This is a genomic window from Paenibacillus sp. FW104-T2, from assembly GCF_058789975.1.
The window spans coordinates 1-57671 of the sequence record NZ_JBYTCE010000023.1 but is presented as its reverse complement, the minus strand read 5'-3'; the positions used below and the strand labels follow the sequence as shown (position 1 = coordinate 57671).

The window sequence follows — 57671 nt, the reverse complement described above, 5'->3', positions numbered from 1 at the left end:
CTGGCCAATATCAGCCTTGCTGACCGTGCGACCGTTGCCAACATGGCACCGGAATACGGCGCTACGATTGGTTTCTTCCCTGTCGATAGCGAGACACTGAACTACATGCGCAGTACAGGACGTTCCGACGAGCAAGTGGATCTGGTTGAAGCTTATTACAAAGCACAAGGCATGTTCCGTACTTCCAGCACGGTTGATCCAGAATTCACAGATGTAATTGAGCTGGATCTTGCTTCCGTGGTACCGAGTCTCGCAGGTCCTAAGCGTCCACAGGATCGCATCGAACTGACGCAAATGAAAGAAAGCTTCAACAGCATCATTCGTACTCCGGTCGATAAAGGCGGATACGGACTGAGCGATGAGAAGATTGAAGAAACAGTGCCTGTGAAGCACCCTGACGGTTCCACAAGCGAACTGAAAGCAGGCGCGGTTGTTATTGCGGCCATCACAAGCTGCACCAACACATCCAACCCAAGCGTTATGCTCGGAGCGGGTCTACTTGCGAAAAAAGCGGTTGAGCGCGGTCTGACCAAACCAGGCTACGTGAAAAGCAGCTTGACCCCAGGTTCCCTCGTTGTTACCGAGTATCTCGAAAAATCAGGCCTGAACGTATACCTCGACCAGCTCGGATTTAACGTTGCGGGTTATGGCTGTGCAACTTGTATCGGTAACTCCGGTCCACTGCCAGACGAAGTAAGCGAAGCGATTGCCGAAAACGATATGACTGTAGCGGCTGTATTGTCCGGTAACCGTAACTTCGAAGGCCGTGTACATGCTCAGGTAAAAGCCAACTATCTGGCTTCTCCTCCACTCGTGGTAGCTTACGCTCTCGCGGGTACGGTCAATATTGATTTTGCTACCGATCCAATCGGTTATGATACGAATAACGAGCCTGTCTTCCTGAAAGACCTCTGGCCTAGCTCCGAGGAAATCAAGGATGCCATTGCAAGCTCACTGAATGCTCAGATGTTCCGCAACAAATACGAGAACGTATTTACAGCCAATGAGCGCTGGAATAACATTCCTGTACCGGAAGGCGAACTGTATGAGTGGGATCCTAACTCCACGTACATTCAAAACCCGCCGTTCTTCCAAAACCTTGGAGACAAGCTGACTGATATTGCAGACATCCGCTCTGCACGTGTTATGGCCTTGCTTGGTGACTCCGTAACAACGGACCACATCTCTCCAGCGGGTAACATTGCTACAACCAGTCCAGCCGGATTGTACCTGAAAGAGCATGGCGTTGAGCGCAAAGACTTCAACTCCTACGGATCACGCCGTGGTAACCATGAGGTCATGATGCGCGGTACGTTTGCCAACATTCGTATTCGTAACCAGGTGGCTCCGGGTACGGAAGGTGGTATTACGAAGTACCTGCCAACCGATGAAGAGATGTCCATCTACGATGCTTCCATGAAGTATCAAGACGAAGGTCAGAACCTGATCGTGATTGCAGGTAAAGAGTATGGTACAGGCAGCTCCCGTGACTGGGCGGCTAAAGGTACATTCCTGCTCGGCGTTAAAGCCGTTATCGCAGAAAGCTTCGAGCGTATCCACCGTAGTAACCTGGTGGGCATGGGCGTAATGCCACTGCAATTCCAGGAAGGCCACGGCTGGTCCAGCCTGGGTCTGAACGGACGTGAAACGTACGACATTACAGGTCTCAGCAATGATGTGAAGCCTGGACAAGAGTTGACTGTTACGGTAACCCGCGAAGACGGAACCAAGTTCGACTTCCCTGTTATCGCTCGTCTGGACAGCATGGTTGACGTAGACTACTACCACAACGGTGGTATCCTGCAAACGGTATTGCGTCAAATGATGAAAAAAGCTTAATCGCATTAACAATTAAGCTGTTGCATTAACATAGAAAAGCTCCCCGCCACGTGCGTTCTGCACGAGATGGGGAGCTTTTTTCGATGTTTTTTCTTCTAATAAGCGGCATACTTCTAAAAATCTATTCTTATTCCAACTTCCGAATCATCAGGCGGTGAAGGAATGCGATATATCCCCCTATGTTTTAATTTCTCCACGTTGATCCAGTCCATAAATAAGGATCATAATCTCCCTCCTTACACAGGACTCTCCTTAGGATTATACTCCTTCTTCACCGTTCGGGATTCTCCTCCAATTAACAACCGTTTCATGCCGAGAGCCATGGTAAACAGAATATATCCAATCACCCCGCCTAATGTATTTAGCATCAGATCGTCCACATCGAATATCCCCATGCCAGTGAGCAGCTGTGTTACCTCATAGCCTAAACTTAGAAGTAGAGATGACAGAAATACGTTCGCCCCTGACAGCAGCTTGTTGCCCATCAGCATCGGGATAAACATCCCCAGTGGAATGAAAGCCATCACATTGCCCACCAGATGGATTGCAGTACCTGGACGATGCAGTGACAGGCTGTTCCAATCTCTTGAGATTTCCTGAAATGGTGTCAGATTGACGGTACGTGTATGAATCAGATCCGGCTGATGAAGGAAAGCCATAAGCTGGACCTTGACTACTTCAAAGTCGACCGCCCCCCCTTTAAAGAGAATAAGCTTGGTTAGCAGATATAAATAGATGATTAACGCGGCAATCCAAAGGATTTTATGTTTGATTTTTCTCTGCCTCATGTTGAAGAACCTCCTTTGTGCAGCCTTGTTACTCCTTTACGGTGACAATGACTCCATCCCTGTTGTCTCCCGATATGTCATAATGGCCATGCTCAGGTATGTAAACGGTCGTATCCCCGGCTGCCCGGTAATAGCGGATATGATACTTCTCACCCTCCACTTCAACCATAATGTTATCTTTCTCTTTTAGCAAATCCAGATACTCTTCTAGCACCAGGTTATTCTTATACATGACAGCACTATGCGGAAGTCCGACATATCGAAAGTGCCAGGGTTCATATTGAATCCCCGTGACACTCACCTTGTCCTTTGGATAACGTAGGATAAATCCATATTTCCAGGCATTTTTCTCGAGCCAGGCACCTTCCGGCGCTTCATCCATGGTGGTCAGCGTAGAGCCGATATCCATGGATAATCCGAGATTATGCTCACTGTGTCCTGCCGGAAGCGCGTAGTCTGATCCCTTTTCCTGATAAAGTTCATTCTGCTTGGCAAAGTCCCGATATCCGCTGCTGATGAGAAAATAACGTACTCCCTCTTCACCAGCCGCTTCAATCATCTTCTGAAAAGCCTGGGCTACCTCTCTTGAGAGCAATATGTTTTGATCCAACAATCCGTATCCACGGACCAGATCGTCCTGCTGCGCCACATTTATAATATCGGTTCTTATGCCTTCCGGATGAACCGGATAGGTTGTATTAACAAGCAGCAAGTTGCCCTTATGTACTTGATCCTGAATATTACCGGTGATGGATACTGTATACCCCGTATGGTTTTCATGCTTATCCTGAATTTCAATGATCATCTCATCCTTCTGCTGAAAAGATGCCGGCGATCTTGTCATCACATACCCGATCAAAATGATGCATAGTAAAAAGCCCCACTTCTTCATCCTTGCTCCTCCTTTGCCTCGTACAATCAAGGATAGAGAAAACTAGTTAAAGAAAAAGCAGGGCATTTTTAAAGTTTTTCTTAAATTTGACTGCAAACCTCATTCCATTGCTGGAAGGCGCACCTCAAATAAGGTCCGTACCACATCACTCTGGGCCGAAATGGTCCCTTCATGCTGTTCCACAATATTCCGGGCTATAAACAGGCCGAGGCCTGTCCCACCCTCCTGAGGGGTCCGTGCACGATCTCCGGTGTAATACATATCGAAAATATGCGGCAAATCCTCCGGGTGAATATGCCCTCCATAGTTAATAACCTGAATGACGACCTGATCTGCCTCCCGGTATCCCTTCAGGTCCACATAGATGCCATCCTTGCCATGGCGTGCAGCATTAATCAGCAGGTTCTCAAACACCCTGGCGAGCAATTCTCCGTCTCCGGAGATGGTCAAATCCGACTCGATAGTTAACCGGGTGAGCAGACGATTTTTCTCAAATACAGGATATAATTCTTCATTCATCTGTTTCAGCAGTTCGCTAAGATCCAGCCGTGTTTTCTCTATTGGGAGCATGCCATAATTCATCCGGGTAATTTCAAACAAACTATCAATCAGCTTCTCCAGCCGCTGGGATTTGGTAAAGGCAATCGATGTAAAGTGTCTGACCTGTTCCTCTGTCAGCTGATCATCCTTCATGAGCAGATCCAAATACCCAAGCACAGAAGTCAGCGGTGTTCGCAGGTCGTGTGCCAGATTAACGACGAGCTGGTCCTTGCTGGTTTCGGCAAAATCCCCCCGTTCTACTGCCTCCCTAAGCTTCTCACTCGCCAAATTCACATCCTCCGCGATTGTACCCAATTCATCCTTCGAAGAGATCTGGACTCGATGCTGAAAATCTCCATTTGCCAAATGCCTGATCCCTGTGGAAATATCCTTGAAATAGGTCACGTAGGGCTTGGTAAACCAGAAAAAGAACAGAATGGCGAGCGGGATGAATAAAATGAGGAAGAAATAGATATCTCCAATGCTTTTCATAAAATGGCGATATTCGGCAAGCTGATCTTCTGCTCTCACACCTGAATAGTAAGCCTGCAAAAGCTTGTAAATCCCATAGGTGATCGCGCCAGAGGCCAGCATGCTCAGACCCAGCAGCATAATCATGGTTGTCCGAAAACTTCTTTGTTTAGTCATTAAATGTATACCCCACGCCCCAGATCGTTTTGATAAACTTGTTCTTGTCCAGATCTTCTCCGAGCTTTTTGCGCAGGGTTCGAATATGGACCATTACCGTATTGCCGCTCTCGTAATAGGCCTCTCCCCATACCTGTTCAAAAATGCTTTCCGCGCTGAACACCTGCTTGGGATGACTAGCGAGCAGATACAGAATGTCGAACTCCTTCGGTGTTAGTTCCACCGGTTTGCCGTAGAGTGTTACGCTATGCTGATCCGGCGCGATGACGAGTCCGCCCTTCTCCAGAATGGAACGCTGGACAGGTATAGACTGGCTGAATTGCAAGGAACGACGAAGCTGGGAGTTCACCCGGGCTACAAGCTCCATCGGATTGAACGGCTTGGTCATGTAATCATCAGCGCCCATCACGAGACCCGTAATTTTGTCCATATCCGACGTTTTGGCACTCAGAAAAATGATGGGCATGTGGTGCTGTTCCCGAATCTTGCGGGTGACCTCATAACCGTCCATGCCTGGCATCATGATGTCCAGAACGGCCAAGTCGATCGCTTGCGTCTGAATGGCGTGCAGGGCCGACTTGCCATCGTATGCCTTGACGATGTGGTATCCTTCTTTTTGCAAATGCAAAGCAACCAGATCAGCGATCTCCACTTCATCGTCCGCAATCAGAATCGTAATTCGCTTCATTGCTTATCCCACTCCTATATGTGATGCTCAACAATATAACATATCTGGATCCAACATATAAATCATTGAGAGGAAACCTTTTTTATGAAATTGGACCGTTTATTAGCCATCGTTGTACTACTAATCAATCGCGGCCGTGTACAGGCCAAGGATCTGGCAGACACGTTTGAAGTTTCTGTCCGCACCATTTATCGAGATATTGATACCCTGGGCCAGGCAGGCATTCCTGTCGTGACGTACCAGGGCATGAGCGGTGGCATCGGCCTTGCGGAAGGTTACCGGCTGGATCGAAACGTGTTGACTGACCGGGATCTGGCCTCTATTGTTACCGCACTGCGCAGCGTCTCCACATCGCATACCAATGTAGCACGGGAACTGTTGATGGAGAAACTAAGCAGCATTGTTCCGGAATCCAAAAACGACGACTTTCAGGCCGAAACCAATCGTTTCATTGTGGATTATTCGATGTGGACCCACCCGGAAGCGCTGCAAAACAAACTGCAAATCATTGAACAGGGACTGGATCAGCTGCGTTCAATCACCTTTACATATTGCAGCGCCGAAGGAGCCCAAACTCACAGAACCGTCGATCCTCATACCCTTGTTCTTAAAAAGCACTCCTGGTACCTCTATGCGTTCTGTCATGAGCGTAATGAGTTTCGCATGTTCAAACTGGTCCGTATGCAGGACGTGACACTTGCTCATGGAAGCTTTGAACGCAAACCCATCAACCTGCAGGACAGGCCCTGGCAGCAGGAGTGGGCGACTCCAGGGAACACAGTTGCCATGACGATGAGATTCCATGCCCGTGTCCGTCATATCGCCGAAGAGTGGTTTGGCATAGAGAACGTGATCCCCGACGGCAAGGGATATTATATAAGTCAGGTGGCTTTTCCGGAAGATAACTGGCTGTACGGGTTCATTCTTGGCTTTGGCGCAGATGCCGAGGTATTGGAGCCTCTTCATATACGTGACGAGATTCGCCGAATTGCAGAACAAATCGTGCAAAATTACGCTGCCCCTTCGCAAACCTGACAGACTTATGTCCAGTTCCTCTCGGTATACTTCATCTATATTCAAGCTGTACATAACGAGGAGGAAATGATAAATGAACGTCACGATATGCCAGAGCTGCGGAATGCCGCTGACCACCCCTACCCAATTCGGAACGGAAGCAGATGGAAGTGCAACCCGTGAATACTGCATCTATTGCTACAAAGAAGGCATGTTCCAACAGCCCAATATTACGCTGGAAGGCATGATTGAAATGTGCACCGCGATCCTCATCGAAGAAGGTATGGATGAGGAATCAGCGCGGGCAATGCTGCGCAATCAGCTTCCCTTTTTGAAACGATGGAGCGCCTCCAATCCGAAAGGTAACAACAATACGCACTCCGTTCAACCTGTTCGATATGTTACACTTCCTGGCAAACGCCTGGCTGGCATATCAGCCAGAACGACCAACGCGATCGAGATGAGCGGCCAAGGCTGTATTCAGGATCTATGGAGCCGCTACTTCACGTCAGAGCACATTCCTGCACCGGAAGCACCCCGATACGGCTGCTACACAGATTATACCGATGGTATACACGGGGAATACACCATCCTCGTAGGCCACGAGGTAGCTGCAGATGAAACGTTACCAGCTGGCATGAACTCCATCGAATTGCCACCAGCAACATACGCCGTTTTCACCTCCCGCAAGGGTCCAATGGCAGAAGTTGTAGGTGAAGCATGGGGCGCCGTTTGGGGCTGGAGCCATCAGAACGAGCGAACGTTTACCGTTGATTTCGAGTTATATGATGAACGGAGTATGGATCCTGCCCAAGTTCAGGTCGATATCTATATTGCGGTAAAACAAGCTAGGCCAACTACAGAATAATGATATTTATCTTTACATTTCTTGATTAACGTTGCACAAGCCATCCAGCTCGTTGGATGGCTTTTTTGGGTGCTGCTCCCCTCTCTCACCTGCAAAACACGTATAAAACCACCCCCATCACACTCACGACAACCGACTATGGTACCAAGTTAGTTAGCTTCAATGATACCTACTCTCCCAGACAATTTGTCTTATTTTCGTCACAATTGACATTCCTGAAACTGGGACTATTCACTTAACAACCGATTCGTTCCTCCCATATCAAACCTTGTATTTCAGGTTCTTTATTCCTGAATTTCCCTAAAACCGTTTACATCCCCCTGAATACGGGGTAAAATCACTACAATCCAATTGGAATTACGTCATAACTTCCCGATTTCGTCTAACAAGTCACATATACCTATATGCGCACTTGGAACAACTACCAATCAAAATACATAGTCCATATAAGATGAATTTAATGTTTACACCCCAACGGAGAGGGCAGGACTCACTGAAGAAGCGAAGCGCTCGCCTTTATCACCGGATTTTCCCCTTAATGAGGGAATTCAAAAAATCTGGGGATAACAGCGATCGGAAGAGGGTACTGCAATCGCAGTGTTAAGTGTAACGTTTATAGGCTCAACTTATTTATCTACCAAAAGGAGGAACCAAGATGATCCGCATGCCTATTCAGCAAATGATCCCGTACCACCACCAATATCCGCGCAACACGGCGACCACTGCTCCCAAAAAGGAGAATGAGAACACTCAAGGTCTATCCTTTCACGAGATTCTGCAGCAAAAAATGGCTCAAAAGAACGTATCTCCTTCCATGCGATAAAATGAAACCTGACTGTATTGGAGTCTGACTATAGAACCGTCCTTCTGCCATGTGGCGGAGGGACGGTTATTGGCATTGATTTAAACGCTGTACAGTTCCCGGTCGCGCTCCTATAATGGATTAAATATCTGCAGCACTTACGGCTCATAAAAAGAAGCATTGGCAAAGGGGAAGTCATTATGATCACAATCGGCTGTTATCACGCTCACTACTCCAACATCGCACTCATTGAAGAAGTGCTCGCCCCCTATGAAGTGGAACTTGTGCATTATGTCGATCCTGGTCTGGATCGCCTTAAGCAGGATACGGACTTCTCAGAGGCTGTCATTCGGGAAAAGGTATCCCAGACATTACAGTGGATTGCCCAATGTCATGCAGATGCGATTCTAGTCACCTGTACTCTATTTGCTGCAGTACTGGCGCACGAAGCACAGCAAGTCTCCATCCCCGTTATCGGTATTGATGATCCATTATTGCAGAAGCTGCAGCAGGATTCGCAGGAATACATTCTTGCTTTTACCAATCCAGCAACGGTTGAAGGAACGATGGCGCGGGTGAATGAAGCACTACAGCAAGGTGAAACTAACGGGCAGGCAAACGTTGTGGCTGCTTCGAGAACAAAGGCCGCATTAATTCCTGGTACATTTGAGCTGATCATGCGCGGCGATAAGGAAGGATATATGGAGGCGGTGACAACGGGCTTGCAGCAACTAGCTGCACGGTCACCAGAGAAAACCATTGTAGCTGCTCAGCTATCCATGGCTCCCGCGGCTGCCCTTGCCTCAGCAAATACGGTTAGGGAGATCTACAGCCCGCTTGCATCGCTGGCATCTTATTTGGAGCAGCAATTAAATATTGGTAGGCGTTAGTTAGGGGCCGTTCTTCTCCCAGTAGTGGAGAGAACGGCTTTTATATATCTTAGACAGCCCAAATTGGGCTGTAATGGCGCTTAGGTTCGCGTCCGGTATTCCTCAGCCTTTTCCTGCATTCCGGCTGCCACAGCCTCATTCTCGGATAATCCTTTGTCCGCGGCAAACGCACGAATATCCTGCGTAATGCGCATGCTGCAAAATTTAGGTCCACACATGGAGCAGAAATGGGCCTCCTTGGCCCCTTCAGCCGGGAGTGTCTCATCGTGATAGGACAGCGCACGTTCCGGATCCAGGGACAGGTTGAACTGGTCCCGCCAGCGGAATTCGAAGCGGGCCTTCGACAGCGCGTCATCCCGGCGCTGTGCACGCGGATGGCCTTTGGCCAGATCAGCGGCATGTGCCGCAATCTTGTAAGCAATAACGCCTTCCCGGACATCATCCTTGTTCGGCAGGCCCAGATGTTCCTTTGGTGTCACATAGCAGAGCATCGACGTTCCGAACCAGCCGATCATCGCCGCTCCAATGGCTGAGGTAATATGGTCATAGCCTGGTGCAATATCGGTTGTCAGCGGACCAAGTGTATAAAACGGTGCTTCCTTGCAGATCTCCATCTGAAGGTCGACATTCTCCTTAATCTTGTGCATCGGCACATGTCCTGGCCCCTCAATCATCACCTGCACATCATGCTTCCACGCAATCTGTGTCAGTTCACCAAGCGTAGCAAGTTCAGCCATCTGGGCTTCATCATTGGCATCATAGATGCTGCCCGGGCGGAGTCCATCTCCGAGAGAGAAGGCTACATCATACCTTTTCATGATTTCACAGATTTCCTCAAAATGCGTGTACAAAAAGTTCTCCTGATGGTGTGCAAGGCACCATGCCGCCATAATGGAACCACCTCTGGATACAATGCCGGTCATCCGTTTGGCCGTCATCGGTATGTAACGCAACAGTACGCCTGCATGGATCGTAAAGTAATCCACACCCTGCTCTGCCTGCTCAATGAGCGTATCCCGGTACAACTCCCAGGTGAGTGCCTCGGCTTCGCCATTCACCTTCTCCAGCGCCTGATACAACGGCACCGTCCCGATTGGTACCGGAGAATTGCGGATGATCCATTCCCGGGTCGTATGGATATCCTTGCCCGTGGAAAGATCCATTACCGTATCGGACCCCCAGCGTACCGCCCAAGTCATTTTCTCCACTTCTTCTTCAATCGAAGAGGATACGGCAGAGTTGCCAATATTCGCGTTGATCTTCACGTGGAAGTGACGTCCGATCAGCATCGGTTCGCTCTCTGGATGATTAATATTGGATGGCAGAATGGCCCTGCCGCTCGCCAGCTCCTGCCGGACGAATTCCGGCTCCACGCCTTCACGAATAGCTGCAAACTCCATCTCAGGCGTAATGATGCCCTGCCTCGCATAGTGCATTTGGGTGACACAGCGTCCGGATTGTGCACGGAGCGGTTTGCCGCGGAGGCCTGGATATTCTTCAGCTCCGGTTCTCTTCCCTCCAGGCTTCAATCCGTTATCCTCCGGTTTGACGGTACGTCCCTGGTACGCCTCTACATCGTTTCGTTCTGTGATCCAGCGTGCACGCAAAGCTGGCAGGCCTGCCCGGATATCGGCGTGAAATCCAGGGTCCGTCATAGGGCCGCTCGTATCGTACACGCGCAGCAGCTCGTTATGCTCCACCCCTTGGGGTGTATTCGTGTCATGAAGGGCAATTTCACGCTCCGGTACAGCAATATCCGGCCGTGAGCCCTGAATGTAAACTTTGCGGCTGCCGGGAAACGGTTGAACCCGTCCGGCCGCCACTGTTTCCTTTTCCAACCCCTGTCCTGAATGCTCCTGTGCCGTTGTTCTGTTGTTTGTGTTCATCGCTACCTCTTCCTCCTCGTTGGTCGTCCCATGGATGGGCCAGTTTGATCGCTCGTGCACCCGTTCCATATCATCCACGCATAGGCAAGAAAAGAGCGGCCAACTTCCGAAGAAAGAACATTACAGCGGCATAGTGCAGACAGAATCTGGCACAGGCATAATCGGGTTATACCCAACTCCAGCTCTCCCGCAAAAGAAGGTAACCACCTCTGCTGCGGATGATCGCTTGACACTGTATATAAAAAAGCCGGTTCCCGAGGGAACCGGCCTATGTCCATCACCCCATAACAAGCCTGATGTCAAGCTCCCTCAAGTGGAGACATGCCAAAGGCTGGATTATGCAGTGTTCGTGGTTGTATCGCCGATTACTTCCCTACGCTGGTATGATCCAGATCAGGTGCAAAGGGTCCGGAATCTCATGCGATCCCGTCTCAGTCCGGACAATTCGGACTCCCCCAGTAACGTTAACAGTTGCGGTATGTGTACCGCAGTTCCATATTCAATTCATTGCAGCCCCCACTGGGCTGTCCATTACAGACTAGCGCAAGCCAGTCAGAAATACAACCCTTTTTCTTCCAGACACGCCGGATCAGGACAACATGAGGCCCATCTGCGCGGCTGCTTCCTTCAGCACAGGTGCATATTCGTGCAAAGTTTCCTGGGACAGGCGGCTAACGGGACCTGATACGGATAGTGCAGCAGCAATATTCCCCTTTCGATCCATAATAGGAACCGATACTGCAGCCGCTCCAGGCTCACGTTCTTCGTAGCTGGTCGCATATCCATTCTCCCGGATATCGCCCATCTGGGCCAGGTAAACTTCGGGATCGATAAATACGGGCCATTCGGGGCCATTCATCAGTTCCTCCCGGTCTTCTTCCGTCGCAAATGCCATGAGTACCTTGCTGGATGCCCCTACGGATAGAGGAAGACGTACGCCAACCGGAGCCACCCGCCGGATGGCCTGATCACTCTGAACAGCCTGAATACGGATACGCTCACTGCCATCCCGCAGGTACAGACTGACCGTTTCTCCCAAACGATCTCTGAGCCGCTCCATTGCAGGAAGCAGCAAAATGGCAGGATCATCACTGCGGGACATATGAGCAGACAGCTCCCAGATTCGAATGCCGAGCCTGTATTTCTCAGTGGCCGCATCGCGAATGACGAAGCCCTTCTCCTCCAGCGTCGCCATCAGACGATGAACCGTACTTTTGTGCAAACCAATCTGGCTCGCAATTTCTGTGAGTCCAAGATCGCTGCGTGTGGTAAAACATAATAATATATCCAGCGCCCGTTCCACAGCCCGGACGGTTAATTTGCGGTCTTCCATGGCATAATGCCCTCCTCATGTTTCATCACATGAAACTTGGTTACATAAATTATATGAGAAACAATCTCATCTGTAAACCAAAATGAGCCAAATCATGACGATATGAAGTGTAAATATTTTCTTTTTATAAGACTAAATCCCCTGCAATTTGCACCATCAGGAAATGTTACCCATATATCTTTCGGACTATATAACAATTGCGTAACAAATGCCTCCAATCAATTGACTTTGACTATATGGAAACATACGATAAAGATATAAAAGCAAGACTTTGCTGCATAGGCAAGCAAGGACATCAAGCCATATGATCTGATCTGAACTCGTTGTTATCTTCAATTGATCTGAATAAGGAGGGGCAATCATGTTTCCGACATCCCAGAGCGAAGCCCCGCTGCAAACGAAAGTGTCCGATCTGCCTTCTTCGTTATCACCGAGGCTGATCCGGTTCAAACATATTATCGTAGCGTTGCTGCTCTCCGTTGTATTTTTTCTGCTCTTTTGTTTCATTGCCTTACACGGCTATATTGCCTGGGTACTATCCAACCCGACCGTAGCTCCCGTGTTCTCCAATCCAATGCAGGCCAAGAACATGAAGTACGAGGATATCACGTTCCCGGCAGCAGATGGCAGCCGTACGATGCAGGGCTGGTATATCCCCGCAGACACGGATGTCAACAAAACCATCATCTTCAGTCATGGATATGGGGCCAATCGGGAGGAAACCTGGGTTCCCATGTATGACCTGGCTCACTATGCCCACCAGCTCGGGTTCAATGTAGTGATGTTTGACTATGGTTTCGCCTCTCAGGTGAACAAGGCAGTCGCTACAGGGGGCAAAGCCGAGTCCCAGCAATTGCTTGGTGCCATTCAGTTCGCCAAGCAGCGCGGTGCTCAGGAGCTTGTCGTCTGGGGATTCTCGATGGGCGCAGGCACAGCATTACAGACGGGGCTGCTCACCGAGAACGTGGATGCCATGATTCTCGACAGCACTTTCCTGCTGGAGCCGGATACGCTGTATCACAACATTCATAATCAGATCGATCTGCCGCGACAACCCACTTTGCAGATCATGAATCTGTTATTCCCGGTTCTGAATGGCACCGGATTACAGCAGATTCCGTATCAGGAAGTCAAAAAGAAAGACTATCCGTTCCCCATCTTCTTCATTCACGGGACGGAGGATGAGAAGGCTCCATATCCGATCGCCGAGCTTCTCGCCGCCAACCAGACGAACACCTACTCAGAGGAATGGATCGTACAGGACGCGCATCATGAGCTGATCTTCAGGGAACATCCGAAGGAGTATCTCCGCCGTGTCTCTACGTTCCTGAGTCATGTGACGAAAACAAGCAGCGACGATGTGGAAAATACCAATGCCGGAGGAGAATAAAATCTTCCGGTGATCAGAGCCCCTATGGGGCTCTTTTTTTATGCACACATAGGACAACATGGCAGGTGAATATACTTTTGGGACGATTATAAAAGGTTAATCACACCCTATCCCTTGAAGGCCGATATGACATTTTAATTGAATGGAGGTTTGCCGCATATGAATTGGTCTGGCTATGGACCCTTGCTGCCTCTCCGCATTCTGGAGGAGATCAGGTTCTGGAAGGAGCAGGAGAAAGAGCATACGCTCGTTATTCGGGCACTGGTTCCCGATCTGGAGCCCACTTATGTGAAGCTGCTTGAAGAATGGGCAGTGACGTTTGAAAATACCGAGAAGGTAGCCAACCAGCTGTTGAAACAACTGTTACCCGGAACCCATCCCCCTGCCCCTTACATCATCGGAAGCGTAGAACAGCTTGTCTCCTCTGCACGTTCACAATCGCGGGAATTCATCAGGCAGCTGTACGTCCTGCTTGAGCAAAGTGCCGCCGTGCAAGCTGTCCCGCTCGCTAAGGCAGTCATTCTGCACTTTATCCGCGAATCGGAGTATTTCCTCGGTGTACTCGATACCTTGATTCAGCCTGGAATCATGCGAGATTCGGCAAGTGATGCTCCCTTTTCTTTGGATAAGTATGTTCAATTGTCAGGACGCACCGAGCGTGAAGCAGCGGAGGAGCCATCATCCATGGCTGGAAAAACTAACGCTCCGTCAGCTCCCGCACCTTCATCTTCTTCTTCACAGGTCCAGTCTTCAGAGGTCTCCGGTCTATCGCCATCTTCCGGTACTACAGAGAGCATCACCTTGCCTTCTACACCTCCTGTGAAGGAGAGACCTGTTCCGATTGGAGGACACACGCTGCCTCCTCTGCCCTATGCCTACAACGCACTCGAACCACATATTGACGAAATGACGATGCGCATTCATCACGATAAGCACCATCAATCCTATGTGGACGGACTCAATACAGCCGAGAAGAAACTGGCAGAATCACGTAAAAAAAATAATTTCGAACTCGTCAAACATTGGGAACGAGAACTTGCCTTCAATGGTGCAGGCCACTACCTTCATACGATCTTCTGGACGATCATGAATCCCAGAGGCGGCGGCAAACCTTCCGGATTACTTGCTGAACAGATCAAACGGGATTTTGGCAGTTATGAGGCATTCAAAAATCAATTCACTGAAGCCGCTAACAAAGTGGAAGGCAGCGGCTGGGCTCTCCTTGTCTGGAGTCCACGGGCTCACCGTTTGGAGATTTTACAGGCGGAGAAGCACCAGAACCTGTCCCAGTCCGACATCGTACCTCTCCTGCCGCTGGATGTATGGGAGCATGCCTACTATCTGAAGCATCAGAATGAGCGCAAGAAATATATCGAGGACTGGTGGAATGTCGTCTATTGGCCTGCGGTGGCTGAACGTTATGAAACGGCACGCAAGCTGTTGTGGCCACCCTACTAGAAACGAAAAGGGAAAAGGGAAAAGGGAACAAGAGAAAAGAGATATCTCCAGCCGGTAGACTGCCAGATATCTCTTCTTCATTTGCAATAAAAAAAGCAAGCCTCCTGATTCAAGAAGACTTGCTTGTATTTAGATAAGGTCACTGACGCGTCATGCTAGACTAGGAAGCACAGCCCTCGCACGCAACATAGTTGTCCCCAACCTGTTTGCTGATGGCAATCAGATCCCCCAGCTTGATATCTTCCTCACCCGTGAATTCCAGGTCGGCAATACGTGCAACGATCAAAGCCGCAGCTTCTTCCTTGCTTGTTGCCATTTGGCTGAATTCAGACTTCTCGCCTGAAGAAACAACCTCATATTCAAATGTATATCTTAATGTTTCCATCTTGGCACTCTCCTTCCGAAATCACATCATATCATCTCTATTAACCAATTCCAAGTGTTCTCGAACGATACTAATCGTAGCGCAGTTTCATCTGCTCTGCCGTCTGCCTGACTGCCTCTCGATCAACGGACAATACGTGGTCAGTCTCAGCCATAGGGTATCGATTACGAAGCGTACGGACCAAGGAAGCGGTGTAAGCTGCTGCAGAAGGCACTCCTGCGAGCTCTTGAAGACTCGCCATGGTGCCCGGACGAACATCGGGATACCCTTCCTGCAGGCCGTCTGCTGCATGCTGATAGAACTTGCGTACATCTGCCGCCAGCTTGTCTCCTTGCCCTTCGACGATAATAAAAGCCGTTATAATATACGCCTTGGCCTGCCTTCGCTGGGCAATACCGCAAAATTTCAGTCCGCCTACACTGACATCATAATCACCGGGGCAGAAGGCACCCTCGATCTCTCCGGTTCGCGCCTGATTCGACCATGGTGTTAACGACTCGGCAATAAGAGCTGCCATCTCGCGGAAGTCATCGTGAATATTGATAGCTCGGGCCGGGTTAGGCAAAATCAATGAAATGTTAACCACGCCAGGATGAAGAGGAACAGCTGCACCTCCCGAGGGACGAACACAGACAGCGGTTCCCTGCGTTCTTATGCCTTCCATTGCCTCTACAGCCTTGGGAAGCCGGCGATCCCGCAGACCTGCAACAAATGCGTCAGGATGACGCCAAATATGGGCAACCGGCAGATGCCCTTCGCCTACACGGCGGCACATCACTTCTTCCCATGCAAATGCCTCTAGCACACTGCTTCCATACCGAAGTAATGGGGTTTCCCAGATCTGTATACGATGCAGCCTGGATGACGAGTTGGACGGAAGCGCCTGCTCTGCTCCAGGCTGTTCGGTATTGTCTGAATTCAAAGGTACACTCATATTTGCTAACCTCCGACTAAACGAATCTGAATCAGGATAAGACAAGGAAAGGGTTTTAAACATCGCTGGATGTACACAAATGCTCATATAAATAAATAAGCCGGTTCCCAGGGAACTCGGCTTATTAGGTGAACCTTTAATGATTGGACACGGCTTGAAAGCTTGTCCGGTTCGGGTCTTAGTCCTTAACCAGAGACAGAAACTCAGCACGCTGCGCCGTATTGTCCCGGAAGGAACCACGGACCGCGGAAGTTACCGTCTTGCTGCCAGGCTTTTTCACGCCGCGGGAGCACATGCACAAGTGCTCACCTTCCACAACGACCATGACACCATGCGGTTCAACAGCATCGTTCAGGATGTCGGCAATCTGTGAAGTGATACGTTCCTGAACTTGCAGACGACGGGTAACTGCCTCGACCAACCGAGCCATTTTGCTCAACCCGACAATTTTGCCGCTGGGTACATACCCAATATGCACTTTGCCGAAGAAGGGCGCCATATGATGTTCACACTGGCTGTAATAAACGATGTCCTTCACAATGACAAGCTCTTCATGATTCTCGTCAAACGTCACGCCGAGTACATCGCGCGGGTCCACTTCATACCCGCCAAAAATCTCTTCATACATACGGGTTACGCGTGCAGGCGTCTCAAGCAGCCCTTCTCGCGTACTATCTTCTCCGATCAGTTTGAGGATCTGTTCCACATGGTACTCGATCTTCTCCCGATTGTCGGATACTTTTGAATTCAAATAATCTTTCACGCCAGCCACTGCCGAACGCCTCCTTTCGAACCACTTGGTGTAAGCCTTCTTTCACTTCAGCATTATGCATAATCAATTATGCAATTTGCTTGCTTACAACTATTATTTTCGGCGGCCCGAGTTTTTACGCGCAGGATGCTGCCCCGGCTGAGGCATCTTCGCGCCTGGCTGCTGGTTCTTCATCATCTGCTGGGCGCGCTGCATTTGCTTGCCATTCAGGTTATAACCCATTTGCTTCGCCATTTTTTGAAGCATGTCGGGATCACTTTGCATTTTCTCGAGTTGTTTACGCAAGTAGTACACCCCGATGAAAAATCCCCCGACCAGACCTACAATCAATGTGATAATCGGTATTACTATTTCCATCTCTTAGACACCTCTGTATGCAATCTAAAAAGCCTGATGATCCGTGTCAGCACCTGATGTCCACTTGCCTGCTTGTACACGTGTCACGGACCGGATTTCCTGAAAGTTATCATAGCATTTCCGCACGATTGGAGCAAACGGATTTTCCAGCTAATAGTTAAAAATCGGCGAACCCAAACTTCGCTTCAACCTGGGGGTAAACCTCTCATCAAGCTCCATGTAAACCTAGGTCATAACCGCCTCTATGAAAACGGTCGTTTCCCTGGCCAGATCCACCTCGACCACATCCAGATCATAACGCGTGCTTCCGCGTGCAACCCGAATGACCGGTCTGCCTGGCAGCCCCCGATGCTGCCGGACAATGACTCCAGTTTCTCTAGTGGACAGCCTGACGGCTGTTCCGTTCGGATATACGGATACGCTGCGGTTAAATTCAATCAGGATGTCCCGATCCAGCTTCGTACCCGACATGGCCATCATCTCTTCACAGGCTTCATGCGGCAGCAGGCTTGGACCAGACGAGCCGTTGATCAGATTATCATAGATATTGGCGGCAGCGACAATTTTGGCAAACAGATGAATGTCCTTGCCCATAATGCCTCTCGGCAGCCCGGTACCATCCACATGCTCATGGTGCTGAAGGGCCGTATGAGCCACGAGCAGACTGAACTCCCGCTTGGACTTGATGACTTCGAACCCCCGCCAGGTATGGTGAAGGGAAGCATTTGCCGCCGAAGCGCTGCCGGGAGGCTCTCCGACTTTGCCGATATCATGAAGCAGCGCACCCACCGCCAGATCCTTCAGCTGATTGTAGTTCAAACCCAAATTGAGTCCCATTACAGATGAAAGCAAACATACATTCATGGCATGTACGTACTGGGCATTGTCCTTGGTTCGAATATCCGTTAACTGGACAAGCAGTTCCCGCCCATTTAATACGTCGTTCAGCAGCTTGTCTATGCTAATTGCAACCTTTTTCGGGCTCCAGTCTTTCCCGGAGCGTACCGCCTCCAGCGTCACGCTCATTTCATTAATAATAGCCCGCTTCGTGGCTTCATCCAGAATGTCTTCTGTCTCCACGTCTTTATACGCTTCATCCTGGATGTACAGCATGGTTACGCCAATACGCTTCAGCGTATTAATCATAAATACGGTGAGCTGGACTCCCGCAGACAACAAGACTGTTCCATTGCCTGAGTACACGGTTTTGCCCAGACACTCACCCGCCTCCACACTTTCCACGTTTACATACTTCATGAACGTCCCCCGCTCTTACGATTGCTGCTCCAATGCGAGCAATTGCTCCTTGGTTTGCAGACCGCCTACATAACCTACCAGGGTTCCGTCTTTGCCGCTGATGCGGTGACAGGGAATAATGATCGGAATCGGATTTTTGCTAATGGCATCCAGAACTGCGCGAACAGCTTTGGGTCTTCCGATCGTTTCTGCAACCTGCTGGTGTGTTGAGGCCTCTCCATAAGATATATCGGACAGGACTTGCCATACTTGAAGCTGGAACGGTGTTCCGAGCAGATCCATTTCCAACTCGAAGGATTTTCGCTCCCCGGCAAAGTACTGCTGCAGCTGCTTCGCAGCTTCGCTCAGCTTCTCTTCGTTTTTCTCGTATCGGTACTCGCCAATCCAGGTTCGGGCCCATTGCTGCAGGTGCGCCTCACGTACATGAAATGCTCCAAAATCAATATGACAGAGTCCCTTTTCCGTAGCACACAACGTAAGTGTACCAATAGGTGTCAGCACTTCATCATAAAATACCGGCGTACCATGAAGCCCTGTTACGGGCGAAGGTTTCCACGCAGCCGCCTCCTGCTTCACCGATTGTCCGGATGCATTCGAATCCGTATCGGTTGATTCATTCTTCTGTTCTTCTTGCTGCTTGTCACTCATTAGCCCAACCTGCGGCTTTTCGGGTAAGGACCCGGACGAACTGAGTCGTTCCTTGGCCTTCTGCAGCATGCTTAGTACGTTTCCATCTTGTTCGTTAGCGGCAGCTTCCCCAATTGCTCTCATTGCGTCTTCTCCTCCAATTCTGCTTAACGCCCAGGCTGCGGTTCCCCGCAGCTCGGGACGCGGATCACGCTTCAGTACCTCCGTTAGCTTCGGTACAGCGCTTTTGTCCTTGAAATTGCCGAGTGCTATCACTGCGTTACGCTGAATCGGCTTTTTGCCCCGCCAGGCGGCAGAGCTCTGCCCGAAGCGTTCCTTGAACTCACGATTGCCGATGTCCAGCAGCGGTAACAGCAGCGGCTTCACAATCTCCGGATCGGGCTGCAGATCGGGATGGTGGTCCCAGTTTTTGCCCCGATTCTTCGGACAGACGATTTGACAAGTATCACAACCATACAGGCGGTTGCCTATTTTCAACATGAACTCTTCGTCCACGAACCCTTTGGTCTGCGTTACAAAAGAAATACACCGCTGTGCATTCAATTGTCCCGGACCCACCAGTGCTCCTGTCGGACAGGCATCGATACATTTTGTACATTCCCCGCAATCTTCCGTTACCGGCGTATCCGGCTGGAAGGGAATGTTGGTCACCAGTTCACCAAGATAGATCCACGATCCAAACTTGGGTGAAATGATGGAACAGTTTTTGGCGCTGAAACCAATGCCAGCTCGCTGGGATACTGCCCGGTCAACAAGTGCCCCTGTGTCCACCATGCTCTCAATCATGGCCTCCGGCACCCGTTCCCGTATAAATTGAACCAGCTTGTCCATGGCTTCGCGCAGCACATGGTGATAATCCCTGCCCCAGGCCGAACGGGCCAAAATGCCGCGATATGCACCAGGTTCCGACTTCGGCGGATTAACCATCTTCGATGGATATGCCACAGCGATGGCGATAAGCGAAGCGGGCTCGCCCTCCTTCAAGGCAGGACGCACCCTCTTCTCGATGTCCGGTTCTTCAAAACCGGATGCATAACCGTTGTCCCGATGCTGCTCCAGCAGTGATTTTAACGAAACAAAGGGCTCTGCCGAAGCAAAACCGACATCATCAATGCCCAGCCCGGGGGCAGCTGCCTTGATCTCCTGTTTTAACTGTTCCCACACGGAACCAGCCTGAGCTGCCCCGGTCTGTACGCTCGTCATGTTCTCTTCCCTCTCTTCTTCTCCACTCATATTCACTAAACAGTGAACGCCCGCCTCGCTTGAGAGGACAGGCGTCTATAAAGGTACACTTCCGTGTGTACCGCATTTAAATTGTGATAAGGGTCCATATATTTGACGCAAAATGAAGTCCAAAGTTTCCAAACCAACATTTTACAGTTTCTTCATCTCGGAAAACGGCCAGAAAATAAATTCAGCTTTACCAACAATCTCACTGGATGTGATACTGCCAAAGACGCGACTGTCCTTGCTTTTCCCCTCATGGCGGTTATCACCCATCACAAAATAATGATCATCTTCCAGCGTGATCGGGCCAAAATCAGGATCCTGCACCTCGGTATCCGTATACGTCTCTGCCTGCTGTTCTCCATTCACAAACAAATGGTGGTCACGTACTTCAACCGTATCGCCCGGAAGCCCAACAATGCGTTTAACTAGGAATTCCTTTTTCTCCACACCTTCACTCGGATCCCGCAGTACAATAACGTCAAACCGGGATGGCTTTCCAATATCATAGACAATCTTGTTGACGAACAAACGATCCCGCTCGACAAGTGTCGGCTGCATGGACTGACCTTTGACCATCGACAGATTAAATACAAACAGATTCAGCAGCATCATGATCACAAAAGCAACAACGATTGTCTTCACCCAGTCCCATAGTTCTGCAGCCCAGGATTTCCCCGGCTGTCCAGACCCTGTCTGGTTGCTTCGATCTTCGGAATTCATACGCTCTGTAGAAGGTATATTGGAGTTCAAAGGGACACCTCGTTTATCAATTTTGTTCCAATAAAGGCGTTCATACTCCCTCTAAGTCTATCTTATTTGCCGGAGTGAAACAATTGGTTATGAACACCAATCACCTCAGGCATAATCCGCAGCTTAGGATCATACAAATAGAAAGGCATATCCCTACGTGGTTACGTTAAAGGGATATGCCTAATATAAAATGAGAATCTGTTTTATTTCTTTTTTAATCATTCAAACCTAGGCTTTGGACAAAATACTAAGTTTCTGAAAGGCACTTAATATTTTATTGGCGCCGTAACCCATAGCTTCATATAGAGGCATGGCTGCTTTGTTGTGCTCATCACCCGCGACCCATATTTGGCTGACTTTCCGCTGTTGGAAACGTTGTTCCATGGCCTCGACAAGTGTTTTGCCGACTCCACGGCGACGATAGTCTGGATGGACCGCAATACGGTAGATGCATCCCTGGTTGTGATCAATCGTACCGATCAAGGCGCCGACGAGGTCTCCCTCTTCTTCCGCAACCATAATCAGGTCAGAATCCCATGACAATTGACGGGCAAACGGGCCCATCGTGTTCTCATAACACTCTTCCGATAGTGCAACCTGGAGAAGCTCCGTCATCTGGCTTGCATCACTCAACTGAAAGGAACGAACGTGCATGTCTTAAATCTCCCTTTTCGTTAGCTTGATGAGGTTTTACAAAAAGGGGCTCCCCTTTTTACCAAAAACCCAATGTTCGAATAATGACAAAAAACGAGAAAATACCGCTTCTTCGTCAATTAAACCATACTTTCCGCCATAAAACACGCATTTTCTTTTGAAAGCGCTTAATTGTAACCGTTTACATCCGAATATTAATTTTTTTGTCTATTAAATCGGCTAATATCACATAAATATATTCATAATGGGTAAAATATGTTTGTTATCCCGAGTCATGCATTTGATCAACGTTGCGGGGGACTTAATAAACAAAAATGTTGCTTAATTAGCCCGGATGCGGTTTAATATTAGTGGCAAGGGTATTATTACATATGTACCTGAGCAGTTTGCATCCCTTCACTGAGTGACTCTCAGCAAGACATAGATTGTAGTGCTTATCTTCGTCTGAATCTTGCCCGGGAGCGTTCAATTGGTTGTGCAAAATGCTTAAAAAAATTAAAATCTCAGGAGGTATTTTCACTATGGCTTTTCAATTACCGGCACTTCCTTACGCTAACGACGCTCTGGAACCACATATCGATGCACAAACGATGGAAATTCACCACGATCGCCATCACAATACTTATGTAACTAACCTTAACGCAGCTCTGGAAAGCGCTCCTGAACTGCAAGAAAAAAGCTTGGAAGATCTGATCGCTAACCTTGACAGCGTACCAGAAAGCATCCGCACAGCGGTTCGCAACAATGGTGGTGGACATGCTAACCACAGCCTGTTCTGGGAAATCATCGGACCTAACGGCGGCGGCGCTCCTACAGGTGACATCGCAGCTGCAATCGACAGCGAACTGGGCGGCTTTGACAAGTTCAAAGAAGACTTTGCAAAGGCAGCTACTACTCGTTTCGGTTCCGGTTGGGCTTGGCTCGTTGTAGGCAAAGATGGCAAATTGTCCATCACTAGCACGCCTAACCAAGACAGCCCGCTCTTCGAAGGCCTGACTCCGGTTCTGGGTCTGGACGTATGGGAGCACGCTTACTACCTGAAATATCAAAACAAACGCCCTGACTACATCTCCGCATTCTGGAATGTAATCAACTGGGATGAAGTGAACAAACGTTACGCAGCAGCGAAATAAGGCTGCCTGACAATAAGAAGAGCCTGATTCGGTCTTGATGACTGAATCAGGCTCTTTTGTTTATGGGATTATTCCTTTACTTCATCATAAGCCCCAGCAAAGTAACTGCTGAGCAGCTTCAAAAAGACATTAGGGAAGGCCAGCTTGTCCATATCCTTGGGTCCAATCCAGCGATAGATGAGCCCGTCCCCCCTGCCTGTCTGGGTCAGAGCTGAGTCAGGGGAGATATCCGCTGCTTCCGCAAGGATCTCTCCGTCCAGATCGGATGCTGAGGGGGAAGCCTCCAGCACGGAAGCCTCCATCTCCTTGGCAGCCGCCTGGGTATCTGCGTCATAGGCGGCTCTTGCTTCCGCAGCGATTAGCGGAAGCTCTTCACTGCCCTGGTCCTGCTCGGTGCACTTGTACACCTGCAGGTTCCAAACGATGTGGCTGAACACATGCTCCGCATGGGTAGCCAGCCCCTCCGGGCGGGCAGCGAAGCCCTCCGCCCACAGACTGCCAGCCAGCAGTGCCATGGCTGGCTCATCGGCCAGCGGCCCCGCCGCCTTGCCGGCTGCGGCGGGCGCCGCCAGTACATGCGGCAGCTCCCACATGCGGGCCAGCAGGCCCGTCGCTGGGCGCTGGCGCACAAGCACTTGGCCGCGATGCTCGCCGCGGCCCTCGACCAGAGCGACCAGCCGCTGCTCAGGGCGCGGCGGCTTCGCCTTGGTCTTGACCGGCAGCGTGAGCTCCCGTCCGGCGATGCGGCCGGAACATTGCTCCATGACCGGGCAAGTCAGACAGTGCGGCGCTTTTGGCGTACATACCAGCGCGCCAAGTTCCATCAGCGCCTGGTTGAAATCACGCGCTCGCCCTTCCGGAATGAGCTCTCCGGCAAGCTCTTCCATAAGCACCCGGGTGCTGCCCTTCATAATGTCCTCATCAATGAGGAAGTATCTGGACAGAACCCGCATGACATTGCCATCTACCGCAGGCTGCGGCTGGTTGAAGGCAATACTGAGAATGGCCCCGGCTGTATACGGACCCACTCCTTTTAATGCAAATACGGCCTGTTTATCCTGCGGCATCTCTCCACCGTGCAGCTCCATCACCTGCTGGGCAGCTGCCTGAAGGTTACGGGCACGGGAATAGTAGCCAAGTCCCTCCCAGTTCTTCAGCACATCCTCTTCCGCTGCTTCGGCCAGGGCCTGAACGGTCGGGAAATTGGCGATGAACCGGTTGAAATACGGGATGACCGTATCCACACGCGTCTGTTGAAGCATGATTTCCGATACCCACGTAAAATAGGGATTATTGTGACGACGCCACGGCAAGTCACGTCTGTTAATCATGTACCAATCCAGCAAATTCACACTAAAGTGTTGCTTTTGTTCCATTAAACCCATATTTCCGTCCTCTCCTGTTACCTTGCTATTCCTATTGCTCTATTCTTACCGACTATTTGTCTGTCTTCTCCACGATGGCAAAAGCTGCTGCAAGCTCTGTCTGATGCGTAATGCTGAGATGAATATCATACTGCTGGTCATATGGCAATTGAAGCCGTTCCCATGCCTGACTAGACAACGTTGCGACCGGGCGTCCCTTTTCGTCAGGAAGCACCTCGATATCTGTAAAACTCATCACACGGCCGATGCCGCAGCCAAACGCCTTGGACACTGCTTCCTTTGCTGCAAACCGGCCAGACACAAATTCAGTCATCCTTTTCCCTCGTTCAGCTGCCAATTTCCGCTCAGCCGGAGTCAAAATTCGATTCATAAATGCTTCGGCATGACGACCAGACAGCAGCTTCTGCATACGTCCGATCTCCAGTACATCGTTTCCAACTCCATATATCATTAACGATTCACCCGCTTAATCTTTTATGCTGTGTAGAATCTTGAATGGTTTCTATTTATCACTGCTCCGAACACGTATTCTATTGTAGCAGGAGGAAGAGCGAGAAGCGAGTACCTCACCGACATTCCCATTTATGTGAAAATAAGAATCAGGGAAGATATAGCTGGGCATGCAGCTTCGTCAGATGGAAACCTAGAATTGAACATAATGGATATCATCCAACCGATACTACAGCAAAAAGAGTCACTGCCTGATGCAGTGACTCTTTTTTTTCATTAACAGGTTAAATCATTCACCCTGTAAACCTTACACCAAGATTTTAGATGCCTGGGATGGCATTACGTTTATGGTGAGTGCGTGTATAGAATGACTCAAGACGCTCCTGCGCAGCAGGATCAATCTGTTTGCCTTCCAGGTAGTCGCTGTTATCCTCATAGGAAATGCCCAGTTCCTGTTCATCTGTCTGGCCTTCCCAAAGCCCTGCTGAAGGAGCCTTGTCCAAAATTTCGCGCGGAACACCAAGATATGCAGCGAGCTGACGAACCTGACGTTTGTTCAGGCTGCTCAACGGTGTAATGTCAACCGCCCCGTCGCCCCACTTCGTATAGAAACCGGTGATGGCTTCGGAAGCATGATCCGTACCTACCACCAGCAGGTTTTCTTCAAAAGAAAGTGCGTATTGCATGACCATGCGGGTTCTTGCCTTTACATTCCCTTTGCCTTGTGGAGTCATATGACGCGGGCTGCCCATGGATTTGAAGCCTTGCTCCACTTCAAGCGCGATCTCATTGACCGCATCTTCAATATTGGTTTCCACCACATGCTTCAGGTCAAATGCCTTTGCAACCGCGTAGCTGTGATCGATATCGGATTGCTCACCGTATGGCTGGAACACTCCCAGTGTTTTGTATTCCTGGTTGTTCTCGGCTGTGAGTTCGTCTGTAGCCTTTTTGCACAGCGCTGCAGCAACCGCACTGTCAATTCCGCCACTGATGGCAATAAGCAATCCTTTGGTACCGGAATTTTTCACGTAGGATTTCAGAAAGTCAACGCGTTTGCGGACTTCCTCTTCTTCATTAATGCTTGGCTTAACCTTCAACTCAGCGATGATCTGTTGTTGCAAACTCATCGTTCAACACACCCCGTTTCTACATAAATGAAATTTGATGTCCAGCTTGAAAGGTCCGAATGCTTCAATAACCTTATTTGCTCAAAATGAAACGCCCCGGCATCGGTCATCCGAAGGGCGGGGCGCTCCTAGAGCTAATTAACGGCAGTAACGGTCAAATGCATTCGTGAGATCAGCCGCAATTTCCTCCGCAGAACGGTCTTCCACTTGGTGACGCTCGATAAAGTGAACGAGTTCACCGTCTTTCATTAGAGCAATGGAAGGTGAAGATGGAGGATACGGTGCAAAGTACTCACGTGCTTTTGCTGTGGCTTCTTTGTCCTGTCCGGCAAATACCGTATACAGGTGATCCGGTGTAATATCGTGCTGAAGGGCTTGAGATACACCCGGACGGCACTGTCCTGCGGCACATCCGCACACCGAGTTAATCACGACAAGTGCTGTTCCTTTAGCATCTGGCAGACTAGCTTCTACTTCCTCAGGGGTACGCAATTCCTGAATACCCAGGCGAGTCAGCTCATCCCGCATCGGTTGAACCATATCTTTCATGTATTGATCAAATGACATCGACATTCGTTTCACTCCTTATTAATGGTTGTTCTATTATTTCGGGGAACATGTAATTGCCTCGGAATCAACAATCATCAATGCTCCGCCATACAAAACATGGATTTTAATGATGTGCTATCCCTATTATACATCGCCAAGCAATGAAAGCAAGGTTCAGACTCCGCCTGCGGTAAGGCTTCATTCATATTATTATGTCTTGATCTCTGGCAAAATATGCTGCGCCTTTATCGTTGAAACGAAACCTTGAAGGTCGTGCCCTCGCCTTCCTGCGACTCCACCGTAATCGTTCCGTTGTGTCGTTCTACGATGCTTCTGCACATGGATAACCCGAGCCCGGTCCCTTTGGCTTTCGTCGTATAAAAAGGTTCAAATAGCTTCTCTTGCTTCTGTTGCGCTATGCCTGCACCTGTATCGTGTACACACAGCTCGACCTTGTCATCCACCATCCGCGTTTCGAGCGTCAGAACCCCTTTCTCTGTCATGGCTTCCATGCCGTTGCGAGCCAGATTGAGCACTACCTGCTTGATTTCTTTCGTATTCAGGTGCAGCTTCGGCACATTATGGTCAAGCATGAGTTCGATACTCTGTCCACGCAGATTGGCATCTGCCCATAACAGCGGGCTCAATTCATGTATAATGTCGTGCAGCTGGGACTCTTCCTTTTCTGAGATCCGGTTCTGGGCTAGGGAGAGAAAGTCATTAATGATGCTGTTTGCCCGGTCCAGCTCCTCCAGTACAATCTGATAGTAGTGATCTAGCGAATCAGGACTCTTCTCTTGCATTAATTGAAGGAAACCGCGTACAACCGCCATCGGATTCCGCACTTCATGAGTTATGCTGGCAGCCATCTGCCCCACCAAACTGAGACGATCCACATTGTCCAGCTCGCTTCGCAGCATTTCCAGCTCAGTAATGTCCTGAATTATGAGCATGGCTCCCGTGACCTCTCTTGACCTTTCATGAGAAAGGGAATAGACCGGCACGGTCCGCGACTGGAATACATAGGAGCCGTAACGTACGGTCATACCGTTGATTTCCCCATCCACAACCGCCCTACGTATACTGTTCTCCAATCTGTCAGCCTGCCCCTGTTCGACAAATTGGCTTGCAGGGAGCCCAATCAGATTGGAAGTGGTCGTACAGGGCAGTTGATTTCTTGCTGTTTGCTCCATGGTATCATTAACAAACTGTACAGTTCCCTCCGGGTCCACTGTAGCGATGGATAATGGAACTGCGTTCAGTATTTGGTGAAGCTTTTCCGTTTCGGATATGTATTGATGATGAACTTCGGACAGATGTTGTTCAAGCCCCTGATGATGATGCATATGCTCAATCCAGAGCATACTAAAGCTGCCTGCAAAAACAGCACCAACGATGTACCCCAGCATGATGCCTATTCCTTGAGCTAGGGATAACGTAGAATTTCCATCCATCAAAGGAATGCACAGCAGGGCGGAACCAATCAATTCTGCTGCGATCAACGAGCTGACCATCGTAATTTTGCGTGAATGCGTATAGTGCTTGAATCGTCTGGCCGTCAACCATACAATAGGATAGAGAAGAATGCCTGTTTGAAGGAGAAACTCGTACAAGGTATAGGGATGTCCAATAAGAAAATAAGCGATTACATGGAGAAGGGTAAGCGTGAGGCCTATCACAGGCCGGCAGTACAATATGCTGATGGTAAGAGGTATCACACCCAATGAAATGGGAACGGCCGCGGGACTCGCATAATGGGCAAACAACAAACAGAGCAGCATGCTGGCCGCACTTGTCACTGCCAGGCTGTTCAGCATCATTCTACTACGATCTGTCTTGGCCTGAACTTGTTTGGGAAGCCCCAGATAAAAAAAGGGAATCAGGAATACCGCAGAACCTGCAAGCAGCACCTGTAAAAGAATGTCCTTTAACGCAACCACCATGCCATCTCCCTCCTCGCCCGCACATTCCCTCATGTATTTCTGATTAAAACATAGGCGACAGTATATTACAATATATCCCTTGAGACTGCATAATAGAACAGTTGCTTTCATTATAAATGGTTAAAAATGTGTACCATTTGTCCTATTATCCTGCATAATTCGATTTTTAACGTCCAAGTGTACTATATATAGAAAACGGAAATAGCTGGAATCTATATGTTGTTTATTCAATTTCTTACCAGTGTTCAATTAAGAGCAATAAAGTAGACAAAATCAATGGAAAAAGAGGGTAATAATAATATGTACGATGTCATTGTAATTGGTGGCGGTTCCGCAGGCTTAATGGCATGCGTTGCTGCTGCCGAGCACGGAGCCTCTGTGCTTCTGTTGGATAAGGGAGATCAACTGGGCCGCAAGCTCGGAATCTCCGGAGGCGGTCGCTGCAATGTGACCAATGCCAAAGAGACAGATGAATTGATCAGGCATATTCCCGGTAACGGGCGTTTCTTATATAGTTCATTTCAAAATCTGGACAATCAGGGAATCATGCGTTTCTTCGAAAACCTGGGTATTGCCCTGAAGGAAGAAGACAATGGAAGAATGTTTCCCGTTACAGACAAGGCCAAAACGGTGGTCGATGCTCTGGTCGGGAAGGTGGTTTCTCTGGGTGTGGAGATTCGTACCAAAGAGCCTGTCACGGAGCTGATTCATGATGGACAGCATGTACAGGGTGTCAAGCTTGCCTCGGGGAAGACAGTCAAAGCCCATGCGGTCATTGTAGCAACTGGAGGCAAATCCGTACCTCAAACCGGTTCAACCGGGGATGGTTATCCTTGGGCTGAATCAGCCGGACATACAATTACGGAGCTTTACCCGACAGAGGTACCCATTGTTTCCGGTGAGAGCTGGATCCAATCCAGAGAACTTCAGGGGTTATCTTTGCGGGATGTAGGGTTATCCGTGCTGGATGCCAAAGGCAAGACTGTGATTTCGCATCGTGGTGATATGATCTTCACGCATTTTGGTGTATCGGGTCCTATCGCCCTCCGCTGCAGTCAGTTCATTCGTAAGGTACAAATCAAATCCGGCAGCACTCAGGTCACGATGAGCATTGATTTCTTTCCTGATCTCACTCCAGCTGCACTGGAAAGACAGGTCCAGCAGGTTCTGGAGCAAGAGTCACGCAAGGCAGTTAAGAACATTTTGAAAGCATGGGTACCTGAACGCATGATTCCATTACTGATGAAACGTGCCGAAATCAGCGAAGAGCTGACATTCCACCATTTTCCTAAGGGCATGCTGAGCACGTTATGCGGGCTGATGAAGGCTTTTACCTTCCGCGTGGATGGCACGCGTTCTCTCAAAGAGGCATTCGTCACTGGCGGAGGTGTGCACTTAAAGGAAATATACCCAAAAACAATGGAATCCAAGCTGCTGCCGGGTCTATTCTTTTGCGGTGAGGTTCTGGACATCCACGGCTACACTGGTGGGTATAACATTACCGCTGCATTCTCTACCGGATACACCGCTGGCATGCATGCCGCAGAGTACAAAAACGCCAGTAGTATAAGATAAATAAACATGCCAAAAACAAGAAAACCTCGAAGTGCCCACATGCTGTGGGACCCGAGGTTTTTTGACTATTCATCTGATTATGCTTTTACACTGCCGGAGAATCCATCCACTGAATCGTCAAAGGTTGGGTCATCGTCCCGATTATGCAATCCTTGTTGAAGCCCACTGTCCTGATTTCCATTTGCATAACCTTCTTGCCAATCCTCGTTAATGATATGAGCCGGAATGGATATATCCTGAAATTGGTCAAACCCGTCTGTTTCAGCCAGGAACGCTGCGCTTCCTCCGTGTGACTGCACAATCTCCACCGCCGACTGTATATCCTGGCGATCGGTAGGAATGTACAATTCCAGCGGCCCCGATTGATACGGCTTATATCCAAGCTCCTTCAGCGTGGCCTCCGCCGCAAGCAGTGCTGAATGGTCAGAAAAATGTACCTGAAGTTCGCTATCGTCCATCATTCGTTCTTTCCTCCTCGCTACAGTTGATCTCTCCTATAGCATGGTCACTAATGGAAAACGATATGCGATTTCTACTGGAATACTTTAGCTTAGCTTGAACGGGTCAATCGAATCCATCCTCCCACGGAAAGGCAGAAGAGTCCAAAGACCACAACAGCTGCTGCAACAATGACACTTAACAGCCAGCCAAGCCAGGTTATTCCCAAAGCCAAACCCATGATAAGGCCCAGCGGGATAAACAGCATCCGAACCATTGTCAATCCTGCACGGTGCAGAGCAGCCGGGTCATAGGATAGGAGCTGCACGTAGTCTGAAGTCACGAACACATCCCATGAGCGATAAAACAGCAGGGTCAGCATAATAATCAGCAGGCAGCACACGATGACATTAACGGGAAAAGGGGGAAGCATGACTGCTGCTGTGGAGAGACTACCCAGCTGCAAATACAGTTTCATCGTGGAAGAGTCTCGAAAGAAAGCTTTGAAAGCCGTTTCGGCTGTCCGGTTGGACATGGAACGATTGCGCAGAAGCCTGCGCCTTTTGCGAAAAACGACTGTTTTTGTACGAGGAACCTTCGGCTTGGACACAGACTGACTTAACATAAGCGCTGTTAGCTTCAAACGACCTCGTAAATCCTCCCGTACATCCCCCTCAAACGTGCCCTTCATCAACAGCCTCATTTGGATCAGAGTGACAAGGATAAGGATTCCGACAAAGATTCCACCAAGCTGTCTCCAGATCTCTCCGTCCATCCATGACGTTGTACGGATCGTCAAAAGTCCCAAGGCAATCGCGGCAGGGATGAGTCGAATCCAGCGTCTCCATCCGGTATTTCGCACCTTAATGATGTGCAGAGCGATCGCCTGAATTGAAGCTACGATACCAAACCAGAGCGCAAGAAGCGCGATAGGTGTAAATGACATGTCATAAACACGAGACCACAAGGGTGCGGTCAAGGCCGTAATCACAATCATTTTGACCAAATGCAGCACACAGGCCCGGAAAAGCCCTTGCTTCATTAAAGTCCGCATCCATAATGGTCTTGATTTCAGAAACAGCATGTCCGCTTCTTCCACAAAGATCAGTACACCGCCTGAAAGCATAACGATATCGATCAGCCCTGTCAGGACAGGCACAGATAGTTCAGTCGCCCATGTTGGCAGCGGTTTGGTCCATAGGCTCGAATACCACCCGATCAGATACAGTAGCCCCGGAACCAGCAGATACAACCATACCGTCCAGTCCACTGCCAATCTCAGATTTTTCAACTGTCCATTGAAATGCTCTCGACGCCTGCGTCTATATAAACGAATTGGTGTATATCGCTCAGAGTTTCCCATCCCTCTTTCACCTCCCTGACTAGGATGTCAGTATATCAAAACAGTCGAATAAGGATAATTCGGGCTGCCCGGCGACAGCGCGAATCTCATCCAGCGTGCCTTCAGCGGCCGATCTGCCTGCTGCAATCAGTACAAATCGGTCACAGATCCGTTCCGCTGTATCAAGTACATGCGTGGACATTAACACCCCTGCCCCGCGGCGGCGTTCCTCATCGAGCAGCTGCAGGAAATCCTTCGTTGCGCGCGGATCCAGTCCAATAAAAGGCTCATCTACAATATATACATCAGGTGAGGCCAGGAAGCCGATCATCAGCATCATTTTCTGACGCATGCCTTTGGAAAAACTGCCAGGAAGATCATCGCGTACATGATCCATACTGAAACGGACCAGCAATTCCTCCGCTCTCGCAACAAAGTCCCTTTCCTCCATTTCGTACGCCGCTGCCGCAAGATCAAGATGCTCCCAAAGAGTCATATATTCATAAAAGACAGGCTGCTCCGGGATGTAGGCATATCTGCCCTCTCCTCCAATTGTAATCTCAAACTCGGCATGCTCCAGCAAGCCAAGCATCGTTTTGATGGTCGTGCTTTTGCCCGCCCCGTTTGGACCAATAATACCTACCAGTTCTCCTGGATACACCTGGATTTGGATGTTTTGTATCGTCGACTTGCCTGCTTCATATCCTGCCTCGGCTATATGTACGTCCAGTATGGACTGCTTCGATGCTGACTCCTCAATTTCAATCTTCATGGCCTTCACTCCCCGGTTAATGACTTGTCCAGTGTGTTCTCCATTATTGTAATGGAGTTATTAGCTTTGTGTTTGATCATTTTGAGCATCTTTAATGAATTAGAGGTGGACAATGAAAAACCTTTAAACACACAAAAAAAGCAGGGGTTCCGGAGCCCCTGCTTTTTCATGATTATCCAGTGGAAAATCATCTTACCGATTACAACCCACCACCGTTGTGGTTTCGCTCGTGGACACACGCTGGTTATGATGGTTGTCAATCAAGTACTGACACAATGATGCTATTCGCTTACAGCCACTGCCTCACTCGCCACCGTTACATCCATCTTTTTCGATCTGCGTTTTAATACATAGGCCAATCCCAGAATTGTCATCAAAATGCCTGAACATACAAAGGCCGGGATAACACCAAACGATGTGACCAGAAATCCCCCTACAACAGGCCCCATAATATTGCTTGCTGTCATGACGCTGCCAACAGTCCCAAATACACGCCCAGTCATCGCTTCAGGAGTTTGTTCCTGCAGCAAAATTTGAAAGGGCACCACGGCGAACCCAATTCCGATTCCTGCCAGGGCAAACATCGATATCAGCAGCAGGTTGGCACCCAGACCAGCATGCGGCCATACGCCGACAACGACTCCTGCTGCACCAATGACAAGCCCCGTTATCGATGTTCCCAGCCCCATCTTCAGCACATGTCCTGCTCTTTTCCACTTCCTCACACTCAGGGCTGCAATTAACGTTCCAACGCCACTGGCACCAACACACCACCCCAACAGATCACTCGAAATTCCAGGCAGCTGTCTAAACAAAACAACGGTCTGGGAATCAGCAAATTGCAGGAACAGAATGGCGGATGCCAGCAAAATGAGAGAAGACCCTACCTGTGGAAGTGAAGCGAGCATACGAACGCCTTCCAGCGTATCCTTTAAGAAAGCACCTTTCTCTCGGGATGAAATACCCCTTTTTCCTTCTCCCTTACTTTCTTGTAGGGACGGTCTTGCAGATTGGATCACCCGCTTACCCGGAATCCACAGCAAAATAATACCCGAGATGAGAAACGAGGCTGAATCCAGAATAAAACACCAGGTAATCCCAAAGGCGGCCACCAGCAATCCGCCAAGCGCAGGACCTATAATTTTGGACATCTGTTCGATCACCGAGCTGATGGAAACGGCTTGAGCCAGCTGCCCATGCGGCACGAATTCCTTCAGCTTCCCGTTCTTGGCGGGTGAGAATACGACGTCAAATAACGATTTGAGAATAAGTAATACGTATACATGCCAGATCTGATCGGCGAAAATGAACCCGGCAACAATCACGACTCGTGCACCGTCCGCCGCGATCATCAACCATTTCCGATTCATCCGATCTGCCAGCGCGCCTGCAAACGGCCCTGTGATCAGCACAGGCAGTGCCGCACAAAGTGTAGTAAACGTAATTTCCCACGGCGTAGCATTCCAACGTATCCCCACCAACGTCAAGATCGCCAACAAATGCAGCCAATCGCCCAGATTAGAGATGGCCTGTGCCACCATCAGTGTTACAAACGGACGGTTATGCTTCAGTCCGCGTTGTCCCTTCATTGTCATTTCCATTTCGCTTCTCCTCCACGTGCCGGAATGTTGATATGGCTTTAATTATATAAATTGGAACTTATACCAACCTCCTTCCGAAGACGGAGAAGTGCCAACATCCGAAGGATGAACTTTCTCAGGTGTAAGCTGCCTTGGAGAAGGACGAATGCTTAAATTTTAAATGCTAAAAATGCAGATCTTGTGACATATCGCATGTTTTTCGTGGAAACAGAAGCTTACAATAAGGACATGGCGACAATTTGAATCGTCAAATGTAACCTACTCAACCCTATATAAGTTGAATATATCGTTTACATGTTAATCGTAACGAAGAGGACAGAAAAAACCTGGAAAAGCAACACGTTCACCTTTATCACCGGATTTTACCTTTGAAAAAGATTCAAAAAAAATCTGGGGATAACAGGATTGGAGGGTTGTTCTGTCATCGTAGTAGTAGATCGTAACCTTATTATTTCAACTTATATCACTAAACTGAAAAGGCGGGATCAGCATGCTGGAATTACAAGAAATCGGAACCGAACGTTCACTTCATCTGTACCGCACCTTGGCCAAAACATTCAAGAGCGTGAATGAACACGCTGTATCCGGTAGCAAAGTGCACGGCTTCAACCCTACGGCATACGGGGTGCTGGAAGTACTGTATATGAAAGGGGCACAGCCGATTCAACAGGTAGGGGCACAACTTCTGCTGCAGAGCGGGAACGTAACCTATGTCATTGATAAGCTGGAGCAAAAAGGGCTTTTACATCGCAAACACTGTCCACAGGACAGACGGATTATATTTGTGGAGCTGACAGAGGAAGGTCACCGGACCATGGATGATATCTATCCAGGGTATGCACACAAGATCGATCGTGCAGTCAGTGGTCTGAGCGAGGGTGACAAGACGTTGCTGTCTGAGTTGTTGGAAAGGCTTGCGCTTGGCGCAGACCGTCTATCCGCTAATGGTTGAAGAAATAACCCGGAAGAATAGTGAAAAATAAAATAACCGGTCTCGCCATTCTGCGGCGTAACCGGTTATTGTTGTTGAATCAACTCTATCTTATCCATATCAATACGGCGAGAACAACGATAACGAGGCCTCCTGCAATAAGCAAATTCACCACGTATCTGGACATGCCAGACTCACTATGCCCCTCGATCTCCCTAAGTGTCTCTTCGTACTTGTGCTTGGCTTCATCTTCCTGGACCGAATTCAGGTTATTGGGAAACAACATTCCGCCTCCTTCACTCGTAGTATATCCACATTTCAACACATTTTCTTATATATTTATGCTCTGAGCTTTCTTAGCTTACCGGCCCATTCGAATATACATTGCCAAAACAAATAAACAAACGTAACGATCAGTACATATACATATGGCCCTGTATGCCGAAAAGCATCCATCCGGAGTACGAAGATTGCGAATAGCAGACCACATCCCGTCCCCAACAGCAAATAAGCTACAATTACATATATCAACCTTGTTCCCGTTCGCTTCATTTTCATTGAAGCAAGCGCACGATCGACGAATAGGGAAAGAGGCAAAATGAGGAATAGCATCGTGGCCGCATTAATCAGCAAGCTTATGATCCATATATACCAAAAAGGATAGTAATACGTATCTTCTGCTCGTTCCGCCAAAGACAGAAATCTGGAAATCCCAACGTACAAAGAAATGGTTATGACGGTCAGCAAGGCTGCAAATAATTTAATTGAAAATGGCATGAACCAAAGAGATTCAGTCCTTGGCTTATTCAATACACCTCAGCCCCATTCATATCAGATATCTCCATCTGGTACGGTGAAAAATTAGAAACCTACTGTAAATTATATCAAATTTCCATTTGGAACCAACAAAAAAAGCAGCTGATCACAGCTGCCTTCTTGTGAAAATCAATGCTTTATCTCGTTTGTACTAATCAACAAAGTATTCGTCTTATGTATCGCATGGGTTCGACAATCACTTCCCGGCAACTTTGGCCTGTTTTGGCATTCCTGCCCCTGCCTTTGCCTCTGCCTCTTCCGGTACGATTAGACGTTTGCGTAATGCTAATGTGGTTAACCAGGATACAATCGCGATGACGAACATGATGACAAACAGGGAATGCAGACTGCCTTCCAGCACATTCCGAAGTAATGCCCATTTGTCATCCGACAAAGCAGCGTCCGTATGCGGTGCGAGCAGCTCATTCAAGTCACTTTCGGAAATGCCGGCATCGGCCAGGTGCTGTTCACTGGATAATTTCGATATCCGGTAGTTCAACCATGTGCCAAATACGGCCGCGCCAATCGTTTGTCCCAGAGTACGCATGAACGTATGCAGTGCCGTTGAAGATCCGCGTTCCTGATATCCTACAGAGGACTGTGCAATGATGGTGAATATCGTAAACGCAAATCCAAAGCCAAGTCCGTAAATAAAGGTCAAAATAAACAGCACGGCCTGCGGGGATGTTCCCCCTACCAGGAAAAGTCCTCCCGAGCCAATCGCGATTCCGGTCAATCCAATGAGTGCAGTCAGACGTGACCCGATTTTCATCAGGAGACGACCCGCCAGCACGCTACCGATTAACCAGCCTACGGACATCGGCGCGAGCAGCAGTCCGGATTCAGTCGCGTTGCCTCCGCGAACGCCCTGTACCCATAACGGCAAATAACTGGTCAGGCCGATCATCAACGTGCTGGTGAGCAGTCCCGCAATATTGGCAACGCGGATATCCCGAATTCGGAACAGATGCAGTGGAACCATTGGCGCCTGGGCTCTTTTCTCAACGACAAAGAATAAGATCATGAATACAACAGCAACTGCACTCAGCCCCAAAATGAGCGTAGAGCTCCAGGCATAATACTGCCCGCCTGCTGACAACACAAAGAGTAATGCCGTTATGCCCACCGTGAAGGTCAGTGCACCGATGTAGTCGATTTTGGCGGTACGAGGTGAGATGTCTTCCTTCAAATAACGAAATACAAACCACATCGCAAGCAGGCCAAATGGCACGTTGAATCCAAAGATCCACTGCCAACCGAGATTATCGACAAAGTAACCGCCAAGCAGCGGCCCTGCCAGGGAAGATATGCCCCACACTGAACTGATCCAGCCCTGAATCTTGCCTCGTTCTTCAATTCGGTAGATGTCTCCAATAATCGTAAACGTCACAGGCACAACCGCTCCTGCCCCAATCCCCTGAATGGCACGGAAAATAATCAGCTGCTCCATATTCTGTGAGAAGCAGCACAGCAATGAACCGAGCAAAAACAATGCACAGCCAATCAGGAACACGGGCTTTCGGCCGTACAGATCACTGATCTTGCCAAAAATCGGCGTGCTGACAGCCATCGTGAGCAGATAAGCGGTAAAGATCCAGCTAAGCAGCTGCACACTTCCCAGCTCACTGACAATCGTTGGTCCCGCCGGACCAATGACCGTTCCTTCAATCGCCGACAAAAAGGTTGCCAGCAACAATCCCGCCAAGATGAAACTGCGTTTCAAACCTCCGGTTGTATTCACACAAACCCTTCTCTCTTTGTTCTCTGTTTATTTTCTATGCTTGCGAAGCCACTCATCATACAGCAGGGAATACATCACCATATCCTTAAATCCGGTGGAAGTATGCTGTACCTGACGCAGCAGACCTTCCCGCGTAAAGCCATTGTTGATCAGGAACTCTCCCGAGGCGGCATTTCGTGGATCGACCAATGCTTCAATCCGGTTAAGCCCCATGGTCTCATACCCGAAAGGCAGCATCACCGAGAACACTTCGGTCATATATCCATGCCGCCAGTAGTCACGACCCAGCTCGTAACCAATCTCTCCGCGGAATGCGCCTTCAAGCTGCCATGTATTGTATCCACAGCTTCCGATAAGACGGCCTGTTTCCTTCAGTTCGATGCCCCAGCGAATCGCCTCCTCTTCCCCTGCCATATGATTAAGCAATCCAATCATATCCGCAGCTTCACTTGTCCCGATCATCGGCGCCAGATTCATATAACGGGTCACCTCCCGGTCTGACCAGTATGCGAACATCTGAGCCGCATCCCGGCGGCGCATTTTGCGCAGGCGAAGTCGTGCTGTCTCGAGTTCAGGAATTCTCCCTTTAGATTTATACATGAAAAGACACTCCGATCCGATCCATCTCTGCAGACCATAAGATTCAATAGTCATCTAAACATAACCTGCGCCGAATGGCAACAGTTCAGTCATCGGTTAGATATCAAAAAAACCGGGCCGCAAGGGTCCCGGTCTTGTTGTACGTATGATTCAATCGAGCTGTCCCGTAACAGCTTGTCCTGCCAGAGTTTCATCTTCAGGCGGTTGAAGCCTTATTATCTGCTCCCAGCAGCTCATCGCTGACCCGGCCAAGCACAGCCGTAATTTCCTTATACTCTTCAATGCCTGTCCCGGTCAGGCTCCACTGATCGCCATGGGCGGTCAGGAAGTTCTCCTGCGTGAGATGTTCAAGCTCCTGCTTGATCTCCCGCTCGCCAACACGATAGCCGCGCTCCTCCAATAGAGGCAGTGCGTCACCAACGGTCAAATCCTGATTTTGGGCCAAATATAGAAGATGAATCCGTACAAAAAGATTCTGTACCTCTGCGTGCATAATCCAAACTCCTTCCAGGGTTATAGCCCTCCGTGATTGCTAAGTAATTACCCCGTGCGAGAAGCTGAGAAACAGGATGAATTTACAGGGGTTTCCCCTTCTTAATCAAAATTCTACCGAAATCCTCCGCTTGACTAAAGGCATGCACTGCACTATCTTGAAAATAAGTACCATTTTTGCTCGGGAGGGTGATTCACCATGTTTCAAGCTGTTTCCTATGAAGGAACACGAAGCGAGCAGCACACCGCCGTCCTGGGACAGTTAAGTGCTCTGATCCGCGATGAACCAAGCGCCATTGCCAATCTGGCAAACGCTGCGGCGCTGCTCAATGTATTTTTAACCGATACCAATTGGGTCGGATTCTATCTGTATGATGGCAGAGAACTTGTTCTTGGTCCGTTCCAAGGGCTGCCTGCCTGCATCCGTATTCCGCTCGGACGCGGGGTGTGCGGCACATCTGCGGCGGAACGACGTACACTCGTTGTAGACGATGTTCATGCTTTCCCAGGTCATATCGCCTGCGATGCCGCATCGAACAGTGAAATTGTCGTGCCCATTATCAAAGACGGCGAATTATACGGGGTGCTCGACATCGACAGCCCGATCAAAAACCGTTTTGACGACGAAGATCGTATTTTCCTGGAACAGGCCGTCAAACTGCTCACAGAGCAGCTGTAACCACGGTTCTGCCGAAGGTCATTGTACCTATAATAAGCAGGTCGTTACAGCAATACGTACTGAAGATAGCCAAAAAGCACAGACCATGAGTGGTCTGTGCTTTTTGGTTTATGCCTTTACATCCATGTTCTGCTCGCCCATGGTTACTCTATGCATTTAGGTCAATTCCTGTTCCGCTTTGATCATCATGCCGTCTCGCAAAAATTCAGCCAGCTTCGGATGATAACCGTCGTACATTTGGCGGAAATTTTGATGCTCCACATACAGATTGCCCAAATCACGATAAATTTCGGCAGTAGGCGTGTAATAATCCTTGACCCATTCGAGATGTCTGCCAATGATGTGCTGAACTTCCGGGGATTCAGGTGTCAGGCCATCTTCGATCGCCCGCTGCAAGTCCCGGTTGATTCGGTCTATTTTTTCCTGGGAATCCAGGTAATCTTCTTTGGTTTTGAGTTCCCCGTCATAAGAAACGGCTGATTCAGATTGTACTGGATGCCAGTTTTTCGTTATGACCGGTTCATGGCTCGGTGCCTCCGTTGAATCAGGCAGCATACTGTGATGCCCTTTTTTGATAAAACCCTGATACAACTCCCGGACCTCAAGCTCATATTCTCCCTGCAAATGGGAGATGGTTTTGTCCAGAGTCTGGATCAAGCCATGCAAATGCAATGCTTTCTCGAGCAGCTGAATGCGCTGCTGCTGCATCATATGAATGATATCATGATGATCTTCCTGCAGCATGGAGCCGATCTCTTCCTGCTCCACCCCCAGCTCCTTGCAGAACAGAATCTGCTGGAGTTTCAACAGCTCCGGTTTCTCATAATAAACTTCATTTTGGTCTCTACCTGCAAATGCAGGTGTTAGCCAACCCGATTTCACATATTGGCTCAATTCATTCAGACTTATACCGGACATGCCGGATACGTCCGCCATGGTATACGCCATTCGCAACACCTCCTGTCTACACTGCATAATGATTCAGGTTTATTCATACTGCTTTTTATGTTGATTGAGTTAGGTACAAGATTGGAACAACAATTAGTCGATTGTTTTGCGGTATGTAAAATATTTATACCCTCCTGATGGGATGTGAACCGGGGGTCAGAAGGGAAATCGAAAGTGTTTTCACTATTTCCTATTGATCCATAAAATAAAAAGTCCTACACCAACTACATTGGGTGCAGGACCTTGTTATTACTTCATGTTAGACAGGACAAAACAGACTGCTTTACAAACATCCTTAATTTTTATTGAACATGACAAACTTGAGTTCTGTCATTTCTTCAACGGCGTATTTGACACCTTCACGTCCCATACCGCTCTGCTTCACACCACCGTATGGCATGTGATCCACCCGGAACGTAGGAATGTCGTTAATCATGACCCCTCCAGCCTCAATATGATCAGCTGCATGCAGTGCAGTATGAATATTGTTTGTAAAAATACCCGCCTGAAGCCCATAGATGGAATCATTCACGTGCTCAATGCCTTCTTGGACCGAATTCACGGTGTTAATAACAACAATCGGTGCAAAGACTTCCTGGCACGATACCTTGGCATCACGTGGCACGTTAACGAGCACAGTTGGACGCAGCACGCCTCCTTCGGCCTCTCCTCCTGCGGCGACCGTAGCTCCTGCCTGTTTTGCCTCTTCGATCCAATCCAGTGTCCGCTGGACGTCTTTGGCTGTAATAAGTGCCGAAACAACTGTATCCGGGTTTAGCGGATCTCCTGTCACAACCTGTTTCGCTGCTTCCGCGAAGCGGCGTATAAATTCATCTGCAATGGCACGGTGTACATAAATGCGCTGCAATGAAATGCATACCTGACCCTGATACGTAAAGGCACCTGTCACGCATCTCGGCACCACTTTGTCCAGATCCGCATCCTGATCCACAATGACAGCTGCATTCGATCCAAGTTCCAGCGTTACCCGTTTCAATCCCGCCTGACTGCGAATGCTTGTCCCTACCGCCGGGCTGCCCGTAAATGTAATATGGGCTATGCGAGGATCGGATACGAGCACATCACCGATCGTTTTGCCATCCCCGCTTACCACGTTTAATGCACCATCCGGCAACCCGGCTTCCTGAAGCAGGTTCGCAATATAGTAGGCAGACAACGGTGTCTGCTCAGCTGGTTTCAGAACAATGGTATTGCCTGCTGCAATTGCAGGTCCAACCTTGTGTGCCACCAGATTCATCGGAAAATTAAACGGCGTAATCGCCCCGATAACACCCAGAGGCTGACGCATCGTATATCCGATGCGGCCTTCTCCGCCCTTGGCTGCATCCAGGGGCACGGTCTCCCCGGTTAGCCGCTTTGCTTCTTCTGCGGCAAAACGGTACGTTTCCACCGTACGATCCACTTCCGCAAGCGCAGCCGTGATCGGTTTGGCCGCTTCCAGCGCAATTACTCGTGCTGCCTCTTCCTTCCGCTCTTCCAGCAGGGCTGAGAGCTTGTATAGGATGTCTGCACGCCGGTGAGCAGGCATGCTGCGCATCTCCTTGCCGGCCTGAACGGCAGCTGTTATGGCTGATTCAGCCTCCGCCGCCGAAGCTGTAGACACTTCCGCCAATGTTTCTCCGGAATACGGTGCCTGAAGTGCTTTATATTCTACGGATTCCGTGGGTTTACCACCGATAAACAGATGTTGTTTTTTCATTATTGAATCCTCCAATCCATCATTGCTGCAAGTCCGACCTATGAAGTTACAGCGGGTCAAGTCCATGACAGAACAACCTTGTGATCGCAGTTATCCTTTATCTATTTATACACCACAGCAGCATCTTCAACCCAGCCTGAATTCCGGCAGTGCCCTATTTCACCGTTAATACCGGGCATGCTGCTTGTTTCAATACACCGTGGCTGACACTGCCAACGACGATTTCTGCCAGCACGCTTTTGCCGCCCGTACCCATGACAATGAGGCTGCACTCTCTTTCGCGCGACACCCGGCAGATCTCGTTTACCGGGTCCCCGGCAATGAGCAGTGTCTCATAAGGGATAGAATGTTCGGACAATAGCTGTTCTACCGGTGCAATAATATGCTGCCCTTCTTCCGCAATTCGTGCTTCCAGATCTACTCCCAGAGCCGGCTCATTCAAGGATACGGAAGGATTCACATGCACGATAATCAATCTGGCGGGATGCTTCAAACTTTCAGCTAAGTCTACAGCTGTTTCCAATGCCTTATGAGCATGATCCGACCCATCAACAGCCACTACGATTCGTTCCAGCATTTCAATTCCCCCATCCATTAATGTGTAATTGCTGCATCGATATCACGTAGATGTCTACGGCGTGCAAGCAGAACCACGACACCAACCAGTACCATCAATGCGCCAAAATAAAACGGTGTTTCCGGCAGGAACCATTCCGACAATTTACCTGCAAGCCAAGGTGCCAGCGCACCGCCAAGGAAACGTACGAAGCTGTAAGCAGCCGAAGCAACCGAACGTTCAACCGGAGCAGCCTCCATAACAGCCGTCGTAATCAATGTGTTGTTGATACCGAGGAAGATCCCGGCAACGATAACAGCAACAATGACTGTGGTGGACGATCCCATGACTGTACCCACGGCCATAACAATGAGGTCAATCGCAAACAGGGTCAGCATCACACTCATGGAAGGAACCGAGCCAAATCGACGCTGCAGTCTTGGTGCCACGAATACAGACGTAATCGCAAGCATAAGGCCCCAACCGAAGAACACATAACCAAGTCCGTGCTCATCCAGGTTCATGACATAAGGTGAATAAGCCATCAACGTGAAGAAACCAAAGTTATACAGAAAGGCCGTAATCGCCAGTGTTTTCAGAGATGGATAACTCAGCGCCTTGAACGGATCGGACAGGGAACTGCGTGTTTTTGACTTGGCCATTTTGGGCAGCATAAACGTAATGCTGATAAAGGCAATCATCATCAGGACGGCAACGCCGAAGAATGGACCACGCCATGAGATGGAACCAAGCTCACCACCAAGCAGTGGACCTACGGCAATCCCAAGACCCAGGGCGGCTTCGTACAAAATAATCGCTTTGGCTGTCCCCGATGTGGACAGACCAACAATGGCAGATAACGCTGTAGCGATAAACAAGGCATTACCTAGCCCCCAGCCTCCGCGGTAACCTACCAGGGCACCAACTGTATCTGATGTTCCGCCCAGAGCGGAGAAGATGACGATAAGTAAAATCCCGCTAAGCAGCGTCCATTTGACACCGATCCGGCTGGAAACAACGCCAGTAATCAGCATGGCAATCCCGGTTACGGCGTTATAGCTCGTAAAGAGCAGGGAAACCTGGCTTTTGGATGCATGCAGCTGATCTGCAATGGCAGGCAGGATGGGGTCAACCAATCCCAGTCCCATAAATGAAATGATACACGCGAAGGCGACAGCCCATACAGCCCGTGGTTGGGACAGTAATCCTCCGCGTGATGACGGCAGTTCGTCAGGTAAGGATGGTTCTCTTTTCATACATGATACCTCCTGGTTATGAATTGAAATTCGATTGTAATACATGAAATTTTTCATTTCACTTTCAAAAGCAAGTGAAACAAAACGGCACAAAATGACACCGGATCACCCGGTGCTTGCACGATTTCGTTTGTATGGAGTGATGTGCTGCTCCCTTGCTTATCCGTCTTCGGGATGTTCCATAGATTCATTCTTCTGTAATCGCTGAATCCCGTTCTGCACCCGTTCTCGCAATTCCTCCAGCTCTGCCTGTACGGCATGAATACTCTGCAGTTTCTGTTCAATTAACTGTAGTTGACCACCCAGCGTTTCATCCATACTCGTGAGTTTTTCAATCCGTTCCTTCACTTCGGTTGTCTGCTGGTAATCAAATCGCTGCTCATTCAGCACATCAGCCGTTGCGATATACGTATGCAGTTCCTGTAGAGAGAAGCCAAGCACTTCCTTGGCACGGACAACCTTTTTCAAATAGTCGATATCCGCTCTCGTATACAGCCGCGTGCCACCGTCCGTCCGCTGAGGTGAAGGCATGACACCAATCTCTTCGTAATACCGGATGGTACGCTTCGTCAACCCACATTCCTTGGCTACGTCGTCGATCTTATACAAGCTCATTTCCTTCACCTCACTTTTTATATGTCTATAATATTATGTATATAATTATATATAATTATAACGTTAACGTCAACGTTAGATTTCAATCACAGCAGCGCCATGAACGTCACCGAACACAAAAAGACCCGCTTTCGCGGATCCTCTGCCTCTACCCTTATTTACATCGAACAACGATTTTCTATGATGCACCTTGCTCGCTTTGCTTCCGCTTCTGAGCATGCTGTACTTCCTTTAAGCGCCCTTCCACTTTTGTAAACAGTCTGAACGTATAGAACGCAACTGCAAACAGACTGAGTACGAGAGCCTGTACATCGGTAAACCAGAATCCAAGAATACCAAACACCGTAATAATGACCCCAAACTGCATCATCAGGTTGGCGCTGTAACGCTGAGCTTCGTCCCATAAATCGGGATCACTCATGGCGCGCGGGGTACGATAACCATATATGCCATTAATCTTTTTCGGCGGTTTTTTGAACAGCATTAACCCGAGCACGAAATAGCACACTCCGCATATTAACCCTACAATTGCTCCTGCCAAGTTGTTCTCCCCTTCTCTTCAAACGTGCCTCTAAACATGCCTGCAGCCATAAAAATAAAAAAACGGCTCTACGTATATACGAAGAGCCGCGTCGTTCGTTTCGAAAACTTAAATGTTCTTTACGCGCAGCACCCGCATGGCGTTCAGAACGGCCAGGACCGTTACGCCTACATCGGAGAAAACGGCCTCCCACATCGTAGCTATGCCGAACACTCCCAGCAGCAGGAAGATCACCTTAACGCCCAAGGCAAAACCGATATTCTGCCAGACAATCATTCGTGTCCGCTTCGCAATGCGGATTGCACTTGCCAATCGGGATGGCTCATCCGTCATGATGACCACATCTGCAGCTTCGATGGCAGCATCAGACCCGAGTCCTCCCATGGCCACGCCTACATCCGCACGAGCCAGCACAGGTGTATCATTGATGCCATCCCCGACGAACACCATTTTCTCCTTGGGAGACTTGCCCGCTTCAAGTTCTTCCAGCCGTTCAACTTTGTGCTGCGGCAAAAGCTCAGCGTATACCTCATCGACTCCCAGCGCCTGGCCTACGGATTCACCAACGGCTTTGGCATCACCTGTGAGCATGACCGTTTTGCGGATGCCAAGTGTCTTCAGTGCCTGTATCGCTGCTGCAGCATCATCCTTCACTTCGTCCGCAATGATTAAATGGCCAGCATATGCACCTGCTTCAGCAACGTGTACCACTGTTCCCACCGTTTCAGGCTTGGTATAGAGAATACCCGCCTGTTCCATCAGTTTGGCGTTCCCTGCCAGCACCTCACGGCCATCCACACGGACTCTGATCCCATGCCCGGCAACCTCGTCATATCCTTCAACACCTTCTGTACGGATATCTTGGGCCCAGGCTGCACGAATGGATTCGGCGATGGGGTGATTCGATTGGGCCTCCGCGATCGCTGCGAGTTCCATCAGTTCACCTTCTGTACGTCCACCTTCCGGACAAATAGCCGTTACATTGAATACACCTTTGGTTAGTGTACCCGTTTTATCGAAAACAACTATTTTCACATCATTCAATGCTTCAAGGTAATTGCTGCCTTTCACCAGAATCCCGTTACGAGAAGCAGCTCCAATCCCGCCGAAGAATCCGAGTGGAATGGAAACCACCAGTGCGCATGGACAGGAGATGACCAGAAAGACCAGTGCACGATAGATCCAATCGGCAAATGTTGCACCACTAAGCACGAGCGGAGGTACAAACGCAATCAACGCTGCAAGAATAACGACGACCGGCGTGTAATAACGGGCAAATTTACTGATGAAATGTTCCGTTTTCGCTTTGCGGCTGCTGGCATTCTGCACCAGATCCAGAATCTTGGATACCGTGGATTCTCCGAAGGTTTTGGTCACTTCAACCGTCAGCATACCATTCTTATTCACAAAACCACTCAGTACATCACTTCCAGGCTCCAGTTCCCGAGGGACCGATTCCCCTGTAAGAGCAGACGTATCCACCATGGAATGTCCTGCCTTCACTATTCCATCCAGCGGGACCTTCTCACCCGCACGGACAACGATGCGATCACCGATGCGCACATCTTCCGGAGAGACACGCTTGGTCTCATCGCCAGAACCGACCAGAATATTGGCATAGTCCGGACGAATATCCATAAGCGACTGAATCGATTTGCGAGAGCGGTTAACCGCCATCCCCTGAAACAGCTCCCCAAGCTGATAAAAGAGCATGACCGCTACCCCTTCAGGATACTCACCAATGGCAAAAGCACCAATCGTTGCAACCGACATCAGGAAGTACTCGTCGAATACCTGACCCCGAATAATGTTTTTGAATGCCTGGAGAACGATATCTCCTCCTGCGATCAGATAAGCGACTACATAGAGAGCGAGCTGTGCCCATCCGTCCAGTGGGGACCAGATGGCCGCAGCAAGTAGGGCAGAGCCGGCTGCAAGCCTTGCAAGCAGCACCTTCGTCTGTCCTGCACCATGCTCGTGCGAATGCCCGGCATGCGTATTATGATCATGTGAATGACCGTGATCATGCCCGGCATGACTGTGATGATCATGCGCATGATGATCAGCACTATGGCCGTGGCTATGGTGATGCGCTCCTTCATGATGATCATGGTCATGAGAATGACCTGTATGTTCGTGATAATGTCCTTCGGCCGCAGTTCCTGCATGTGTGTGCAGTTGGCCGTCCAATTGATCTCCCAGCCCGGCAGAAGCCTGATTGCCAAGCGGTGGTCTCCCTTTTTCCGAGATGCGAATGTGCGGCTCAAGCCGCAGGACCTTACGCTTCGCTTCTTCCAGAACTTGCTCATCCATATCGGAAGTTGTATGCACCAGTAAGGTTTTGGTTACGAAATTAACGGAGCAATCCGTGATACCCTTTATTTTTTTGACACCATTCTCAATCTTCAGCGCACAATTGGCACAATCCAATCCATCCAGCAGCAGTTCTCGTTTCACCTGTTCCTGACCGGTTCCCATGTGAATTCTCCCCTTTGCAGTTCGAAGCAGCATGAACATTTTAATTGAAGTTAATATATGAGCAATCATTCATATGTTTGATTAACCTATTATATGCACGCCTAAACTGGAGTGTCAACGATTGATTGTTGATTTTACAGACAGAATATGCTAATAGTAATCATTTCGCTTTAGACGTTTTTTGGATATAATAGGCGTATAGTTGTTAGCATAGGCGGTGATAGGAAATGGAACAACCGGTTAAAGCGCCAGCGGATTGTGATGCGGCCTGCTCGGGAACGGAAGCGGACGTAGAGTCCATCCGCACTTCCCTTATAGATCGGGAGACTTCTTCCGAGATGGCGGATTGGTTCAAGGCGTTCAGTGACCCAACCCGACTACGTATTATTGATGCGCTGTTGCAGAAGGAATTATGTGTACATGATCTGACGGTGCTGCTTGATATGGGACAGTCGGCCATTTCACACCAGCTGCGTTCACTCCGCAACATGCGGATCGTCAAGCGCCGCAAGGAAGGCAAGACGGTGTATTATTCTCTGGATGATACACACATTGAGCAAATCTTCCTGCAAACGCTCCAGCATATTAAACATGGCTAGACGTAAGCCAGCCTGTTCAGACAAAGAGAACCCCCGTCATTCGGCTGTTGCCGATGACAGGGGTTCTCTTTTGTTAAGGGTACCGTTTTCCATATGCAGTAACCTTACAGTAAATTGTTTTTATTCGGGTCATACAGACCGGAACGGCTCTTGAACCAGTTGAAGATGTGGGATACACAGACCTTAAGCACCGCATAACCCGGTACTGCCAGCAGAATGCCCACTACACCGAACAGATTGCCTGATGTCAGAATGACAAAGATAATCGTGATCGGATGGATCTTGAGCGTTTTGCCCATGATCTGCGGAGAGATAAACTTCCCTTCTATCAGCTGCACAATCGTCCATACCGCCACCATTTTCAGCAGCATCACTGGAGAAGTCACCAGCGCCACAATGAGTGCAGGCGTAATGGCAATTGCAGGTCCCAGATATGGCACCACGCTGGTAAAGGAAGCGATAATGGCCAGAATCAGTGCGTAATCCAGTCCAATAATCATATAACCGATATAGAGCAGGATACCGATACAGAAGCTCACGATAATTTGTCCGCGAATGAAGGAACTGATCTGGTGGTTAATGTCGTGAAGTACCTCCATGGCACCCGTACGGCTTTTGATCGGCAGAAACGACAGGATCTTCTCCGGAAGCTTCTTCCCGTCCTTAAGCAGGTAGAACAGAATAAATGGCACCGTTACAATGGATAATACCGTTTCGGTAAAAGCTCCAAGGAAACCGCCGAGTTTGTTCCAGGTGGAATTCAGAATCTCTGTTGCTTTCTCGGAGATCGTTCCCCACCAGTCCTGCCAGTTCATGTTCACCGTTTCCTGGACCTGACTGAACAGCTGACTGCCGGTAAGCTCCTCGAACTGCTGTCTGACATTTTCACTATACATTGGGAAATTGGCGATAAGCCCCATAATCTGATTGCGGAGCACTGGAATGACTGCCAATACCACAACTGTCAAAATACCACCAATCACGAGGTAAAGGATCAGTATCGACCATCCGCGCTTAATCTTCCACTTTTCCATCACATCCACCAGCGGATTCAGCAGATAGTAGAGGATACCAGACAGAATGATCGGCAGTACAATCGTCTTGATTAGCACAGCAATCGGATGTAGAACAAAGGATATCTTCGTTAGCACCATCACGTTTAATCCGACCAGCAGCAGAATCAGCAGAAATAGGACAAACTTGTTGTTCAGAAAAAACCGCTTAAACCGATCCGGCCAAATGCGGGGTTGTTCGGGTTGCTCCATGGGCATGTCTTCCTCTCTTATGTATCTGATCATGATAAAAAATAAGCTTTCATACTGCATGCCTCATGCACATGCGAATAAAGAAACTTGTACAAGCCAACATATGTATAATGCTCTTGGTTTATACGTACGGCTCTTTTAACCGTTTCAAAATAGACCGTAATGTCATTTTACCCTAAAAAATCAGAACTGCCTCATATATTCATTGGGATGAGTTCTTAATAAGCAAAAACGGACCGCCTCTTGCAAGGGCGACCCGTTATTGAATCCGATATTCTAATCCTTGTTCATGTGCTGTTGAAGTTATGCCTTACCCGCCAATTGTGCGATCAATTCATAAGAATGCAGACGTGCCTGATGGTCATAAATCATGGATGTAATAATAAGCTCATCCGCTTGTGTCTGGGCAATAAATGATTCAAGCTGTCCACGTACCGTCTCAGGTGAGCCGTTTACGGCTGCTTTCAGCGTCTGTTCCACTCCAGCTCTCTCGCGATCGGTCCATTTGCCTTCCATGTCAGCTGGTGGCTGTACCAGTCCTGTCGTCCCGCGGATGATGTTCAGGAACTGCTGCTGCATTGTTGTGCCGAGCCAAGCTGCTTCTTCATCTGTATCTGCAACAACTGCATTCACACCTACAATAACATGCGGCTCCTTCAGTGTGTCGGAAGGCTGGAAGCTGCTTCGATATGTTTCAAGGGCAATGCGAGTATAATCTGGCGAGAAGTGGCTGGCAAAAGCAAACGGCAATCCAAGCCGCCCTGCCAAACGTGCACTGAAATCACTGGAACCGAGCAGGTAAATTGGGATGTTCAACCCTTCACCCGGCACCGCACGTACAGGTGCATGGTAGGATGTAGCAGATGCATCGAAGTACGCTCTCAGCTCAGCCAGCAATTCCGGGAAGTCTTCTCCGCTGTTCAGATCTTTGCGCAGTGCAAGAGAGGTACGGCGGTCACTACCTGGTGCACGGCCCAGTCCAAGATCGATACGGCCCGGATACAGGGATTCCAGTGTTCCGAACTGCTCGGCAATAACGAGTGGTGCATGGTTGGGCAGCATGATGCCACCGGAACCGAGACGAATCGTATTCGTGCCACTTGCCAGGTATCCGATCACTACGGATGTAGCGGAAGAAGCAATACCGGGCATATTATGATGCTCAGCTACCCAGTAGCGATGGTATCCCCAACGCTCCGCATGCTGTGCCAGATCCAGACTGTTCCGGAGAGCATCTGCAGGTGTAGCACCCACAACGACAGGAGCCAGATCCAGGATGGACAGCTTAACGTCGCTAATATGTTGTTTATGGGATGAAGCTTGGTTATCAGTAGTCATTATGAGAAGTTCTCCTTTGGTGAGATATATTTTTGTATATCCAGATATATAGATGTAAAAACACATAGAAATAGGAGTAACAGCATTGTTCTTCGCCGTTTACATCCGGACGGAATCCCCGCCTGCTGCTGCATTCTTGCTTCCGTCCTGGCGTCCGGCTTTATAACTCGTGCTGTACATACTCGGCAAATTGACGAATGGTTTCTTCGTTGCGGCGATAATACGTCCATTGGCCCCTGCGCTCGGAGAGCAGCAGCCCGGCTTTGAGCATGGTCAGCAAATAACTGGATATGACGGATTGAGCCAATCCAGCCTTCATCTGAATGGTCCCGACGCAGATCCCGCTCTTCCCTCCATCGGGATGCTGGGACAATTCCAGAGGTGAGAAATGCTGCTGCGGATCTTTGAGCCATGACAGTATCTGCCTGCGTGTCTCGTTGGACAAAGCTTTAAATATGAGTAAAGGTTCCATGGGTAAGATTATACCCCCTTTCTTGTATTTTGCAAACCAAACAGGTCGATTCATCATGCGAATCGACCTGCCAATTGTTGCTTTAGTATTCGTTAAAATTTGGTGCTTACCGTTTGCTTCACTTGCTCCAGCATGGATTGATAAGCCGCATCATCCAGATATCCGATACTGCCAAAGAACAAATGATCCACGGACTCAATTCCTACGAAATCAAAGATCCCGACATCGGAGGTCATTTTCATGCCGGCAGTCATGCCAATTTGGTCATAAATGTCACTAGGCGTTCCATGTGTATTGATAATCAGTCCTTTTTTGCCTGTTAACAGCTTCTCGATTCCTGCTTCGCCTGAAGCATAAGCAAAACCATATGCAAATACCCGGTCAACGTACCCTTTCAAAATTCCCGGCAGCCCAGTCCACCAGATTGGGTAGATAAACGTAATTGCATCGGCATCCGTGATAAACTTCTGCTCTGTCGCAATATCCTGTGGATTCTGTCCTGCGCGCATGGATGCCGTGTCTGCTGCGCTCAATACAGGCTGAAATTCAAGGGCATACAGATCACGAACAACAACCTCATGACCTTGGGCTTCGAGTGCTTCTACAGCTGTGTTTAGAATGGCGCGATTGAAGCTGTCTGCGTGGGGATGTGCATATACGATAAGATGTTTCATAATAAAGTACCTCCAGGTTATTGTTAAATTATGCTGCTGCATAGTGGAGCAATTGATACTTACTAGACATATTCATAGATATCTATGTTTTTGTCTAAAAAAATTTTTTCTTTTTTTATAGCTTATGGACAATTCCAATCAAAAGACTCTCCAGCTGTTCCGCCTGCTCATCTGTCATTCCACCATAGACCATGTCCTGAATCGTTTCCGATACCTGTTCAAAAATGGGCTTCAGTTGCCATCCTTGCTCTGTGAGGCGAATCAACGTCACCCGGCTGTCTTCCACACTCTTGCTGCGTTCCACATAACCCAGCTTCTCCAGCTTGTTCACAAGCACGGTGACTGTTGGTTGTGTACGATGGACACGTTCAGCCAGCATCTTGATGGACAGTGAATCTTCACGGTACAAAAACATCAAAATGTCACCGTGGGAGGGAACAATCCCCGTAACGTCATGCTGCTCGAGTTCCTGAACAATGCGTTTGTTTACATGATCCCTAATCCTTGCGATTAGTGCAATTGCATTATATTTTGGCATGTCCTCATTATACATAGATATCTATATATAAGCAAGCTTCATTTCTATAGAAGTTTTATATGAGCGTTGGCATTTGCAAAAGCAGCCCCTGCTACCTCCCTGATGTAACAGAAGATAACCGAGGCTTACTTCGGATGATTTTATTTACTCAATCCATTGTGTAATCTTGTCCAGAGGTTGCCTTGACTTTTCGCGTTTTGGTTCCTCTGCACGATAGCCAAAAGCCGCCATCATCGAAATGTCCCAAGCTCCATCTTCGAGCAAACCTTCTTCTTCGAGAATACGATGTACATCCTGGTAGCTGAAACCTTCAATCGGGCAAGAATCGATGCCAATAAGAGCTGCCGAGGTCATCATATTGCCGAGAGCAATGTAAGTCTGTTTGGATGCCCAATCGAATAGCGTTTTTGGGTTCTCAAGCAGACGCTGGTTGTTTTGGAAATTTCCATAAGCCGCACTTGTTAACTCGAACACATCATCCGGCATGCCCTTAATCTCTTTGAGCATGTACTCCGCATAAGGGGAATTATAACTTGCATCGGTCCGGGCCAGGATGACCACGAAATGGCTTGCCGTCGCCAATTGCTTCTGCGCTCCAGAGGATACTTCAGACAAGCGCTGGCGGAGCTCCGGTTTTTGCACGATCAAGAACTTCCATGGCTCGAATCCGATCGAACTCGGTGATAACCTTCCTGTTTCCAGAATAAATTCAAAATCCTCCGCTGTAATTTTGCGTGAATTGTCAAATACCTTCGTCGCGTGCCGGAAATGATACGCGTTCAAAATTTCTTCCTTTTTAATTGCTTGTGTTGTAGGCTCCATGAAACTCCACGTCCTTCTCTTTTATTAGTTGAATGGTATGCTGACTCTCAGTGTCTTCATTATTTTCATCATTTGCTTAAGTATTAGTTTAGAATCTATAATCATAAATTAAAAGTACGCACATTATTGTTTCTCAGTATTTAAAAGTAAGTATTGTGTAGTTACAAATAAAAAAGCTGCTTCGAGAAGTTGATTATTCTCCTGGGCAGCTTGTTCCATACCTTGTATGCTTTACAATTGTTCCATGAATTCAATTTCCGAAATGACTTCATAGCCTTCATGCCGAAGCAGAGCTGATGTGACGCCTTCACCTTGTACCTTGTGATTAGCGAAGTTACCATCATAGATGGCTTGTGTGCCGCAGGAAGGACTGAATTCCTTCAACACTACACAAGTAACATCCAGTCTTTTGGCCCATTCCAGCGTTTGATAGGCTCCCTTGATATACAGATCTGTAACGTCCCTGCCACCTCTCTCAATCACCTGGGCTGTGCCTGCGAGCACATCCTTGCCTGTACCTCCGATAATTTCTGCCGGTTCCCGCGGGGTGGAGAATCCACCGAGCAGTTCCGGACAGACCATCATGGCCTGCTCTTGCGCTACGAGCTCCTGAATCTTCTCATCCAGACTCGCTGTTCCGTTGTAACGGCACGCTACTCCTGCCAGGCATGAACTCACCAAATATTTCATTATGCTCTCCTTATGTTCAATTCCTCAGCTATTAGGATTGTACCATACGGATTAAACTTAAAAATCTGATATTGTAATCATGGTAATGCGTGCATCTTCTTCATAACGAACTTGAATCGTATTGGCCATCTCTTTCAAGCGGAATGTCGCCATGCCAATATTGTTTGTATCCCGCTCAAAGACATATTTATCAAGATCAATACCTAACATTTTTTTGGATGATGGGTGCTGCATTCTGCCTTATATCTTCTTCGTCCAAGGTAAGTAATTTCTCAATATATTAATCATGATCCTCTATGGTGACGAAATCTGGAACCAGCCTCTGAAAATCCATTACAGTATATTCATTGCTAAATCTCCCACCAACACGACTTACCAAATACCGATCACCAAAATACAGGTCCGTTGTTCGTCTGGGCCTGAGCCAGAAATTGATATTCCAACGGATGTTCACCTCACTTAATAAGACTGTATCCATTCCGGTTTGGTTCCCGATCCGATCATTTTCTCATTTCCTTTTCTAAAATTAAATAAAATAAACCAGCAGGGTTCCAACGATCTGAACCTACTGGTTAAGCCATATCCAGGCTATGCCGCCTAATACTAAACATTCTAGTCAACTTTACAGATAGCTCATGCTTTAACTGCTGCGATCATGAGAAACATGGGACGGCGATTCTCATCTCGCATACCCGGGATTTCCATCATCTCAGGTGAAGGTTTGGACTCAGCCACCTGCTGAATCACAAATCCCGCCTGAATCAGTTCATTCAAATGGGTTTCCAACGTCCGGTGGTACTTAACTACGTCCTGATTCAGGAAATTGGCTACACGCCTTCCCTCCTGATGATAGTCATCCACAGGCCAATGCATAATCTCACCTTGAGGCCCATAGTGCCAATCCTGCGCAGCACGAGCCGTGAAGATCGGATGTTCCACTGAATATACCAATGTACCACCCTCGACAAGACAAGCACGGATTTGAGCAAATACCTGATCCAAATGTTCAATGTAGTGCAGCGCAAGTGAGCTAATGACCACATCGAATTGTTCAGGGGCAAATTCAATATCTTCAATGGCCATTTTCCTGTACTCAATCCGAGAATCATCCGTCATTTCCCGTGCACGCTGCAGCATATTCTCAGATAGATCCACGCCAATAACTGATCTGGCCTGCTGCTCCCGTGCGTATCGGCAGTGCCAGCCAAAGCCACAGCCCAGATCCAGTACATTTTTGTCCTTTAATTCAGGTAGCATGGTTCGCAGTTTATACCACTCACCTGCCGCCTCAAGCCCTTGAGTAGAACGAGCCATCTGACTGTAGTTCCTGAAAAACTCTGCCTCATCATATTTGTTCTGCTTCATACAACAGCTCCCCTTCTTTATTAAAAAAGACCACAGTAACTCTACTACATAAACGAGGTTTTTGAGGAAAAGTTGCCAAGCAAATTCATCCCGTGTTATTATACAGAACGAACGTTCAGTATTATTTATTACAGAATGAACATTCAGTTTATTAAGTGGAGGTTATTATGAACACGAACTGGACGCATCCCCTCGAAAGGCAATCTGTAGGAAAAGCTTTTGTAAGCTACCTTGTGCCATCCATACTTGGGATGCTGGTCATTGCTTTTAATTTTATTATCGATGGCATTATGGTAGGGCACAAACTTGGATCCACTGCGCTCGCCGGAATTGGTATTGCTTCACCGGTATACACCCTTTTTGTAGCAATGTCGTTATGGATCGGCATGGGCGGAGCTACCCTGTATTCCAACCATATGGGTCAAAGGGATATGACCACCGCCAAACAAATATTCACGAAATCAATTACGATTATTCTGTTAATTACGATGGCTATAGGATATACCGCATTCACGTTCAAGGACCAACTGGTCTATGCTTTGGGTGCCAATACAGAGACGTTTCCCTATGCCGCTGACTATATAAACATCATGCTGTTGTTCGGGTTTGTCTTCACCATTGAAAATGCCCTGACGATCTTTGTCCGTAACGACGGTGATCCCAACACCTCCATGTACGCACAGATCACATTTGCCGTAGCCAATATCGTTCTTAATTATGTAACGTTGTATGTACTCGAATGGGGTGTGCAAGGTGTGGCCATCGGTACAATCGTCTCGGCATCCTTAGCCCTGCTTGTCCTGTTGTCTCACTTTTTCAAAAAATCCAATAATCTTGTCTTCACTCGGTTCAAATGGAATACCAAACTGCTCGGAACCATTGTTCTTATTGGTTTTCCAAGCTTTCTTGCCGAACTCGGCATGTCTGTCTTCTCCATCTCACACAATATCTCACTGGACCGGATTGCAGGTACGGATGGTGTAGCATCCTTTACAGTACTGAATTACATCCATGGCGTTGTCCTGCTCGCCTTTCTAGGCCTAGCATCTGCTGCCCAACCTCTGGTCAGTTACTATCATGGAGCCAAACAGATGGCGCGTGAAAAACAAACCATTCGCATAGCCTCCAGAACGGCTCTGGCCTGTGGTGTCATACTACTGCTTGTTGTGCAATGGGGAGCACCTTACTTCGTTCAGATCTTCGGAAACTTCAGTGAGAGTGTTACAAGCAATGCTGTGTACGGTTTGAGGATATTTACTTTCGCATACCTGTTTATGGGAATCAACTTTGTGATGAGCACATATTTCCAATCGGTGGGGAATGCCAAAATGGCAATCTGGATCACGGCTGCACGTGAGATGATCATCATGATTGCATTCATTGCAGTCCTTCCATCTTTCTGGGGCGTAACAGGTGTCTGGCTTGCTGTCCCTCTCTCTGAGATGCTTGTTCTTGTGACCATCGCTGTTTATTATAGGAAACGTACTGTTTCGGAGAGGATTCATAGTCTGACTATTGAATAGATGTTAACTTTACAGTTAAAAGACCTGTCTAATCCATGGATTAGACAGGTCTTTTACATCATATTTCCAATATCGAACCTGCCTTTGCTGTCCGTTGTTGCGTCGAGCCCATTCTTGTTCAGAATTTGTATAGATCGCTATGGTACAGTTGAATGATTAACCTGATTGGATGGTGCACGAACGAATGGAAAAGGCATACTTCGAAGAAATGCATAAACTTGGGCATGATGATGAATTAAGATATCGGCTTCTTATTAGAGGCGTTAAACAATTATTAGAGAATCAGAAAAAGGAGCGCATCAAACGTTCCCGATTACTCCATCTCCGCAAGAAAAAAGAGCCTCAGGCTGCTAACTGGTCGTAAACATATAAGAGGTCACAAATAGATGAGAATTTCATCTTAAGTAAAAAAAAATGAATTAGTGCAACATCCCCACCGGGTAGGTCCCTATATATTTCTTAACTAAAAGTGTGTTTATGATTCATAATATAAGGAGGCACTATTCTAATTGAATAGTGCCTCCTCTTGTATTTATTTAATAGTCATTCTTATAATAATCATAATTGAATATAAAATAAAAACCACCACCGAAGTTCATCGGCAGTGGTTCTTTGCTTGGCAGCGTCCTACTCTCCCAGGACCCTTCGGTCCAAGTACCATCGGCGCTAGA

At 48.6% G+C, this 57671-nt stretch carries 57 protein-coding genes and 1 riboswitch (1 of these 58 running past the window's edge); of the genes, 14 read left to right on the top strand and 43 right to left on the bottom strand.

Annotated features, from left to right (window positions below; all coding sequences use genetic code 11):
* Positions 1–1839, top strand: the 3' portion of a protein-coding gene (gene acnA, locus AC3WQ3_RS23955) for an aconitate hydratase AcnA (protein WP_095362124.1). The gene continues 876 nt to the left of window position 1, outside the view; the window shows 1839 of its 2715 coding nt (coding positions 877–2715); its start codon lies off the left edge, out of view; the stop codon is at positions 1837–1839.
* A gap of 236 nt (positions 1840–2075) precedes the next feature.
* On the opposite strand, the gene AC3WQ3_RS23950 is transcribed toward acnA, so the two are convergent.
* The 4 genes from AC3WQ3_RS23950 to AC3WQ3_RS23935 all read right to left on the bottom strand — a co-directional run bounded on the left by AC3WQ3_RS23950 (position 2076) and on the right by AC3WQ3_RS23935 (position 5395).
* Complete coding sequence (locus AC3WQ3_RS23950) at positions 2076–2627, bottom strand: VanZ family protein (protein WP_354479500.1); 552 nt, start codon at positions 2625–2627, stop codon at positions 2076–2078.
* Positions 2628–2655: 28 nt separating this feature from the next.
* Positions 2656–3519, bottom strand: a complete 864-nt coding sequence (locus AC3WQ3_RS23945) for a M15 family metallopeptidase (protein ID WP_492473846.1) — start codon at positions 3517–3519, stop codon at positions 2656–2658.
* Between the two features lie 99 nt (positions 3520–3618).
* Positions 3619–4707 (bottom strand): sensor histidine kinase, encoded by a 1089-nt coding sequence (locus AC3WQ3_RS23940; RefSeq protein ID WP_492473844.1) that lies wholly within the window; start codon positions 4705–4707, stop codon positions 3619–3621.
* A complete protein-coding gene (locus AC3WQ3_RS23935) occupies positions 4700–5395 on the bottom strand; it encodes a response regulator transcription factor (RefSeq protein ID WP_336784295.1) in 696 nt (231 codons plus the stop codon). Before AC3WQ3_RS23935 ends, AC3WQ3_RS23940 begins: the two co-directional genes overlap by 8 nt.
* Before the next feature lie 84 nt (positions 5396–5479).
* Between AC3WQ3_RS23935 and AC3WQ3_RS23930 the strand changes: the two genes are divergently transcribed.
* From AC3WQ3_RS23930 to AC3WQ3_RS23915, 4 genes are all read left to right on the top strand, one after another.
* Complete coding sequence (locus AC3WQ3_RS23930; protein ID WP_492473841.1) at positions 5480–6430, top strand: helix-turn-helix transcriptional regulator; 951 nt, start codon at positions 5480–5482, stop codon at positions 6428–6430.
* A gap of 73 nt (positions 6431–6503) precedes the next feature.
* Positions 6504–7277, top strand: a complete 774-nt coding sequence (locus AC3WQ3_RS23925) for a zinc ribbon domain-containing protein (RefSeq protein WP_492473839.1) — start codon at positions 6504–6506, stop codon at positions 7275–7277.
* A gap of 655 nt (positions 7278–7932) precedes the next feature.
* Entirely contained in the window at positions 7933–8100 is a 168-nt protein-coding gene (locus AC3WQ3_RS23920) for a hypothetical protein (RefSeq protein WP_176476234.1), read from the top strand.
* Between the two features lie 179 nt (positions 8101–8279).
* Positions 8280–8969: a hypothetical protein gene (locus tag AC3WQ3_RS23915; RefSeq protein ID WP_492473837.1), complete on the top strand. Its 690-nt coding sequence runs from the start codon at positions 8280–8282 to the stop codon at positions 8967–8969.
* 80 nt (positions 8970–9049) lie between these two features.
* Here the strand turns inward: AC3WQ3_RS23915 and thiC are convergent, their stop codons facing one another.
* Together thiC and AC3WQ3_RS23905 are read right to left on the bottom strand one after the other, a co-directional pair.
* Positions 9050–10855 carry a phosphomethylpyrimidine synthase ThiC gene (gene thiC / locus AC3WQ3_RS23910; protein ID WP_492473835.1) on the bottom strand — a complete coding sequence of 602 codons (1806 nt, stop codon included), beginning with the start codon at positions 10853–10855 and terminating at the stop codon, positions 9050–9052.
* Positions 10856–11208: 353 nt separating this feature from the next.
* A riboswitch (TPP riboswitch) is annotated at positions 11209–11322 on the bottom strand.
* A gap of 122 nt (positions 11323–11444) precedes the next feature.
* Positions 11445–12188, bottom strand: coding sequence for an IclR family transcriptional regulator (locus AC3WQ3_RS23905; RefSeq protein ID WP_095293204.1), 744 nt, complete (start codon positions 12186–12188; stop codon positions 11445–11447).
* A gap of 361 nt (positions 12189–12549) precedes the next feature.
* Here AC3WQ3_RS23905 and AC3WQ3_RS23900 point away from each other — a divergent pair, with 361 nt between their 5' ends.
* Together AC3WQ3_RS23900 and AC3WQ3_RS23895 are read left to right on the top strand one after the other, a co-directional pair.
* Positions 12550–13578 carry an alpha/beta hydrolase gene (locus AC3WQ3_RS23900; protein ID WP_154896871.1) on the top strand — a complete coding sequence of 343 codons (1029 nt, stop codon included), beginning with the start codon at positions 12550–12552 and terminating at the stop codon, positions 13576–13578.
* Between the two features lie 159 nt (positions 13579–13737).
* Complete coding sequence (locus tag AC3WQ3_RS23895) at positions 13738–15036, top strand: Fe-Mn family superoxide dismutase (RefSeq protein WP_492473832.1); 1299 nt, start codon at positions 13738–13740, stop codon at positions 15034–15036.
* Between the two features lie 160 nt (positions 15037–15196).
* Here the strand turns inward: AC3WQ3_RS23895 and AC3WQ3_RS23890 are convergent, their stop codons facing one another.
* From AC3WQ3_RS23890 to AC3WQ3_RS23855, 8 genes are all read right to left on the bottom strand, one after another.
* Positions 15197–15421 carry a hypothetical protein gene (locus AC3WQ3_RS23890; RefSeq protein ID WP_095293207.1) on the bottom strand — a complete coding sequence of 75 codons (225 nt, stop codon included), beginning with the start codon at positions 15419–15421 and terminating at the stop codon, positions 15197–15199.
* Between the two features lie 70 nt (positions 15422–15491).
* Positions 15492–16355 carry a lipoate--protein ligase family protein gene (locus AC3WQ3_RS23885; RefSeq protein WP_492473830.1) on the bottom strand — a complete coding sequence of 288 codons (864 nt, stop codon included), beginning with the start codon at positions 16353–16355 and terminating at the stop codon, positions 15492–15494.
* Positions 16356–16533: 178 nt separating this feature from the next.
* Positions 16534–17127, bottom strand: coding sequence for a GTP cyclohydrolase I FolE (gene folE, locus AC3WQ3_RS23880; protein ID WP_336784304.1), 594 nt, complete (start codon positions 17125–17127; stop codon positions 16534–16536).
* Between the two features lie 93 nt (positions 17128–17220).
* Positions 17221–17484: a YneF family protein gene (locus AC3WQ3_RS23875; RefSeq protein ID WP_095293210.1), complete on the bottom strand. Its 264-nt coding sequence runs from the start codon at positions 17482–17484 to the stop codon at positions 17221–17223.
* Positions 17485–17709: 225 nt separating this feature from the next.
* Entirely contained in the window at positions 17710–18741 is a 1032-nt protein-coding gene (locus AC3WQ3_RS23870; RefSeq protein WP_492473827.1) for an HD-GYP domain-containing protein, read from the bottom strand.
* Between the two features lie 15 nt (positions 18742–18756).
* Positions 18757–20592 carry a tRNA epoxyqueuosine(34) reductase QueG gene (queG, locus tag AC3WQ3_RS23865; protein WP_154896874.1) on the bottom strand — a complete coding sequence of 612 codons (1836 nt, stop codon included), beginning with the start codon at positions 20590–20592 and terminating at the stop codon, positions 18757–18759.
* A gap of 171 nt (positions 20593–20763) precedes the next feature.
* The gene (gene lepB / locus AC3WQ3_RS23860; RefSeq protein ID WP_261780176.1) at positions 20764–21369 is read right to left on the bottom strand and encodes a signal peptidase I; all 606 of its coding nucleotides are present in this window, start codon (positions 21367–21369) and stop codon (positions 20764–20766) included.
* Between the two features lie 228 nt (positions 21370–21597).
* Positions 21598–22023 (bottom strand): GNAT family N-acetyltransferase, encoded by a 426-nt coding sequence (locus AC3WQ3_RS23855; protein ID WP_095293213.1) that lies wholly within the window; start codon positions 22021–22023, stop codon positions 21598–21600.
* Between the two features lie 521 nt (positions 22024–22544).
* Here AC3WQ3_RS23855 and AC3WQ3_RS23850 point away from each other — a divergent pair.
* The gene (locus AC3WQ3_RS23850; protein ID WP_153976821.1) at positions 22545–23156 is read left to right on the top strand and encodes a superoxide dismutase; all 612 of its coding nucleotides are present in this window, start codon (positions 22545–22547) and stop codon (positions 23154–23156) included.
* Between the two features lie 68 nt (positions 23157–23224).
* Here AC3WQ3_RS23850 and mutY read toward each other — a convergent pair whose 3' ends face one another.
* The 5 genes from mutY to AC3WQ3_RS23825 all read right to left on the bottom strand — a co-directional run bounded on the left by mutY (position 23225) and on the right by AC3WQ3_RS23825 (position 28613).
* Positions 23225–24541 carry an A/G-specific adenine glycosylase gene (gene mutY, locus AC3WQ3_RS23845; protein ID WP_492473824.1) on the bottom strand — a complete coding sequence of 439 codons (1317 nt, stop codon included), beginning with the start codon at positions 24539–24541 and terminating at the stop codon, positions 23225–23227.
* A 52-nt stretch (positions 24542–24593) separates the two neighbouring features.
* On the bottom strand, positions 24594–24992 hold the full coding sequence (gene acpS, locus AC3WQ3_RS23840) for a holo-ACP synthase (RefSeq protein WP_127540765.1): 399 nt from the start codon (positions 24990–24992) through the stop codon (positions 24594–24596).
* Between the two features lie 319 nt (positions 24993–25311).
* Positions 25312–26121, bottom strand: coding sequence for an NAD(+) synthase (nadE, locus tag AC3WQ3_RS23835; protein WP_127540767.1), 810 nt, complete (start codon positions 26119–26121; stop codon positions 25312–25314).
* Between the two features lie 138 nt (positions 26122–26259).
* Positions 26260–26694 (bottom strand): BrxA/BrxB family bacilliredoxin, encoded by a 435-nt coding sequence (locus AC3WQ3_RS23830; RefSeq protein WP_095293217.1) that lies wholly within the window; start codon positions 26692–26694, stop codon positions 26260–26262.
* A gap of 221 nt (positions 26695–26915) precedes the next feature.
* Positions 26916–28613 (bottom strand): two-component system sensor histidine kinase NtrB, encoded by a 1698-nt coding sequence (locus AC3WQ3_RS23825; protein ID WP_492473821.1) that lies wholly within the window; start codon positions 28611–28613, stop codon positions 26916–26918.
* A gap of 300 nt (positions 28614–28913) precedes the next feature.
* On the opposite strand from AC3WQ3_RS23825, the gene AC3WQ3_RS23820 reads away from it, so the two are divergent.
* Positions 28914–30188 carry a BaiN/RdsA family NAD(P)/FAD-dependent oxidoreductase gene (locus tag AC3WQ3_RS23820; RefSeq protein WP_492473819.1) on the top strand — a complete coding sequence of 425 codons (1275 nt, stop codon included), beginning with the start codon at positions 28914–28916 and terminating at the stop codon, positions 30186–30188.
* Between the two features lie 77 nt (positions 30189–30265).
* Here AC3WQ3_RS23820 and AC3WQ3_RS23815 read toward each other — a convergent pair whose 3' ends face one another.
* The 4 genes from AC3WQ3_RS23815 to AC3WQ3_RS23800 all read right to left on the bottom strand — a co-directional run bounded on the left by AC3WQ3_RS23815 (position 30266) and on the right by AC3WQ3_RS23800 (position 34341).
* Positions 30266–30649 carry a hypothetical protein gene (locus AC3WQ3_RS23815; protein ID WP_127540773.1) on the bottom strand — a complete coding sequence of 128 codons (384 nt, stop codon included), beginning with the start codon at positions 30647–30649 and terminating at the stop codon, positions 30266–30268.
* An 89-nt stretch (positions 30650–30738) separates the two neighbouring features.
* Complete coding sequence (locus tag AC3WQ3_RS23810; protein WP_492473816.1) at positions 30739–31989, bottom strand: ABC transporter permease; 1251 nt, start codon at positions 31987–31989, stop codon at positions 30739–30741.
* A 19-nt stretch (positions 31990–32008) separates the two neighbouring features.
* Positions 32009–32740, bottom strand: coding sequence for an ABC transporter ATP-binding protein (locus AC3WQ3_RS23805; RefSeq protein ID WP_492473814.1), 732 nt, complete (start codon positions 32738–32740; stop codon positions 32009–32011).
* Between the two features lie 281 nt (positions 32741–33021).
* The gene (locus AC3WQ3_RS23800; protein WP_492473812.1) at positions 33022–34341 is read right to left on the bottom strand and encodes an MFS transporter; all 1320 of its coding nucleotides are present in this window, start codon (positions 34339–34341) and stop codon (positions 33022–33024) included.
* 490 nt (positions 34342–34831) lie between these two features.
* Here AC3WQ3_RS23800 and AC3WQ3_RS23795 point away from each other — a divergent pair, with 490 nt between their 5' ends.
* Entirely contained in the window at positions 34832–35293 is a 462-nt protein-coding gene (locus tag AC3WQ3_RS23795; protein WP_095362097.1) for a MarR family winged helix-turn-helix transcriptional regulator, read from the top strand.
* An 85-nt stretch (positions 35294–35378) separates the two neighbouring features.
* On the opposite strand, the gene AC3WQ3_RS23790 is transcribed toward AC3WQ3_RS23795, so the two are convergent.
* The 4 genes from AC3WQ3_RS23790 to AC3WQ3_RS23775 all read right to left on the bottom strand — a co-directional run bounded on the left by AC3WQ3_RS23790 (position 35379) and on the right by AC3WQ3_RS23775 (position 38922).
* Positions 35379–35555, bottom strand: a complete 177-nt coding sequence (locus AC3WQ3_RS23790) for a hypothetical protein (protein WP_170948292.1) — start codon at positions 35553–35555, stop codon at positions 35379–35381.
* Between the two features lie 729 nt (positions 35556–36284).
* Entirely contained in the window at positions 36285–37811 is a 1527-nt protein-coding gene (locus AC3WQ3_RS23785; protein WP_336784333.1) for an MDR family MFS transporter, read from the bottom strand.
* A 45-nt stretch (positions 37812–37856) separates the two neighbouring features.
* Positions 37857–38429: a GNAT family N-acetyltransferase gene (locus tag AC3WQ3_RS23780; RefSeq protein WP_186812161.1), complete on the bottom strand. Its 573-nt coding sequence runs from the start codon at positions 38427–38429 to the stop codon at positions 37857–37859.
* Positions 38430–38625: 196 nt separating this feature from the next.
* Positions 38626–38922: a hypothetical protein gene (locus tag AC3WQ3_RS23775; protein ID WP_154896883.1), complete on the bottom strand. Its 297-nt coding sequence runs from the start codon at positions 38920–38922 to the stop codon at positions 38626–38628.
* Between the two features lie 198 nt (positions 38923–39120).
* Between AC3WQ3_RS23775 and AC3WQ3_RS23770 the strand changes: the two genes are divergently transcribed.
* Positions 39121–39600: a GAF domain-containing protein gene (locus tag AC3WQ3_RS23770; protein ID WP_492473809.1), complete on the top strand. Its 480-nt coding sequence runs from the start codon at positions 39121–39123 to the stop codon at positions 39598–39600.
* Between the two features lie 156 nt (positions 39601–39756).
* Here the strand turns inward: AC3WQ3_RS23770 and AC3WQ3_RS23765 are convergent, their stop codons facing one another.
* The 7 genes from AC3WQ3_RS23765 to AC3WQ3_RS23735 all read right to left on the bottom strand — a co-directional run bounded on the left by AC3WQ3_RS23765 (position 39757) and on the right by AC3WQ3_RS23735 (position 47714).
* Entirely contained in the window at positions 39757–40548 is a 792-nt protein-coding gene (locus AC3WQ3_RS23765) for a MerR family transcriptional regulator (RefSeq protein ID WP_154896885.1), read from the bottom strand.
* Positions 40549–40843: 295 nt separating this feature from the next.
* Positions 40844–42268: an aldehyde dehydrogenase family protein gene (locus AC3WQ3_RS23760; protein ID WP_492473806.1), complete on the bottom strand. Its 1425-nt coding sequence runs from the start codon at positions 42266–42268 to the stop codon at positions 40844–40846.
* Between the two features lie 154 nt (positions 42269–42422).
* Entirely contained in the window at positions 42423–42845 is a 423-nt protein-coding gene (locus AC3WQ3_RS23755; RefSeq protein WP_492473804.1) for a universal stress protein, read from the bottom strand.
* Between the two features lie 17 nt (positions 42846–42862).
* Positions 42863–44080 (bottom strand): MFS transporter, encoded by a 1218-nt coding sequence (locus AC3WQ3_RS23750; protein WP_492473802.1) that lies wholly within the window; start codon positions 44078–44080, stop codon positions 42863–42865.
* Positions 44081–44239: 159 nt separating this feature from the next.
* On the bottom strand, positions 44240–44695 hold the full coding sequence (locus AC3WQ3_RS23745) for a MerR family transcriptional regulator (protein WP_354479562.1): 456 nt from the start codon (positions 44693–44695) through the stop codon (positions 44240–44242).
* Between the two features lie 178 nt (positions 44696–44873).
* Entirely contained in the window at positions 44874–45236 is a 363-nt protein-coding gene (locus AC3WQ3_RS23740; protein WP_095362087.1) for an SdpI family protein, read from the bottom strand.
* Positions 45237–45344: 108 nt separating this feature from the next.
* Complete coding sequence (locus AC3WQ3_RS23735; protein WP_492473799.1) at positions 45345–47714, bottom strand: heavy metal translocating P-type ATPase; 2370 nt, start codon at positions 47712–47714, stop codon at positions 45345–45347.
* 227 nt (positions 47715–47941) lie between these two features.
* Here AC3WQ3_RS23735 and AC3WQ3_RS23730 point away from each other — a divergent pair, with 227 nt between their 5' ends.
* Positions 47942–48313, top strand: coding sequence for an ArsR/SmtB family transcription factor (locus AC3WQ3_RS23730; protein ID WP_095362085.1), 372 nt, complete (start codon positions 47942–47944; stop codon positions 48311–48313).
* Between the two features lie 104 nt (positions 48314–48417).
* On the opposite strand, the gene AC3WQ3_RS23725 is transcribed toward AC3WQ3_RS23730, so the two are convergent.
* The 9 genes from AC3WQ3_RS23725 to AC3WQ3_RS23685 all read right to left on the bottom strand — a co-directional run bounded on the left by AC3WQ3_RS23725 (position 48418) and on the right by AC3WQ3_RS23685 (position 55477).
* Positions 48418–49578 carry an AI-2E family transporter gene (locus tag AC3WQ3_RS23725; RefSeq protein ID WP_336784320.1) on the bottom strand — a complete coding sequence of 387 codons (1161 nt, stop codon included), beginning with the start codon at positions 49576–49578 and terminating at the stop codon, positions 48418–48420.
* 303 nt (positions 49579–49881) lie between these two features.
* Positions 49882–50916: an LLM class flavin-dependent oxidoreductase gene (locus tag AC3WQ3_RS23720; protein WP_336784321.1), complete on the bottom strand. Its 1035-nt coding sequence runs from the start codon at positions 50914–50916 to the stop codon at positions 49882–49884.
* A 160-nt stretch (positions 50917–51076) separates the two neighbouring features.
* The gene (locus AC3WQ3_RS23715; RefSeq protein ID WP_492473796.1) at positions 51077–51388 is read right to left on the bottom strand and encodes an ArsR/SmtB family transcription factor; all 312 of its coding nucleotides are present in this window, start codon (positions 51386–51388) and stop codon (positions 51077–51079) included.
* A 92-nt stretch (positions 51389–51480) separates the two neighbouring features.
* On the bottom strand, positions 51481–52062 hold the full coding sequence (locus AC3WQ3_RS23710; RefSeq protein WP_492473795.1) for an NAD(P)H-dependent oxidoreductase: 582 nt from the start codon (positions 52060–52062) through the stop codon (positions 51481–51483).
* A 115-nt stretch (positions 52063–52177) separates the two neighbouring features.
* On the bottom strand, positions 52178–52615 hold the full coding sequence (locus tag AC3WQ3_RS23705) for a MarR family winged helix-turn-helix transcriptional regulator (RefSeq protein WP_492473793.1): 438 nt from the start codon (positions 52613–52615) through the stop codon (positions 52178–52180).
* Positions 52616–52744: 129 nt separating this feature from the next.
* Positions 52745–53422: an NAD(P)H-dependent oxidoreductase gene (locus tag AC3WQ3_RS23700; RefSeq protein WP_492473791.1), complete on the bottom strand. Its 678-nt coding sequence runs from the start codon at positions 53420–53422 to the stop codon at positions 52745–52747.
* 231 nt (positions 53423–53653) lie between these two features.
* Positions 53654–54112 (bottom strand): 2-thiouracil desulfurase family protein, encoded by a 459-nt coding sequence (locus tag AC3WQ3_RS23695; protein WP_492473789.1) that lies wholly within the window; start codon positions 54110–54112, stop codon positions 53654–53656.
* 57 nt (positions 54113–54169) lie between these two features.
* Entirely contained in the window at positions 54170–54322 is a 153-nt protein-coding gene (locus tag AC3WQ3_RS23690) for a hypothetical protein (protein WP_492473787.1), read from the bottom strand.
* A gap of 423 nt (positions 54323–54745) precedes the next feature.
* Positions 54746–55477: a class I SAM-dependent methyltransferase gene (locus tag AC3WQ3_RS23685; RefSeq protein ID WP_492473785.1), complete on the bottom strand. Its 732-nt coding sequence runs from the start codon at positions 55475–55477 to the stop codon at positions 54746–54748.
* 167 nt (positions 55478–55644) lie between these two features.
* Between AC3WQ3_RS23685 and AC3WQ3_RS23680 the strand changes: the two genes are divergently transcribed.
* On the top strand, positions 55645–57000 hold the full coding sequence (locus AC3WQ3_RS23680; RefSeq protein WP_336784329.1) for an MATE family efflux transporter: 1356 nt from the start codon (positions 55645–55647) through the stop codon (positions 56998–57000).
* A 184-nt stretch (positions 57001–57184) separates the two neighbouring features.
* Positions 57185–57364, top strand: a complete 180-nt coding sequence (locus AC3WQ3_RS23675) for a hypothetical protein (RefSeq protein WP_336784330.1) — start codon at positions 57185–57187, stop codon at positions 57362–57364.
* Positions 57365–57671: the final 307 nt, after the last annotated feature.

What these genes read in the sequence shown, in the direction of transcription:
- AC3WQ3_RS23950 (WP_354479500.1), bottom strand. Translation starts at nt 2,627, where the DNA reads ATGAGGCAGAGAAAAATCAAACATAAAATCCTTTGGATTGCCGCGTTA.
- AC3WQ3_RS23945 (WP_492473846.1), bottom strand. Translation starts at nt 3,519, where the DNA reads ATGAAGAAGTGGGGCTTTTTACTATGCATCATTTTGATCGGGTATGTG.
- AC3WQ3_RS23940 (WP_492473844.1), bottom strand. Translation starts at nt 4,707, where the DNA reads ATGACTAAACAAAGAAGTTTTCGGACAACCATGATTATGCTGCTGGGT.
- AC3WQ3_RS23935 (WP_336784295.1), bottom strand. Translation starts at nt 5,395, where the DNA reads ATGAAGCGAATTACGATTCTGATTGCGGACGATGAAGTGGAGATCGCT.
- AC3WQ3_RS23930 (WP_492473841.1), top strand. Translation starts at nt 5,480, where the DNA reads ATGAAATTGGACCGTTTATTAGCCATCGTTGTACTACTAATCAATCGC.
- AC3WQ3_RS23925 (WP_492473839.1), top strand. Translation starts at nt 6,504, where the DNA reads ATGAACGTCACGATATGCCAGAGCTGCGGAATGCCGCTGACCACCCCT.
- AC3WQ3_RS23920 (WP_176476234.1), top strand. Translation starts at nt 7,933, where the DNA reads ATGATCCGCATGCCTATTCAGCAAATGATCCCGTACCACCACCAATAT.
- AC3WQ3_RS23915 (WP_492473837.1), top strand. Translation starts at nt 8,280, where the DNA reads ATGATCACAATCGGCTGTTATCACGCTCACTACTCCAACATCGCACTC.
- thiC (WP_492473835.1), bottom strand. Translation starts at nt 10,855, where the DNA reads ATGAACACAAACAACAGAACAACGGCACAGGAGCATTCAGGACAGGGG.
- AC3WQ3_RS23905 (WP_095293204.1), bottom strand. Translation starts at nt 12,188, where the DNA reads ATGGAAGACCGCAAATTAACCGTCCGGGCTGTGGAACGGGCGCTGGAT.
- AC3WQ3_RS23900 (WP_154896871.1), top strand. Translation starts at nt 12,550, where the DNA reads ATGTTTCCGACATCCCAGAGCGAAGCCCCGCTGCAAACGAAAGTGTCC.
- AC3WQ3_RS23895 (WP_492473832.1), top strand. Translation starts at nt 13,738, where the DNA reads ATGAATTGGTCTGGCTATGGACCCTTGCTGCCTCTCCGCATTCTGGAG.
- AC3WQ3_RS23890 (WP_095293207.1), bottom strand. Translation starts at nt 15,421, where the DNA reads ATGGAAACATTAAGATATACATTTGAATATGAGGTTGTTTCTTCAGGC.
- AC3WQ3_RS23885 (WP_492473830.1), bottom strand. Translation starts at nt 16,355, where the DNA reads ATGAGTGTACCTTTGAATTCAGACAATACCGAACAGCCTGGAGCAGAG.
- AC3WQ3_RS23875 (WP_095293210.1), bottom strand. Translation starts at nt 17,484, where the DNA reads ATGGAAATAGTAATACCGATTATCACATTGATTGTAGGTCTGGTCGGG.
- AC3WQ3_RS23870 (WP_492473827.1), bottom strand. Translation starts at nt 18,741, where the DNA reads ATGAAGTATGTAAACGTGGAAAGTGTGGAGGCGGGTGAGTGTCTGGGC.
- queG (WP_154896874.1), bottom strand. Translation starts at nt 20,592, where the DNA reads ATGACGAGCGTACAGACCGGGGCAGCTCAGGCTGGTTCCGTGTGGGAA.
- AC3WQ3_RS23855 (WP_095293213.1), bottom strand. Translation starts at nt 22,023, where the DNA reads ATGCACGTTCGTTCCTTTCAGTTGAGTGATGCAAGCCAGATGACGGAG.
- AC3WQ3_RS23850 (WP_153976821.1), top strand. Translation starts at nt 22,545, where the DNA reads ATGGCTTTTCAATTACCGGCACTTCCTTACGCTAACGACGCTCTGGAA.
- mutY (WP_492473824.1), bottom strand. Translation starts at nt 24,541, where the DNA reads ATGGGTTTAATGGAACAAAAGCAACACTTTAGTGTGAATTTGCTGGAT.
- acpS (WP_127540765.1), bottom strand. Translation starts at nt 24,992, where the DNA reads ATGATATATGGAGTTGGAAACGATGTACTGGAGATCGGACGTATGCAG.
- nadE (WP_127540767.1), bottom strand. Translation starts at nt 26,121, where the DNA reads ATGAGTTTGCAACAACAGATCATCGCTGAGTTGAAGGTTAAGCCAAGC.
- AC3WQ3_RS23830 (WP_095293217.1), bottom strand. Translation starts at nt 26,694, where the DNA reads ATGTCGATGTCATTTGATCAATACATGAAAGATATGGTTCAACCGATG.
- AC3WQ3_RS23825 (WP_492473821.1), bottom strand. Translation starts at nt 28,613, where the DNA reads ATGGTGGTTGCGTTAAAGGACATTCTTTTACAGGTGCTGCTTGCAGGT.
- AC3WQ3_RS23820 (WP_492473819.1), top strand. Translation starts at nt 28,914, where the DNA reads ATGTACGATGTCATTGTAATTGGTGGCGGTTCCGCAGGCTTAATGGCA.
- AC3WQ3_RS23815 (WP_127540773.1), bottom strand. Translation starts at nt 30,649, where the DNA reads ATGATGGACGATAGCGAACTTCAGGTACATTTTTCTGACCATTCAGCA.
- AC3WQ3_RS23810 (WP_492473816.1), bottom strand. Translation starts at nt 31,989, where the DNA reads ATGGGAAACTCTGAGCGATATACACCAATTCGTTTATATAGACGCAGG.
- AC3WQ3_RS23805 (WP_492473814.1), bottom strand. Translation starts at nt 32,740, where the DNA reads ATGAAGATTGAAATTGAGGAGTCAGCATCGAAGCAGTCCATACTGGAC.
- AC3WQ3_RS23800 (WP_492473812.1), bottom strand. Translation starts at nt 34,341, where the DNA reads ATGGAAATGACAATGAAGGGACAACGCGGACTGAAGCATAACCGTCCG.
- AC3WQ3_RS23795 (WP_095362097.1), top strand. Translation starts at nt 34,832, where the DNA reads ATGCTGGAATTACAAGAAATCGGAACCGAACGTTCACTTCATCTGTAC.
- AC3WQ3_RS23780 (WP_186812161.1), bottom strand. Translation starts at nt 38,429, where the DNA reads ATGTATAAATCTAAAGGGAGAATTCCTGAACTCGAGACAGCACGACTT.
- AC3WQ3_RS23775 (WP_154896883.1), bottom strand. Translation starts at nt 38,922, where the DNA reads ATGCACGCAGAGGTACAGAATCTTTTTGTACGGATTCATCTTCTATAT.
- AC3WQ3_RS23770 (WP_492473809.1), top strand. Translation starts at nt 39,121, where the DNA reads ATGTTTCAAGCTGTTTCCTATGAAGGAACACGAAGCGAGCAGCACACC.
- AC3WQ3_RS23765 (WP_154896885.1), bottom strand. Translation starts at nt 40,548, where the DNA reads ATGGCGTATACCATGGCGGACGTATCCGGCATGTCCGGTATAAGTCTG.
- AC3WQ3_RS23760 (WP_492473806.1), bottom strand. Translation starts at nt 42,268, where the DNA reads ATGAAAAAACAACATCTGTTTATCGGTGGTAAACCCACGGAATCCGTA.
- AC3WQ3_RS23755 (WP_492473804.1), bottom strand. Translation starts at nt 42,845, where the DNA reads ATGCTGGAACGAATCGTAGTGGCTGTTGATGGGTCGGATCATGCTCAT.
- AC3WQ3_RS23750 (WP_492473802.1), bottom strand. Translation starts at nt 44,080, where the DNA reads ATGAAAAGAGAACCATCCTTACCTGACGAACTGCCGTCATCACGCGGA.
- AC3WQ3_RS23745 (WP_354479562.1), bottom strand. Translation starts at nt 44,695, where the DNA reads ATGAGCTTGTATAAGATCGACGACGTAGCCAAGGAATGTGGGTTGACG.
- AC3WQ3_RS23735 (WP_492473799.1), bottom strand. Translation starts at nt 47,714, where the DNA reads ATGGGAACCGGTCAGGAACAGGTGAAACGAGAACTGCTGCTGGATGGA.
- AC3WQ3_RS23730 (WP_095362085.1), top strand. Translation starts at nt 47,942, where the DNA reads ATGGAACAACCGGTTAAAGCGCCAGCGGATTGTGATGCGGCCTGCTCG.
- AC3WQ3_RS23725 (WP_336784320.1), bottom strand. Translation starts at nt 49,578, where the DNA reads ATGGAGCAACCCGAACAACCCCGCATTTGGCCGGATCGGTTTAAGCGG.
- AC3WQ3_RS23720 (WP_336784321.1), bottom strand. Translation starts at nt 50,916, where the DNA reads ATGACTACTGATAACCAAGCTTCATCCCATAAACAACATATTAGCGAC.
- AC3WQ3_RS23715 (WP_492473796.1), bottom strand. Translation starts at nt 51,388, where the DNA reads ATGGAACCTTTACTCATATTTAAAGCTTTGTCCAACGAGACACGCAGG.
- AC3WQ3_RS23710 (WP_492473795.1), bottom strand. Translation starts at nt 52,062, where the DNA reads ATGAAACATCTTATCGTATATGCACATCCCCACGCAGACAGCTTCAAT.
- AC3WQ3_RS23705 (WP_492473793.1), bottom strand. Translation starts at nt 52,615, where the DNA reads ATGTATAATGAGGACATGCCAAAATATAATGCAATTGCACTAATCGCA.
- AC3WQ3_RS23700 (WP_492473791.1), bottom strand. Translation starts at nt 53,422, where the DNA reads ATGGAGCCTACAACACAAGCAATTAAAAAGGAAGAAATTTTGAACGCG.
- AC3WQ3_RS23695 (WP_492473789.1), bottom strand. Translation starts at nt 54,112, where the DNA reads ATGAAATATTTGGTGAGTTCATGCCTGGCAGGAGTAGCGTGCCGTTAC.
- AC3WQ3_RS23690 (WP_492473787.1), bottom strand. Translation starts at nt 54,322, where the DNA reads ATGTTAGGTATTGATCTTGATAAATATGTCTTTGAGCGGGATACAAAC.
- AC3WQ3_RS23685 (WP_492473785.1), bottom strand. Translation starts at nt 55,477, where the DNA reads ATGAAGCAGAACAAATATGATGAGGCAGAGTTTTTCAGGAACTACAGT.
- AC3WQ3_RS23680 (WP_336784329.1), top strand. Translation starts at nt 55,645, where the DNA reads ATGAACACGAACTGGACGCATCCCCTCGAAAGGCAATCTGTAGGAAAA.
- AC3WQ3_RS23675 (WP_336784330.1), top strand. Translation starts at nt 57,185, where the DNA reads ATGGAAAAGGCATACTTCGAAGAAATGCATAAACTTGGGCATGATGAT.